The sequence below is a fragment of the Pseudomonas sp. Yb2C2 genome, from assembly GCF_052112325.1.
GTDB lineage: Bacteria > Pseudomonadota > Gammaproteobacteria > Pseudomonadales > Pseudomonadaceae > Aquipseudomonas > Aquipseudomonas marginalis.
Window position 1 is genome coordinate 1 of record NZ_JAVAJK010000032.1, and the last position, 52,387, is coordinate 52,387.

Below are 52,387 nucleotides of genomic sequence, written 5' to 3' on the forward strand. Positions count from 1 at the left end.
GCGGCAGCTATCTCCAGGCAGGCGGCGCGGGCGGCGTCGGGGTCGGCGCCATCTGGAACAAAGGCTCGATCCTGATTACCGCCGCCAACTTCGCGGCACTGGCCGGCAACATTGGCGGCAGTGGCGTGGGGGGGACGAGTGCGGGCTCCGTGGGTGTTTCGCCGTCTTCGGTGGCCAACGTCTACGGTGACGGCGGCACCATCAACACCAACTATGTGCCGGACGAGACGCCACCCACCGCGACCGTCGTGGTCGCCAATACCAACCTGAACTCCGGCGGCACATCGCTGGTGACCATCACCTTCTCCGAAGCCGTGACCGGCCTTACCGCGGCGGACCTGACCGTGCAGAACGGCAGCGTCGGGACCTTGACCAGTGGCGACGGCGGGATCACCTGGACGGGGACGTTGACCGCAGCCGGTAACATCGCTGACACCACCAATATCATCACCCTGAACAACACCGGCGTGGCCGACTTGGCTGGCAATGCCGGCGTGGGCACCACTGACTCGAACAACTACATCGTCAACGATACCGTGGCACCCACGGCGTCCATCGTGGTCACCGACACCGCCCTCAGGATCGGCGAAACGAGCGTAGTGACCATCACCTTCAGCGAAGCAGTCAGCGGTTTCACCACCGCCGACCTGACCGTTGCCAACGGCTCAATCAGCGGCCTGAGCAGCAGCGACGGCGGCATCACCTGGACGGCCACGCTGACGCCGGACGCGGCTATCACCGATGCCACCAATCTCATTGTCCTGGATAAAGCCGGCGTGGCGGACCTCAGTGGCAATGTCGGTGTGGGTTCTATCAATTCCAATAACTATGCCGTCGACACGCAACGCCCGACCGCCACCATCGTGGTGGCTGACACTGCGCTGAGCGTCGGCGAAACCTCGCTGGTGACCATCACCTTCGGCGAAGCGGTGACAGGCTTTACCAGCGCCGACCTGACGGTCGCCAACGGTACGGTCACCGGCCTGAGCAGCGGCGACGGCGGTATCACCTGGACCGGCACGCTCACGCCGAGCGCCAGTACCAGCGATACCAGCAACCTCATCACCCTGGATAACACCGGCGTGAGTGACGCGGCGGGCAACGCTGGCAGCGGCACCACCGACTCCAACAATTACGCCGTCGATACCCAGCGCCCGACTGCCACCATCGTGGTGGCCGATACCGCGCTGACAATCGGCGAAACGTCCTTGGTCACGATCACCTTCAGCGAGGCCGTGACCAGTTTCACCCTGGCGGACCTGACCGTTGCCAATGGCTCCCTGAGCGGGTTGAGCAGCAGCGACGGCGGTATCACCTGGACCGCGACGCTCACGCCGAGTGCCAGCATCAGCGATGCCACCAACCTGATCGTCCTGGCCAATACCGGTGTGGCCGACGCGGCCGGTAATGCTGGCAGTGGTACCACCAACTCCAACAACTACGCTGTCGATACCCAACGCCCGACTGCCACCATCGTGGTGGCCGACAACGCGCTGAGCGTCGGCGAAACCTCGCTGGTGACCATCACCTTCAGCGAAGCGGTGACAGGCTTTACCAGCGCCGACCTGACGGTCACCAACGGTACGGTCACCGGCCTGAGCAGCGGCGACGGTGGCGTCACCTGGACCGGCACGCTCACACCGAGCGCCAGTACCAGCGATACCAGCAACCTCATCACCCTGGATAACACCGGCGTGAGTGACGCGGCGGGCAACGCCGGCAGCGGCACCACCGACTCCAACAATTACGCCATCGATACCCAGCGCCCGACTGCCACCATCGTGGTGGCCGACACCGCGCTGAAGGTCGGCGAAACGTCCGTGGTCACTATTACCTTCAGTGAGGCGGTGACCGGTTTCACCCTGGCCGACCTGACCGTCGCCAACGGCTTGATTTCGGGCCTGAGCACCAGCGACAACATCACCTACACCGCGACCTTCACCCCAAGCGCCGGCACCAGCGATGCCACCAACCTGATCACCCTCAATAACACCGGCGTCGTGGATGGGGCGGGCAACGTCGGCAGTGGCACCACCGACTCCAACAATTACGCCGTCGATACCCAGCGTCCGACCGCCACCATCGTGGTGGCTGACACTGCGCTGAGCGTCGGCGAAACCTCGCTGGTGACCATTACGTTCTCCGAGGCGGTCAGCGGTTTTGACAATTCGGACCTGAGCGTCGCCAATGGCACGTTGAGCGCGGTCAGCAGCAGCGATGGCGGCATCACCTGGACGGCCACGTTCACACCTAGCCTTGGGGTCACCGACGCGTCCAACCTGATTGTCCTGAACAACACCGGGGTCAACGATGGGGCGGGTAACACCGGCACGGGCACGACCAGTTCCAACAACTACGCCATCGACACCAACGTGCCGACGGCGACCATCGTGATTGCCGATTCGTCCCTGAGCATCGGCGAAACCACCTTGGTGACCATCACCTTCAACGACGCGGTGAGCGGTTTCGACAACAGTGACCTGACCGTCAGCAACGGCACGTTGAGCAACGTGGCGTCCACCGACGGCGGCGTCACCTGGACGGCCACGTTCACACCGAGCGTCAGTACTTCCGACACCACCAACGTGATCACCCTGGACAATACCGGCCTGATCAACGGCGCTGGCAACGCAGGCGTGGGCACCACCGATTCCAACAACTTCACGATTGACACCCAGCGCCCAACCGCAACTATCTCCGTGGCTGACAACAACCTGGGCATCGGGCAGACCACCACGGTGACCATCGGCTTCAGTGAAGCGGTCAGCGGTTTCGATCTGTCAGACCTGAGCGTGGCCAACGCTGTCTTGTCCAACCTGGCCAGCAGCGATGGCGGTAAAACCTGGACCGCCACCTTGACGCCGACGGCGGCCATCAGCGATGCCACCAACCTGATCGTACTGGATACCAGCCTGGTGAATGATGCAGCGGGTAACGTCGGCAGCGGCATCGTAATTTCCAACAACTTTGCGATTGATGGAGAGCGGCCGACCGCGACCATCAGCATAGCCAACCCCAGTCTGACAGTCGGGCAGACCACCACGGTGACCTTCACCTTCAGCGAGAAGGTCAGCGGCTTCGAGCTTGATGATCTCAGTGTAGCCAACGGCACCTTGTCCAACCTGGCCACCAACGACGGCGGCAAGACCTGGACTGCGACCCTGACACCCACGGCGAATATCAACGATCCGAGCAACTTCATCACGTTGGATTCCAGCCTGGTGGTAGACCTGGCAGGCAACGCTGGCAGCGGTTTTGCCAACTCCAACAATTTTGCGATCAACACCATTGCGCTGACGGGCGACCCCCTCTTCCGTGTCACCGTTCCGGTTGCGCCCCAGGATGCGCCGAACCAGCCGTTGCAGCCGATCATCTTCGGCCGTCCGGGTGGCGATCTGGGTTCGCCCCTCGGTTTCCCGCCACTGTTCGAGCAACGTGAGATGGGTGGCGGCTTGCCGCCCATCGGCAGCATTTTCATCAACAACGGCGCGTCGTCGCCCAGCTTTATCGCCCAGGTGTTCAGCACCGATGGCAGCGGGGACGGCGGGGTGTTTGGCTCAAGCACGTTGTCGGGCCTGTTCAACCGCGACACCGGTGGCAGCGACTCAGGCTTCAAAGCGTTCGACAGCCAGTCGATCAAGGGCGGCGGCGATGCGGCCCAAGGCCTGCGCGGCGTCTTTGGCGCACCGACCCTTGGCCAACAACTGCAACAGATCAACGAGAGGGAGCATCGCCAGGTGATCGATCTGGCACACGCACTGCAACAAGTCGGCATCAGCGAAATGCAGGCTTGAACCTACTTAATTTCGGCGCAGGAACAGGGGCAGTACAAGGATGAATACACGTCATAAGTTGTTCGGCGCCAGCATGCTGGTGCTGGCGATCAGCGGTTGCGCGGTCACCAGTGAGCCGATTGAACGCAGTGTCAGCGAGCAACGTGCCCGCAATGATCTGCACGGTATGTACACGGGGCAGGAACCCCTCAGCGGCCCGCTTACCTTGCACCAGGCCATGGCCCGCGCGGTGAAATACAACCTCGAAGGCCGTTTGAAAGTAATGGAAGAAGCCTTGGCCAAGCGACAGTCGGACCTGTCCAGCTTTGACATGTTGCCGCGCATGGCGCTGTCCGCCGGCTACGCCGGGCGCAACAACACCAACGCCTCCAGCAGCCAGAGCGTGCTCACCGGCACCCAGTCCCTGGAACCGTCGACCTCCCAGGACCGCGACCGCCGTGTGGCGGACTTGACCATGGTGTGGAACGTCCTCGACTTCGGCGTCAGCTATATCAGTGCCAAACAGCAAGGCGACCAGCGCCTGATCATCCAGGAGCGTCGACGCAAGGTCATCAACACCATCGTCCAGGACGTGCGCTCGGCCTATTGGCGAGCGGTGGCGGCCGAGCGTCTGCTGACACAGATCGACAGCCTGATGGTACGGGTCGACCAGGCCCAGACCGACAGCCAGAACATGAGCGAACAGCGCATCGGCGACCCGGTCCAGGCCCTTGGGTACCAGCGTTCGCTGATCGAAGCCACGCGCCAGTTGCAGGAACAGCGCCGCGCCCTGTCCCTGGCCAAGACCGAACTGGCGACCTTGATCAACCTGCCCATGGGCACCGACCTGAAACTGGCCACGCCGGACGATTACGTGGTGCCCCAACTCAAGGTCAACCTGGCGAGTCTGGAACAGGAAGCCCTGGCCAATCGTCCCGAACTGCGTGAGCAGGACTACCAGACCCGTATCAGCGCCGCCGAAACCCGCAAAGCCATGCTGCGCCTGCTGCCGGGCCTGGAGTTCTCCGCCGGCGGCCACTACGACAGCAACTCGTTCCTGGTGGACAACCGCTGGGCTGACTACGGCGCCAAGATCACCTGGAACCTGTTCAACGTGATCTCCGCCCCGGCCGCCATCGACGTCGCCAAGGCCGGTGAAGAAGTCGCCACCGCCCGGCGCCAGGCCATGTCCATCGCGGTATTGGCGCAGGTGTATGTGGCCAATGCCAACTTCCAGGATGCCGTGCGCCAGTTCAAGACCAACGAACAACTGGCCAATATCGACGGGCAAATCCTCACCCAACTGCGCAATCGTCACGAGGCGGCGGGCCTGGGCGAACTCGACCTGATCCAGGGCGAGCTCAACACCCTGCAAGCCGACCTGCGCCGCGACCTGGCCTACGCTGACCTGCGCAACGCCTACGGCCAGATCTTCGCCAGCGCCGGGCTCGACCCGCTGCCGGAGCAACTGGACTCCGACCGCGTGCAAAGCATCGCCACTGCCCTGGCCAGCCGTGAATCGGCCTGGGCTGCCGGCAACATCACCGCACCGGTGCCGCGTGCCGTCGCCCAATAACCTGGTGGCGCCGACGGCGAGCATCACCCGCCGTCAACGCGAGGCGCGCAACGGCCATCGCGGTGTGGCGATCCTGCTCACCGGCTTGCCCGCCTCGGGCAAGTCGACCCTGGCCCAGGGCCTCCAGGCCGCGTTCTTCGAACACGGCCGCCAGAGCATCGTGCTCGACGGCGATGCCTTGCGCGTCGGGCTCAACAAAGACCTGGGCTTTGCCGACAGCGACCGCCTGGAAAACATCCGCCGCGCCAGCGAACTGGCGGCGCTGCTGGTGGACCACGGGCAGATCGTGATCCTGGCGATGATTGCGCCCCTGGTGCAGTTGCGCGAGGTCTTCGCCGAGCGCCTGGGGGCCGACTATCGGGAAGTGTGGTGCAGTGCCTCGCTGGCGGTTTGTGAGCGGCGCGACCCCAAAGGTCATTACGCCCGCGCACGCAGGGGCGAGCTACCGGGGTTTACCGGCATTGGTTCGCCCTACGAGCCACCGCCCCACGCTGCGCTGGTACTGGATACCGGCGTGCTGTCGGCACCGCAGAGCGTCGAGCGGTTGTTGGCCTGGCTGGCGCCTGAACTAGACTCTGGGGAATCATCTTCTTAGGAGTCCGCCATGGAGTCGCCTGTGCACAGCTTGCCGTCACTGTTCAAACAGCTTGGGCTGCCGGATGACCCGGTCAGTATTGATCAGTTTGTGACCACCCATTCGCCACTCAAGCCGGATCTCAAATTGGCAGATGCGTTTTTCTGGACCGACAGCCAGAAAGCGTTTTTGCGCGAGGAAATCTTGGACGATGCCGATTGGGCGGAAGTGGTGGATGAGTTGAATCTAATGTTGCGGGGTGGGCGAGGGGTGTAAAAAAATCTTTTGGAAATTGTGTTTTTGTAAAAAAAAAGGTGAGCAGTAAAAAAATCTAGGCGCCGCGTTCATTCAGGAAGCACGCGTTATCGTTGACGTTTTTCGCGAGCAAGCTCGCTCCTACAGGAGGCGATGTAGGCTTAACTGACTGGCATCAGGGCAAGCCCCCTCCCACATTCGTCCTGCGGTGTGGCCACTGAATCGTTCCACCCATCCGCTAAATTGTTTCAAAACTTGACGCAATCCGATCCTTCCACCATATTGATAGTTAGCAAACTAACTGTATGCGAACTATCCAGTGCCTCAATCCCTCGAACACCTCCAGATGAACCTCAGCAGCAGCATGGTGGTGGGCGCCCGTAACTGGCGCAAAATCTGCCAGAGCACGCTGGTGAGCTATGGCATCTCCGAAGCCTGCGCTGTGCCGTTGTTGATGATCGGTCGCCTGGGCGACGGAGTGCATCAGGTCAAAGTAGCCCAGGCCTCCGGGATGGAAAGTCCTTCGCTGGTGCGCCTGCTCGACCGGCTGTGCCATGACGGCTATGTGTGCCGTAGCGAAGACATCCACGACCGCCGCGCCAAGGCCCTGAGCCTCACCGAGCGCGGTCGCGAGTTGGTGCAGGCGGTGGAGGTGCAACTGGTGCGCCTGCGCCGCGAAGTGCTGGCGGACATTGCGACCGCCGACATGGAAGCGGCACTGCGTGTACTGCGGGCCTTTGAGGCGGCGACGCTTTGAACGGATTTTTTACCGGTTTTCCGCCCGCCCGTGACTGGTTCTATGGGGTTCGTACCTTCGCCGCGTCGATGATCGCGTTGTACATCGCCATGCTGATGCAAATGCCGCGTCCGTATTGGGCGATGGCCACGGTGTATATCGTCTCCAGTCCGTTTGTCGGCCCTACCAGTTCCAAGGCCCTGTACCGCGCCATCGGCACCTTGATGGGGGCGGCGGCGGCGGTGTTTTTTGTGCCGATGTTCGTGCAGTCGCCGTACATCCTGGTGGTGGTGATCGCACTGTGGACGGGCACCTTGCTGTTCCTCTCCATGCACCTGCGCACTGCCAACAACTATGCCTTGATGCTGGCCGGCTACACCTTGCCGCTGATCGCCCTGCCGGTGGTGGATAACCCGCTGGCGGTGTGGGATGTGGCCGAGGCGCGGACCGAGGAAATCTTCCTCGGCATTGCGGTCGCGGCGGTGGTGGGCGCGATGTTTTGGCCGCGGCGGCTGATGCCGGTGTTCGATGGCGCGGTGGCCAAGTGGTTCAGCGACGCCCAGGTCTACAGCCAGCGCTTTCTTTCCCGCAATGTGCAGCCGGAAGAAGTCAGCGCCCTGCGCGGCGGCATGGTCGCCACCTTCAATACTCTTGAATTGATGATCGGCCAGTTGCCCCACGAAGGCGCGCGGCCGCAGACGGTGCGCAATACCAAGGAATTGCGCGGGCGCATGATCCACCTGCTGCCGTTGGTGGAGGAACTCGACGATGCGCTGTATGCCGTCGAACAGCGTGCGCCGCAGTTTCTCGAGCAGTTGACGCCGCTGCTGGAAGCCACCCGGCAGTGGCTGGAAAACACCACCGAAAGCGCACCGCTGGAACGCTGGCGCGCCCTGCGTGAACAGGTCGACGCCCTGCAACCCCAAGGCGAAGCGCTGGACGAGCGCCACACACTGCTGTTCTCCAACGCCCTCTACCGCCTGGGCGAGTGGATCGACCTGTGGCAGGACTGCCGAAGCCTGCAAGCCGCCATCCAGTGCGAAAGCCAGGACACCTGGCGCGCCGTGTACCGTCACTGGCGCCTGGGCCGGCTCACGCCGTTCCTCGACCATGGCCTGATGCTTTATTCGGCGTTTTCCACCGTCACCGCGATCATCGTCGCGTCGGTGCTGTGGATCCTGCTGGGCTGGACCGATGGCGGCAGCGCGGTGATCCTGGCAGCCGTGGCCTGCAGTTTTTTCGCTTCTATGGACGACCCGGCGCCGCAGATCTATCGGTTCTTTTTCTGGACCGCCATGTCGGTGCTGTTCGCCAGCCTCTACTTGTTCCTGGTACTGCCCAACCTGCACGATTTCCCGATGCTGGTACTGGCGTTCGCGGTGCCGTTCATCTGCATCGGCACGCTGACCGTGCAGCCGCGTTTTTACCTGGGCATGCTGCTGACGCTGGTGAACACCTCGTCGTTCATCAGCATCCAGGGCGCCTACGACGCGGACTTCCTCAACTTCGCCAACGTCAACCTGGCCGGGCCCGTGGGCCTGTTGTTCGCCTTTGTGTGGACGTTGATCGCACGGCCCTTCGGCGCCGAACTGGCGGCCAAGCGCCTGACCCGTTTCAGCTGGCGCGACATCGTCGGCCTGACCGAGCCCGCCACCCTGAACGAACACCGCTACCTGGCCGTGCAAATGCTTGACCGCCTGATGCAGCACCTGCCACGCCTGGCGATGATCGGCCAGGACACCGGCATCGCCCTGCGCGACCTGCGCGTGGCGCTCAACCTGCTCGACCTGCTGGCCTATTCGCCGCGCATCCTCGGCGTGCCGCGGGTGCTGCTCAACCAGGTGGTGGAAGGCGTGGGCGGTTACTTCAAGGCCTGCCTCAAGGCGGGTGAACGCTTGCCCGCGCCCAGCGGTCTGCTGATGACCCTCGACCGCACGCGTCGCGCCCTCAACGGCCAGGGCCTGCAAGACGAAGACGATACCCGCCTGCACCTGCTGCACGCGCTGGCCGGCCTGCGCCTGGCGTTGTTGCCGGGAGTGGAATTCATTGGCGGCACGGAGATGGAAGCGCCGCTACCCGATGGAGCGCCTTTATGATCGGTGATCTGGATATCAGCGGGGTGTTCCTGCCCACGCTGCTGGTGCTGATGGGCATTACGTACGTGTTGTTCCTGGTGGTGCACGGGCTGTTGACCCGCGTCCACTTCTATCGCCTGGTCTGGCACCGGGCATTGTTCAATGTGGGGCTCTACGCGCTGTTGCTGGGCGCGGTGGACTCACTCAGTCGATACCTGATGACATGAAAAAACCTTTTTTGACCATCGGCCGTGTAGTCCTGACGTTGTTGATCGTGAGCTTCGCGGTCGTCGTTGTGTGGCGCATGGTCATGTACTACATGTTTGCGCCCTGGACCCGTGACGGTCACATCCGTGCCGACATCGTGCAGATCGCGCCGGACGTGTCCGGGCTGATCCAGCGCGTCGATGTGCACGACAACCAGTTGGTGACCAAGGGCCAGGTACTGTTTGCCGTCGACCAGGACCGCTTCAAGCTGGCCCTGCGCCAAGCCCAGGCCGCCGTGGCCGACCGCCAGGAAACCCTGGCCCAGGCAAGCCGCGAGTACAAGCGTAACCGTGGCCTCGGCAACCTGGTGCCCAGCGAGCAACTGGAAGAAAGCCAGTCCCGCGTTGCCCGCGCCCAATCGGCCCTGGCCGAAGCGCAAGTGACGGTGGACTCGGCCCAACTCAACCTCGACCGCTCGGTGATCCGCAGCCCGGTGGACGGCTACGTCAACGACCGTGCACCGCGTACCCAGGAGTTCGTCACCGCCGGGCGGCCGGTGCTGTCGGTGGTGGACAGCAATTCGTTCCACATCGACGGCTACTTCGAAGAGACCAAGCTCGACGGTATCCACGTCGGCATGGGCGTCGACATCCGTGTGATCGGCGACAACGCCCGCCTGCACGGGCATGTGCAGAGCATCGTCGCCGGTATCGAAGACCGTGACCGCAGCAGCGGCTCTAACCTGCTGCCCAACGTCAACCCGGCGTTCAGCTGGGTGCGCCTGGCCCAGCGGATTCCGGTGCGTATTGCCTTTGACGATGTCCCGGCGGACTTCCGCATGATCGCCGGGCGTACGGCCACGGTGTCGATCATTGGCGACAAACCCAATGACGGAGCCAAGCCATGAAGCCGCTGTGGGCAACCGCTGCGCTGGGGTTGTTGCTGTCGGCCTGCCAAGTGGTGGGGCCGGATTACAAGCTGCCGCAAACGTCTGCCGTCAACCGCGCTGACCTGCAAGGGCAACTGACGGGCAAGGGCAGCGACGTGGTGTCGGCGCCGGTGCCGGCCGACTGGTGGAAGCTGTACAAAGACCCGCGCCTGGACGAGCTGGTACGCCAGGCCATGGCCTCCAACACCGACCTGCGGGTGGCCGCAGCCAACCTGCAGCGCGCCCGTTATCAGACCCAACAGGCTGAATCCGCCGGCGGCTGGAGTGCCGGCGCCAAGGCCGAGGTGCAACGGCTGCAGGAATCCGGCGAAGCGTTTTTGCAGGCGGACAAAGTGCCGGTGGATAACATCGGCAGCGTCGGCATTACCACCTCGTATCAATTCGACCTGTTCGGCACCTTGCAACGTGGCATCGAAAGCGCCCAGGCCAGCGCCGATGCGGCCCAGGCTGCCGCTGATACCGCACGCATCACCCTGGTGGCCGATGTGGTGCGCTCCTACACCCAGGTCTGCGCGGCCAACGAAGAACTGGCGATTGCCAACGAGTCCCTCGACCTGCAAGCCCAGAGCACCAAACTGACCCAACGCCTGCGTGACGCGGGCCGTGGCGATGAAACCCAGGTCACCCGCTCGCAAACCCAATACAAATCCTTGCGCGCCGACATGCCGCGCTACGAAGCGGCGCGCCAGGCCGGGCTGTTCCGCCTGTCGATGCTGCTGGCCAAGCCAGTGGACCAACTGCCGGCGGGCACCGGCAGCTGCGCCGAACTGCCGCATATCGCTCAATTGTTGCCGGTGGGCGATGGTGCGGCACTGCTCAAGCGTCGCCCCGACGTGCGCCAGGCCGAGCGCCAACTGGCCGCCGCCACTGCGCGTATCGGCGTGGCCACCGGCGCCTTGTACCCGGACATCGCCATCGGCGCCACGGTGGGCACCGTGGGCCTGCTCGACAACCTCGGCCAGCCGGCGACCAACCGCTGGGGCTTCGGCCCGATGATCAGTTGGACGGTGCCGACCAACGGCGCCCGTGCGCGCATCCACGAAGCCGAAGCCGCGACCCAGGGCGCCCTGGCGCATTTCGACGGTGTGGTACTCAATGCCATCCGCGAAACCCAGACCGGCCTGGCGCAATACACCGCCGTGCTGCAACGGCGCGAGGCGCTGGCGGACGCCGAGCGCTCGGCCCAAGAGGCGGCAGACCAGACCCACCGTTTCTTCCAGGCCGGCCGCGAATCGTTCCTTGCCGACCTGCAAGCCACCCGCACCTACACCGCGATGCGCGCGCAACTGGCGGCGGCGAATACCCAGGTTGCCATGAGCCAGATCGATCTGTTCCTGGCCCTGGGCGGCGGCTGGGAAAGCGGACGAACGCAAGCGTCACAGCCCGGCAAACCCTGAGCGAATAGCTATGCTTGGACAGGCGGGTCGCCGTGACGACTCGCCTGACACTGCTCGCGTTTGCTCATGGGGATTCCAATAATGAAAAACCCTTATGCTCCCGCTTTCTGGTGCGTGCTCTTCGCACTGGTGTTGTTATCGGCCGCGTATTTCTACGGCGTCATGCTCGCCCATCAACTCGACAAGGCCATGGTGTTTCTCGACAGCGCCTGCCTGGTGATCGGCTCCCTGTCCATCGGCGTGGTGGCCTGGGCGTCCTACCAGAACCAACGCGTGAAGAAAAAACTCCTCGAGCAAGGCAAGACCCGCGTAGCGATCTGGGACACCAAGGTCGCCCTGCGTCGAGTCGAAACCGTGTTCGACCGCTATTTCTGGGGCAGCTATTGGCAGCCGGGGCGCACCTTCCAGGAAGTCATGGGCGACCTTACCGGCACGCCCCTGGAAAAAAGCCTCGAAGTCCTGAAAAAACAGTGTGTGGCCCTCGATCGGCAGGTCGCCGATGGCCGGCATTGGCTGAATAATGCGCGGGAATTGTCCGACGTTGCCACGCAGATGGCCCGTGAGCGCTACCAACTGGACTTCTGCGACCCCAAGTCCGACACGCCCGGCAATGCGGTGATACACCGCGAGTTTGAGGTGCTGGTGTACACCTGGACCGCACGCCTGAAGAGTTTTGACCACCAGCTCGACGAGATCGAATTGGAGTATTCCTGACGTAGCAGTGGTCGAGTAGAACGAGGCCGCGTTCGAGGACGAAGTCCTCGTAAAACCAGCACGCACGGTTTTTGATAAGCCAAGGTGCGTGGTTTTACGACTGCTTCGCAGTCGAACGCGGCCTCGCTGCGCTCGACCGCTGCTACGGAGCCTATGCTAACCTCTCCCGGATTTTTCGGCGGGCTTGAGCCAACCCCAACAGGGTTCAAGGAAGACAGCCCACTTCTCACAGGATTTGATCAGGTCACTTCATGAATAAGCCAGCAGTCGTTCTTTTGGGTTTAGTTGTCGCCGTAGGCGTCGTCAGTGCAGGCGGCGCCTGGTACACCGGTAAACAACTGGAACCGGTGCTGCAAACCGCGATCCAGAACGCCAACAAGGAACTGCAGACCTCCATGGCCGGCGTCGATGGCACCGTGGCCCTGGAGCTGGTGTCCCTGGAGCGTGGCGTGTTCAGCAGCACCGCGCACTACCGCCTGAAGGGCCAAGGCTCGGTGTTCGGCGAAGAAAACCCCAATCCCGAATTGCTCTTCGTCGACCATATCGAACACGGCCCGCTGCCGTTCTCGCGCCTGGTGACGCTCAAATGGCTGCCGGTCATGGCCACCAGTCACTATGAGCTGGAAAAGAACCCCACCACCGAGAAGTGGTTCGCCGCCGCCAAAGACGTGTCGCCGCTCAAGGGCGTGGCCAATATCGGCTACAGCCGCTCGGTCAACGGCAACATCGAATTGCTGCCCCTGACGTTCAAGGACGACACGTCTTCGGTGAACTTCTCCGGCGCCAACCTGAATTTCGACAGCACCGCCGAAGGCCAGAAGGTCAAGGCCGACGGCTTCATGAACAGCCTCAAGATCGCAGCGGTAGATGCCAAGGGCGACGCCTTCGAGGCCGAACTGGCTGGCCTGACCATCGCCAGCAACCTGGAAAAATCCACCTTTGGCTTCTACACCGGGCAAAACACCGTTGAGCTGACCGACAGCACGTTCACCTTCGGCCCGCAGAAAGCCGTGCTGACGGTCAAAGGCTTCGAGCAGAAAGACTCCAGCGAAACCAAGGACAACAACCTGGCCGGCCGTGTCGACTACAAGATCGACGAGATCGGTTACCAGGGCAAACCCGTGGGTTCGGCGGCCATGGCCCTGAGCATGAAGAACGTCGACATCCCGGCCATGCTGGTGTTGACCAAGCTGTACCAGGACAAAATGCAGCCGGTGCAAGCCGCTGCCGCAGCGGGCCAGCCCGCGCCTGAGCTGCAATTGACCGAAGCCGAGCAGGCCCTGGCCGAAGCGAACGTCAACCAGGTACTGGCCGCCAAGCCGCAGATCGCCGTGGAAAACCTGTCCCTGAAAACCACCCATGGCGAAAGCAAGTTCAACCTGCTGGTGGACCTGGCCAAGCCAGCGTCCATGGAGCTGCCGCCGGTTGAGCTGGGCAAGCAGATGATTGCATTGCTGGATGCCAACCTGACCTTGTCCAAGCCGATGATCGGTGACGTTGCCGCCCTGCAAGCGCAACTCAGTGGCGTGAGCGACGCGAAAGCCATCGAGCAGCAGTCCCAAATGGCCGCTGAGATGGTCAGCGGCATGGCGGTCGGTACTCAGTTGGCGACCCTGGTCGGCAGCGACGTGGTGTCCAAGTTGCACTACGCCAACAATGAAGTGACCTTCAACGGCCAGAAGATGACCGTCGAGCAATTCATTGGTTTTGTGATGGCCAAGGTCGGCGCGGTCAGCGGCGCACAGTAAAGATTTCGCCATCACCCGGAAATAAATAATGTGGGAGCGGGAGTGCCCGCGATAAGGGTCAAACAGTCGGCGCACGTGCCGGCTGGTACCCCGTTATCACAGGCAAGTCCGCTCCCACATTCACATTTCAGATAGGCTGCGCAATTCTGAACAATTGTTTTGGATTGGTCTTTTTCCTACTTTCCTAAGAGATAGTTCACACAGGAAAGCTAGGCCGGGTCATTGGACGCCGGCACCCTGCGGCAATTCGCTCAGGACCACCTATCGTTACAGCTTTCCGTGTGTAAGGAAGCTCACGATATGTTGCGAAACCTACCACTCAGTGCATCAGGCCGGTTGCGACTGCTCGTCGGGGCAGCCTTATGCAGCCAATTACTGATGCCCGCCTTCGCCATGGCCGATCCGGCCTATGACGCACTGATTATTCAGGCGCGCAACGGCAACTTCACCCCCGCCCTGACCCAATTGCGCCAGCTGTCTGCCGAACGCCAGACGCCAGGCCAGGTCAGCGATCATGTGGTGATCGCCGGTTGGGCCGGCCAGGACGCCGAAGTGCTGAAGGTGTACGAGGCCCAGGGTAAACATCGCAACCTCAGCACCCAGGCGCTCGCCACCGTCGCGCGTACGTATCGTAACCAGCGGCAATGGGCCCAGGCTGAGGCTGTCTATCGCCAGGCGTTGCTGCGTGAGCCGAATAATGTCGATCTGCAACTGGGCTTGGCCCTGACCCAGGCCGACGGCGGCAAGGCCAACGAAGCCGTGCAACGCACCCGCGCGCTGGTGGCCGCCAAGCCCGATGATCCTAACCGCCGCATGGCCCTGGGCTACGCACTGACCCGCGCCGGCCTCAACTACGATGCGCTGTTTGAGTTCGACCAGGCGTTTATCCGCGCGGGCGACAAGCCTGACGTCGCCCGCGAATACATCGTCGCCCTGCAAAAGGCCCGCCTGCCGGAAGCCGCGTTGCGCCTGTCGGCCCAGCGTCCTGGCCTGCTGGACCCGGTGACCCAGCGCCGCCTGGAAGGCGACCTCGCTGCCGAGCGTGTGCGCATGGCCGAGTTCGCCACCCGCAGCGAAAAAGAACGCTACGTGATTGCCGACCGAGCCCTGGCCGATTACGACAAACTGCTCGCCCGCTGGACCCCGGACGCCAGCGCCCATGACGATGCGGTGCGCTGGCGTATCGACCGCCTGGGCGCACTCAAGGCCCGTGCGCGTACCGCTGAAGTGATCCGCGAGTACGAAGTGCTTAAGGCCGAAGGTGTGCAACTGCCGACCTACGCCGTGCGCTGGGTGGCCGCGTCCTACCTCGACCAACGCCAGCCGGAAAAAGCCGAGCCGCTGTATCGCCAGGCCCTGAGCGCCACCGACGCCGAGCCCGATGATCGGGTCGAAGACACCACTGCGCTGTTCTACGCCTTGCAGGAAAGCGATAAAGCCGAGGACGCCAACGAGGTCGCCAAGGGCCTCGCCAACAGCCAGAACCCGCGGGTCGAGCTCAAGGGCTTGCCCATCGGTAACCCCAACGACGCGTGGATGGACGCCCAGCAACTGTCGGCCCAGGCCGGCGTCTACGGCGGCGACCTGCCGGGAAGCGAAGCCGGCCTCGAAGCGCTGGTGGCGAAAGCCCCTGGCAACGTCGGCCTGCGCCTGGCCCAGGCTGACATGTACCGCGCCCGCGACCTGCCACGGCGTGCCGAAGGCATCCTGAAGGAAACCGAAGCCCAGGCCCCACGGGATATGGGCCTGGAAGTGAGCCAGGCCTACACCGCCATGGACCTGCAGGAGTGGCGCCAGCTCGACGTGCTCACCGACGATGTGCTCGCCCGCAACCCGGACAATCGCCAGGTGCAGCGCCTGAGCCGCCTGCGCGACGTGCATGACATGGCCGAGCTGCGGGTCGAGGCCTATACCGGTAAAAGTTTTGGCGGGGGCAATGACAGTGACGCGGGCGCCGTCGCGGGTAGCCGCGACTGGGGCATTGAGAGTCGGATCTACACGCCGCCCATCGACGAAGACTGGCGTGTATTCGCCGGCGCCGGGTATGCCAAGGCCGACTTCAGCGAAGGCACGGGCCAGCATCGCTGGCAGGTCGTGGGCGTGGAGCGGCGTACCCGCGACATGACCATTGAAGCCGAGGTCTCCAACCATTCCTACGGCGATGGTTCCAAACAAGGCGCCGCGGTGTCGATTGCCCGCGACATCAACGACAATTGGCAATACGGCGGCAGCCTCGGCTACCTGCTGAGCACCACGCCGCTGCGGGCGTTGAATGACGGGGTCACGGCCAACGGTGGCAGCGGCTTTATCCGCTGGCGCGCCAACGAAAGCCGCGAATGGAAACTCACCCTCAGCCCCTCCCATTTCAGCGATGGCAACGACCGCTTCGAAGCCTTGCTCAGCGGCCGCGAAGGCCTCTACAGCTCGCCGAAAGTGCAAGTGGACCTGGGCCTGGAAGTCGGCGCCAGCCGCAACAGCAAGGAAGACACGGTGTACTTCAATCCGAAGTCGGACTTTACCGTGTTGCCCGTCCTCAACATCAACCATGTGCTCTATCACCGCTACGAGACCCAGTGGAGTCAGCAGTTCCAGGTCGGTGCGGGTACGTATAGCCAGCGGGATTACTCCACCGGTGGCATCGGTCTGGTGGGCTATGGCCAACGCTTTCGCTGGAATGACGTGCTGGACGCCGGCGCCAACCTGAGCCTGATCAGCCGACCTTATGACGGGGATCGCGAACGCGATCTGCGTCTGCTCGTCGACCTCACTTACCGTTTCTAAAAGAGCCTGACCATGACCTTCCTCAGCCGTTGCTTGTTGGTTCTGGGCGTATTGCTGGCCAGTGCCTGCGCCCAGCAACCCGCACCTTTCACTCCCCCCGCCGAGCGGCCGACACCGCCCAACGAAGCGGCGTGGCCGAAAAACCACTTCCTGGGCATTGCCTACCATGACGTGTCGGACCGCGATCCTGACCAGGCCGTGGTGGCGGTGCGCACCGAGCGATTGATCGAACAGTTGGCCTGGCTGCGGGAGAACGGCTATCAGGCGGTCAGCGTTGACCAGATCCTGGCCGCCCGCCGTGGCGGCCCCGCGTTGCCGCCCAAAGCCATCATGCTCAGCTTCGATGACGGCTATTCGAGCTTCTATACCCGCGTGATGCCGATCCTGCGCGCCTATCGCTGGCCGGCCTTGCTGGCGCCGGTGGGCTACTGGATCGACACGCCGATGAACAAACCGGTGGACTTCGCCGGCTCGCCACGGCCGCGCGGCGAGTTCCTTACCTGGCAGCAGATCCGCGAAGTGTCGCAATCGGGCCTGGTGGAAATCGCCGCGCACACCGACGCCAGCCACACCGGGATCCTGGCCAACCCCCAGGGCAACCTCGAGCCGGCGGCGACCTCGCTGCGCTATGACCCGGCCACGGGTCGCTATGAAACCCAGGCGCAGTTCGATGCGCGGCTGCGTGCGGATGTCGCGGCGATCTCCAACAAGATCCAAACCGTGACCGGCAAGAAACCACGGGTATGGGTGTGGCCGTACGGCGCCGCCAAGGGCACCTCGCTGGCGATCGTCGGCGAGCAGGGCTACCAGATGGCCCTGACCCTGGAAGACGGCCTCGACAGCTCCAGTGACCTGATGAACAGCCCGCGCTTCCTGGTGGCCTCCGACCCGGACGGCGAGCATTTCGCCAACAGCATCGTCGCCGTGCAAACCCCGGCCCCGCTGCGGGTGCTGCATGTGGACCTGGACAACGTCTACGACCCGGACCCGGCCCAGCAGGCGCGCAACCTCGACCAACTGGTGCAGCGCGTGGTGGACATGGGCGCCGGTACGGTGTTCCTGCAAGCCTTTGCCGACCCCAAGGGGGATGGCCTGGTGCACGAACTGTACTTCCCCAACCGTTACTTGCCGGTGCGCGCCGACCTGTTCAACCGCGTCTCCTGGCAGTTGCACACCCGTGCCCATGCCGCCGTGTACGCGTGGATGCCGGTGTTGAGTTTTGCCCTCGATCCCAAGCTGCCCCGCGTGACGCGCTGGGACCCGGAAACCGGTCAGGTCGGCACCGACCCGGACCAATATAAACGCCTGTCGCCGTTCGACCCGCAGGTGCGCAAGATCATTGGCGAGATCTATGAAGACCTGGCGCGTAACAATGCCATCGACGGCGTGCTGTACCACGACGACGCAGTGCTCTCTGACTTCGAAGACGCCAGCCCCGCCGCGCTCAAGGCCTATGCCGCCAACGGCCTGCCGGGCAGCATCCAGGCCCTGCGCGCCGACCCGGCCGTGATGCAGCGCTGGACGCGCTTCAAGAGCCGCTACCTGATCGACTTCACCAAAGAGCTGACCGCCAAGGTCCACGCCATCGGTGGGCCGCAGGTGCAGACCGCGCGCAATATCTTCGCCGAGCCGATGCTCAACCCGGCGAGCGAGGCCTGGTTCGCCCAGAACCTCGATGATTTCCTCCAGACCTATGACTGGACCGCGCCGATGGCCATGCCGCTGATGGAAGGCCAGGAGTACAAGACCTCCAATGCCTGGCTGGAGAAGCTGGTGGCGACGGTCAAGGTGCGTCCTGGCGCGATGGAGCGCACGGTATTCGAACTGCAGGCCAAAGACTGGCGCACCAAGGCCGCGCCGGATATCGACGCTGTGCAGATGGCTGAATGGATGGGTGTGCTCAAGCGCCAGGGTGTCACGAGTTTTGGCTACTACCCGGACAACTTCCTGGAAAATTCCCCGGACCTGAAGACTGTGCGTCCGGCCCTTTCCAACCAATGGAATCCTTGACCATGTTCGACAGAATCCTGGCGTTATTCGTGCTGGCACTGGTATTAGGCGTGCCCCTGGGCCTGATCTTCCTGGTCACCGGGCAGTTCCTGATGGACTTCGTGTTTTTCTACCCGCTGTTCATGTCGGCGCTGTGGATCGCCGGTGGCTTGTACTTCTGGCTGCATTGGGAGCGCCACTGGCCCTGGGAGGAAGACACTCCGGCACCGACCCTGGCCGGCAACCCGCTGATCTCGATCATCATCCCTTGCTACAACGAGGGCGATAACGCCGCCGACACCATTCATGCGGCGCTGGGCCAGCTGTACCCGAACATCGAAGTGATCGCGGTCAACGACGGCTCCAAGGACAACACTGCCGCCGTCCTCGACGCCCTGGCGCTGGAACATCCGCGCCTGCGCGTGCTGCACCTGGCGCAGAACCAGGGCAAGGCCGTGGCCTTGCGCATGGGTGCGGTGGCCTCGCGCAGCGAATACCTGGTGTGCATCGACGGCGATGCGCTGCTGGATAAAAACGCGGCGGCCTACATGGTTGCGCCGATGCTCGACAACCCGCGCCTGGGCGCCGTCACCGGCAACCCACGCATCCGCACACGCTCGACCTTGATCGGCCGCGTGCAGGTGGGCGAGTTCTCCTCGATCATTGGCTTGATCAAGCGCACCCAGCGCGTGTTCGGGCGGATCTTCACGGTGTCGGGTGTGGTGGTGGCGTTCCGTAAAAAGGCGCTGGACCGCATCGACTACTGGAGCACCGACATGATCACCGAGGACATCGATGTCAGTTGGAAGCTGCAGCTCGATCACTGGAGCATCTTCTACGAGCCGCGCGCGCTGTGCTGGATCCTGATGCCCGAAACCGTCGGTGGCCTGTGGAAACAGCGCCTGCGCTGGGCCCAGGGCGGTGCCGAAGTGCTGTTCAAGAATATCCGTGGCATCTGGCAATGGCGCCATCGCTACCTGTGGCCGCTGCTGTTCGAATACTGCCTGTCCACCGGTTGGGCCTTCACCTTCCTGCTTTCGGTGATTTTCTGGGGCCTGGGCAAATTCATCGTGCTGCCGCCGGCAATCACGGTGGACTCCCTGGTCCCGCCGGCCTTTACCGGCCTGGTGCTGGCGATGGTGTGTTTGGTGCAGTTTGCGGTGAGCATCCTGATCGACCGCCGCTACGAGAAAGACCTGTGGAAAACCCTGTTCTGGACCGTGTGGTACCCGATGGTGTTCTGGCTGGTCAGCCTGTTCACCACCCTGGTCAGTTTCCCCAAGGTGCTGTTCAACCAGCACCAGAAGCGCGCGCGCTGGGTCAGCCCGGATCGCGGTATCAAACCTGTTGAAGAGGAGGCGTGAGCATGAAACTGGTCAGAACTCGCCAAAGTACCGTGATGTGGATCATCGACGTGATCCTGACCTTGATGGCCTGGGCCGGACTGGTCTGGCTGCTGGCGCGCGGGGTCACTTCGATGCTTGAAACCCACGGCGGCCCGCGTATCGAGGCGCCGATTTTCGCGGCGCTCAATACCTTGCAGGTCTACCTGTGGATCGCACTGTTCAACGCGGTGATCCTGGTCACCTGGGCACGCTACCAGCAACGCAAGGGGCGCAAGTTTGCCCAGCGCCGCGCCGAAGCCAAGGCTCTCACCGACAAGAACCTGAGCGAGAGCTTCAGCCTCGCCGAGGGTGACCTGGAGCAACTGCGCCGACCGGGCGTACTGGTGATCCACAACGACGAAGACGGCGGCGTGTCGGAAGTCAAAGCCCACGTCTCCCGCGACGTGGAAAAACCAGGCTTGACCCTCGTGCCTGGCGCGCCTCAGAACAAAGACGCCAGCTAGTGGTGTAAACCACAATCCAATGTGGGAGGGGGCTTGCCCCCGATTGCGGTGGATCAGCTAATGAATACTTGGCTGACACCCCCTATCGGGAGCAAGTCGAATCGTCGCACCGCCCCCCACATGGGGCTCTTACCTTGCCGATCCCGATTATTGCGATCCAATTCACAAAACTCCCGCGAACTTATCTGCTTTTTTCGGTACTAACTTATCTCGGCAAGAACTTGATGGCCAAGTAATGGCAACTTATAAGTTCTCCGACGAATCGCTATCAGAACAGCTGCCGCCTGTCGGAATAATATTTCCAGTTTCAGGTCGTGTATCTTTTTGATAATTTTTTATTGTTATTAATCAATGTGTTGCGTGAATAACTAGCGCGGACATGCAACTGACTCTGTTTCTTGGGTTACTGCTAGTTCGATGTTAGTTTCGCGGCCCCTGATTTTCGACGGACCGAACATGTCTTTTTTATTGCCACGGACTCGGTATTTGCTATGCACTTTGCTGCTTGCTTATTTGAGCGGCAACAGTGCCTTGGCCGCCCCTACGCCGGGGGATCAGGACCTTATCCGCGACCGCCAGAACCGGCTTCTCGAAGAGCAGCGTCGGCGCCTGGAAGAGCTCCAGGACCTGCCCGGCAAGAGCAATCAGCCACAGGCCCCGGCACAGCCTGCTGACACCCGCTGCTTCCCCATCCAGGACATCGAACTCAAGGGCGCCGACAGCCTCTCCGCAGCCGACCGTAACCGCCTGCTCAAACCCTATATCGGCCAATGCCTGGGCGTTACGCAGCTCAATGAACTGCTCAAGGTCATCACCGATTACTACATTGCCAAGGGCCGCGTCACCAGCCGGGCCTACCTGCCGCAACAGGACCTTTCCAGCGGCCACCTGCAAGTGCTGGTGGTCGAAGGCAAACTCGAAGGCCTGAAGGGCGCCCAGGGCAGCACGGTCACCGACCGCGAGCTGGCCATGGCGTTTCCCGGCAAGGTTGGCGAGGCCCTCAACCTGCGCGAAGTCGAGCAACTGGTGGATCAACTGAGCCGCTTGCCGTCCAAACAGGCGCAAATGGAACTGACCCCCGGCACCCAGATCGGCGGCAGCGAAGTGCTGGTCAAAAACCAGCCGCAAAAACCCTGGCGCGCCAGCCTGTCGCGCAACAACGACGGCCAGAAAAGTACCGGCGAACAGCAGTGGGGCGCTGGCCTGGAATGGGACAGCCCGCTGGGCCTGGCCGACCAACTGATCCTGCGCGGCGGCCACGATGCCATCAGCGACCACCAGAAAACCTCGAAAAACAGCATGCTCTACTACAACGTGCCGTGGGGCTGGTGGAACTTCAGTTACACCTACAGTGAGAGCGATTACCGCACGCCGGGCAGCGTCGATGACTTCAAATACAAGCAATGGGGCGACAGCCAGAATCACCAGCTGCGCGCCGAGCGTGTGGTGCATCGCGATGACGTGAGCAAGACGTCGGTCAATGTCGGCCTCACTCATTTGCGCACCAACAACTACATCAACGACACACGCCTGGGCGTCAGCAGCAACCGCCTCAGCGAATTCCAGGTGGGTATCAGCCACGGGCGCCGTATCGGCAGCGCGTTCGTCAACCTTGATGTGGGCATGCAAAACGGTATCGGTGCCTTCGATGCGCAAAAGGATGAGCAGACCCGTATCCGCGGCAACCTCACGCCCACGCCGCGCTACCGCAAATACACCGCCACCCTGAGCTACCTGCAGCCGTTCACGCTGTGGGGCGAGTCATTGAGTTTTTCCAGCCTGGCCACCGGGCAGCGCAGTGAAGACGTGCTGTACGCGCCGCAACGCATGAGTCTTGGCGGCTCGTACTCGGTGCGGGGTTTCAAGGACCAGCAGTTGAACGGCGACAGCGGCGGCTACTGGCGCAACGAAGTGCGTTGGGCGCGCCCGGTGACCCTCGACTGGATGCGCCCGGCCTTCGCCGAGTACGGCGCCAGCGTCGGCTACGACCAAGGCGTGATTCGCAACGATCGCTACAACGATGACCAGCACGGCCGGGTATCGAGTAACTCCCTGGAGCTGTTTGCCCGTGGCAAGCACGTCAGCACCAGCGTGACGTTTGCCCATTCGCTGGAAAGGCCTGGCGTCGTGACCGAGCGCGAAGCGCCGATTTATTTCCGCCTGGATTTCTTCCTGTAATTCAACACCGCTGCCTTGAGATTTTGAATATGGACGTTCGCCCTGTTACTGCCCTGAAAAGCCTGAGCCAACGCGGCCTGGCCCTGATCCTGGCCAACGCGTTGTTCTGGCAGCCGCTGCTGGCCCAGGCCGAGGGTATTGTGGTCAGCGGCCCCGGCACTACCCTCGGGCAGGCGGGCAACGGCGTTCCGGTGGTGAACATCGCCACGCCCAATGGCAGCGGGCTGTCCCATAACCAGTTCAAGGACTACAACGTCGGTCCCAACGGCGTGATCCTCAACAACGCCACGGGCATGGTGCAGAGCACGCAGCTGGGCGGGATCATCGTCGGCAACCCGAACCTCAAGGGCGGCGCTGCGAATGTCATCCTCAACGAAGTCAACGGCGGCAGCCCCAGCCAGTTGCGCGGCTACACCGAAGTGGCGGGGCAGTCCGCCAAGGTCATCGTGGCCAACCCGTATGGCGTGAGCTGTAACGGTTGCGGCTTTATCAATACCCCCAACGTCACCCTGACCACCGGCAAGCCGATTCTTGACCAGACCGGGCGCCTGGACCGCTACCAGGTGGATGGCGGTGCGGTGACCATCGACGGCCAGGGCTTGAACGCCAGCAACGTCGACCGCTTCGAGATCATTACCCGTTCGGCCAAGATCAACGCCAAGATCAATGCGCGCCAGCTCACCGTGATTGCCGGACGCAATGACGTCGACGCCCAAAGCCTGAAAACCACCGCGCGCGCCGACGACGGCAGCACCAAGCCGGAACTGGCCATCGACTCGTCGGCCCTGGGCGGCATGTATGCCGGTGCGATCAAACTGGTGGGCACCGAAGCCGGCGTGGGTGTGAAGCTCGACGGCACACTGGCAGCCAGTGGTGGCGATATTCAGCTCGACGCCAACGGCCACCTGAGCATGGCCCAGGCCGCCGCCAGCGGTGCGGTGGACATTAAGGCCGCGAGCCTGGAGACCAAGGGCGCCGTGTACGCGGGCACCACCCTCAAGGCACAGACCAAGGGCACCCTGAAAAACAGCAAGACCCTCGCCGCCCGCGACAGCATCACACTGACCAGCAACGGCCAACTGACCAACAGCGGCATCGTCGAGGCCGGGGTCAACGCCGATAACACGCGCAACACCGTCGGCGACGTCAAGCTCGAGGCCCAGCACATCAGCAATACCGGCACGGTGATCGCCAATCGCGAGCTCGGCGCCACCGCCAATACCCTGGACAACCAGGGCGGTACCATGAACGCCAAGCAGGTGTTGAACGTCACCGCCGCCAGCGTCGACAACCGCAACAACGGTCGCCTGCTCAGCGACGGCACGCAGACCCTCACCGTCAGCGGCCTGCTGGACAACAGCCAGGGCGGCATCATCGACAGCACCGGTGCCTTCACCCTGCACGGCGATACCCTGGACAACAGCGCCGGCAGCCTCACCGGTGGCGACGCAATCACCCTGGACCTGATCGGCGACCTGATCAATCGCAATGGCAAGCTGGCGAGTGCCGGCCCGTTGCTGATCCAGCGCGCCGCCCACGTTGACAACCAGGGAGGCAAGCTCGCCAGCCAAGGTTTGCTGACCCTGTTCGCCAACAGCATCGACAACCGCAACAACGGTACCCTGGCCGCCAACGATGGCCTGACCCTGACCACCAGCGGCCTGCTGCAAAACGGCGGCAACGGCCTGATCCACAGTGAAAAGTCCGGCGTGACCCTCACCGCCGGCACCCTCGACAACGACGGTGGCCGCATCGCCGCCAAAGCCGGTGATGCGCAGATCGACGCCACTGACTTCAACAACGGCAGCGGCGCGCTGTTTGCTCGGGATCGCGTGCACCTGACCGGTATGAATGTGGATAGCGGCGGCGAGATCGCCGGCAACCGGATCGACGTCAGCCTGACGGGGGCCCTGGTTAACCGTGGCCTGATCGAGAGCGCCACCGCCCTCGACGTCGACACTGCCAGCCTCACCAACAGCGGCCAGATGCGCGCCCTCGGCACCACCGGCAAGACCCGCTACGCCATCGGCGGCCTGCTCAACAACAGCGGTAGCCTCGAGACCGCCAACGACCAATTGAGCCTCGCCGCCACCCGCTTCCAGAACACCGGCGGCAAGGTATTGCACGTGGGCACTGGGGCACTCGACCTCAGCGGCATCAGCCTCGACGGTGTCGGCGGCAGCCTGGTGACCAATGGCGACCTGATCCTCGATAAAGCCAACTGGACCAACAGCACCGCGATCCAGGCCGGGCGCCTGACCGTCAACGTCGATAACCTGCAACAGACCGCCACCGGCAAACTGCTCGGCATCCGCGCCCTGGTCGGCAGCGGCAAGGACTGGACCGTGGGCGGCAGCGTCGCCAGCCAGGGCAGCCTGGATCTTTCGGTGGACAACCTGCTCAACGACCACGGCCTGATCTTCAGTGGCGGCGACATGAACCTCAAGGTCGACCGCCTGAAAAACCTCGGCGCCGCGATCTACGCCATGGGCAACCTGCGTGTCGATCGCGACGGCCAGGGCGGCCTGGCCACCAGCATCATCAACAGCTCGGGGACGATCGAGAGCGAGCGCAACCTGATCCTGGCGGCCAGCACGATCCAGAACATCCGTACTGTGCTCACCACCGAGTCCGGCATCTACAGCGCCTCCATCACGCCCATCGCCTGTATCGACGGGGTGACCGGTGGCGACTGCGAAGGCGGCAAGCAGAACCGGCCGTTCCAGATTACCCAGCGTGATCACTTCATCGTCAGCGATGCCACGGCAGCGTCCAGCATTACCTCGGGCGGCAACATGCTGCTCACCGGCGGCGAGCTGCTCAACAGCAGCAGTAGCATCGCCGCCGGCGGCAACCTCACGGCCATCGTCAACCAACTCACCAACGTCGGCGTCGTGACCCACGATACCCAGTATGACCGCGTCTTTACCTCAGCCCGCGAGCGCAAGCCCGGAGGCTGGTACCGTGAAGCCGCGGCCTTCACTCAACGCTATTCGGCAGGCCAGGACATGACCGGCGTCGAAGCCGGCCTGGCGTCGTTCATTGGCAAGATGGAGGGCGAGAAGGACAAGCTGCGCAAGACCACCCAGCTGATGGTGCCCGACCAGAGCTACGCCGCCGTCATCCAGGCCGGTGGCGCGGTGGATGTGAAGGCCCAGGCCGGCATCGACAACAGCGTCGTGCAAGGTGGCTATACCTACGTCGGCAGCGGCGCCAACACCAAGGCGCCGGGCTACTCGACCCTGGTCAGCCTCAACGCGCAACTGCCACCGGACGTTGCCCAGCAACAGGTCAACCCGCTGGGCCTGCCCGGCTTCGACCTGCCCACCGGCCAGAACGGCCTGTTCCACCTCAACGACAGCGATGGCGCCAAAGGCCTGCCCACCAGCCAGTTCGCGGCCAACCCGCACAAGTACCTGATCGAAACCAACCCGCTGCTCACCGACATGCGCCAGTTCATGAGCTCGGACTACATGCTGACCAAGCTGGGCTACGACCCCGACACCGCGCAACGTCGCCTGGGCGATGGCTTCTATGAACAACGCCTGATCCAGCAAGCCGTGCTCGCCCGCACCGGCCAGCGCTTCATCGATGGCCAGACCAGCGACGCCGACCTGTTCAAGCACCTGATGGACAACGCCATCAGCAGCAAAAGCGCCCTGAATTTGTCCGTAGGCGTGAGCCTCACCGCCGAACAAGTCGCTGCCCTGACCCACGACATCGTGTGGCTGGAAAACGCCACCGTCGCCGGGCAACAAGTGCTGGTGCCGGTGCTGTACCTGGCCCAGGCGAATAACCGCCTGGCACCCAACGGTGCATTGATTTCCGGCACCGACGTCAACCTGATCACCGGCAGCCACCTCAACAACGCCGGCACCTTGCGCGCCACCGGCAACCTGCTGGCGAACGTCGGCAGCAACCTCACCAACAGTGGGTTGATGGAAGCCGGTGGTCGCCTCGACCTGCTCAGCGGCAACAACCTGACCAACCGCGCAGGCGGTGTGATCAGCGCGGGCAACGTCAACCTCGCCGCCGGCGCCGACCTGCTCAACGAACGCAGCGTCACCACCCACGAAAGCGCCAGCAGCTACCGCAGCGAACGCAGCGACTTCGTCGACAGCGCTGCGCGCATCGAATCGGCCAACGATCTGGCCATGCAGGCTGGCGGCAACATCAACAACGTCGGCGGCGTGCTCAAGAGCGGTGCCGATGCCACAGTCAAGGCGGCGGGCGACGTCAACATCACCGCCTCGAAAAGCCTCGACAGCGGCGCCATCGGCAACCGCTCCAGCTTCACCACCATCGCCCAGCAAGGCTCGGTGGTCGAGGCCGGCCGCGACCTGCATGTGATTGGCGGGCGCGACATCAGCGCCGTGGCCAGCCAGGTCAATGCCAAACGCGACGTCAACCTGATTGCCACCCGCGACCTCAACGCCATCGCGGCGGCCAACGAGCAGCACTCCACGACCAACACGAAAAAGGTCAAGAGCATCGAAGACCACGTGCAGCAAGTGTCCAGCGTGATCAAGGCCGGCGGCGACGCCACCCTGAGCGCCGGGCAGAACCTGCAACTGGTCGCCAGCCAGGTCAACGCCGGCAACGAGGCGTACCTGGTATCCGGCAAAAACCTCGAGCTCAAAGCCGCCGAAAACCAGGACTACAGCTTCTACAGCAAGACCAAGAAAACCTCCCAGGGCAAGAAATTCCGCCTGGATGAAACCGATGTGGTGAACAACGTCGGCAGCCTGGTCAGCGCGGGGACGAACAGCACCGTCGTCGCCGGTGCAGACCTGCTGCTGGCCGGCAGTGCCGTCACTGCCGAAAAAGGCGCCACGCAACTGGTGGCCGGCCAGGACGTGAACATCCTCGCCGTCAGCAACGCCGACAGCGCCCGCCACGAACGCAAGGAAAGCAAAAGCAGCTGGGGCGGCCTGAAGTCGAGCAAAGTCCAGGACAAAGTCGACGAAAAACGCACCACCGCCCTGGGCAGCATGGTCTCCGGCGAAACCGTCACCGTCGCCGCCAAACGCGACGCCACGGTCACCGGTTCCAACCTGGTCAGCACCGGCGACCTCGCCGTCCAGGCCGGCCGCGACCTGACCATCGACGCGGCGCAAAACACCTTCGCCCGCACCGACATGCACAAGGAAAAAAATCGCGACCTCACCGGCGTGCTGACCGGCAACAAGCTCGGTCTGGACGACATGACCGGCAACCAGAAGCTGTACATCAACAGCTCGAAGCACAACGGCACGGCCAATGAAATGACCTTGACCGGCAGCACGATTGGTTCGAGCGCGGGCAATGTGTCGTTGACGGCGGGGCGTGAGTTGAAGGTGGTGGCCAGTGATCTGGTGAGCACCAAGAACATGGAGTTGAGTGGGGCTGATGTCACCGTTACTTCGGGGATGGAGACGGCCAGTCAGACCAGTAAGGACAGTTCCAAGAGCTTGGCGGTTGGGCGGGTGATCGCGGGCTCGGTAGTGGACACCGCCACCAGCATGCGCGACGCCGTCAAAGCGGCCCGTAGCGCTGATGACCCACGACTCAAGGCAGTCAAAATCGCCCAGGCAGCCCTCGCCGCCTACAACCTGAATGGCCAGGCTTCGGACGCCAATGCGCAAAGCTCCGGCTTCAAAAACAAAACCGGCGGCACGCCCGGCAACGGTTCGCTGATCAAGATCGGTACTGAACTGGCCAATAACCGCAGCAAGAACAGCAGCGAATTCAACAGTGTCACCGCCAAGCAGAGCACGCTCAACGCAGGGCAAGACTTGTCGATCGTTGCCACGGGCGCAGCGGCGGGTACTCAGGGTGATATCCAGATCACCGGCAGCAGCTTGAAAGCCGCCAACACCTTGTTGTTAGCCAAAAACGATGTGTTGATGCAAAGCGCACAGAACACCACCGACCGCAAAAACGAAGGGTCGAAAAATAAAACCGCCATTGGCGCCAGCTTCAATATTGGCGAGCAAAACGGCTTCACCCTCGACCTCGGAGCGCAGGGTGCCAAGAACAATGGCAACGGTAACTCCGTCACTCAGGTCAATAGCACCCTCGATACAGGCAGCCTGTTGTTACAAAGCGGTGGCGATACCACCCTCAAAGGCGCCCAGGTTCGTGCGGACCGTATCAAGGCAGATATTGGCGGAAACCTCAATATCATCTCCCTCCAGGACACCGAGTCGTCGCGCAGCAAACAGAGCAGCGCAGGCTTCGGCGCCAGTATCTGCGTCCCTCCGTTCTGCTACGGCTCTACCGTAGCGGGCTCGGCGAACATTGCCGCCGCGAATATGAACAGCGACTACAAGGGCGTGACCGACCAGAGCGGTTTGTATGCGGGCACGGGCGGCTACGACATCAATGTCGGCAAGACCACCACCCTGCAAGGCGCGGTGATTGCCAGTGAGGCGTCAGCTGATAAGAACCGGCTCAGCACGGATCGGCTGATCGTCAGCGATATCAAGAATGTCAGCGAGATCAAAAGTCAGTCTGCTGGTATTTCGGTGTCTTCCAGCAGTACCAGCGGTGCGTCGATGGGCGGCAGCATCCCGATAGCGCTCAAGGAGAAAGACCATAGCTACACCCGTAGCGCGGTCAGCGAAGGCACGATTGTGGTTCGCAATGCCGAAGGTGCCAATGACCTGGTGGGGTTGAATCGCGACACCGCCAACGCCAATCAGAAACTTGACCGGCCTGATGAAAAGGCCATGCAAGAGCGTATTGACCTGATCCAAAGCTCGGCGCAGTTGGCCAGTGGGGTGATCAGTGCGGTAGGCAGGGCGAAGGCCGATGAGGCCAAGAAGCTTGGGCAGGCGGCGAAGGAACAAGCAGACGCAGGCGCGCCTGGTGCTGCTGATACCGCCCGTGCCGCCGATCTGGCTTATTCGGAAGCCAAGCGTTGGCAGTTCGGCGGCGACAAGAAAATGATGGCCGATATCGCGACGGGACTGATCGCCGCGGGCCTTGGTGGCGCGCCCGTCGGTACGACAGTCGGTATCGTCGCCAATACTGCGTCTAGCGAGATCTTCAAGCGAGTGGGTGATTACGCTGAGGCGCAATCCCTGAACCCGAAATCGGACGCGGCCACCCGAGCCGCATGGGCAGAAGGTGGAGCAGCACGCGTCATGTTGCACGCGTTGGCAGGTGCCGCCATGGGGTTGTCCAGCGGCAGCGTGGAAAGTGGCGCGTTGGGGGCCGGTGCTTCCGCCGCCTTGATGCCCTCGATTGCAAAGGCGCTGGAAAACAGCAAATTATCTAAGGTCAGCCAGGAAAACATCACTGCGTTGGTTGCGACCGGGATCGGCGCTGGAGCAGGCGCCGGGAATGGCACCGGCGGCGCTGTTGTCGGGGCCGGGACCGGTTACGGCGTCGAAGTATTCAATCGACAACTTCACCTGACCCAAGAGGTGCCATTACTCAAGAAGAAAGCAGAAGAGTTAGAGAAAATTTGGCGCAAGCCGAAATCGGATGCCTCGTGGGAAGACTTGCTGCGTATGGCAGCAGGATCAAAGGTCGATGTCGTCGAAAGCGCCCGTTTAGATGCGCTTGAAAAGAACTGGGGCAATGACCCGACGCGAGATTGGCTGGATCGTGATTTGGCGATTGCCAGAGGTGCGATTCAAGAATTGGCTGAACAGAAGATTCCATTAACGTGGAAAGACGGCACCGCAATTATTGCCAATGGTTCTGCAGTTTATGCGTTCAACTCCACCAAAGAGCAGTTTGTAGACACGAGCCTTTTTAATGGCTTGGGCGACGGCCTTTATGGCGAATTGAGCTCATTTGACAAATGGGTTCAATACGGTCGGGAGCAGGCAGATGCTCATGCGACAGAAATCATTAACGTCTCGACCAACGAAATGGCTTCAAAAGACGCGATGTCGAGGCTGTTGTTATTAGCTAGGAAATCGGCTGAACCGGTCACGGCGGTGGATGAGGCGGCCCTTTCGCTCACAGGTGTAGGCCTGGGAGCGAGGATTTCGGCGGCGATTGCCGCTGCCTTTGCGAAAAGGAAATTGGCGACGGAGGCGTCAGGTGAGCTTTTCGTCCTAGGGGCAAACGGCACAAAAACGACTGGGACGATTGCAGAGGGGGAACGCCTAGTCTACCTATCTAACTCCACCGCGCCGAGAATCAGGGATAGGCTTTCGGCGGCGGTTAGTGATGTTCGGACAGGGTTACCTCGAGAAGGAAACGTCGCATTTGCTGAAGTGGATGTTGGTGCGCTGTCATCAGAGACTATGGTGATGAAAGCTTATAGTCAGTTTGATAATAGGGTCGAGGAGTTTTTGCCGAAGCCTGGTGGTGATCTGAATTCGTGGATATTAAAACCTCAAGTTTCTACGTCTAAATATGTTGGAACGACTGAGGGGTATCTGCGAGACATGGATACAGAATTTAAAATTTTGGAAACTTTAGCTCAGCGTCTAGGTCCGAACTCACAAACTTCTGGGCGTATAAATTTGATTTCAGAGAAAATGGTTTGCCCAAGTTGTACTAATATTGTCAATCAGTTTCGCGAGCGGTATCCTAACATCCAGTTAAATATATTTACTGTGGAGAAGTAGTTATGGCGATCGATTTGGCTGTGGAAGAAATTTATCCGATAGTATCTAGGCTTTATGAAAAGGCTATATCACAGATTCGTCTTCGGCCAGAACAAGCCTTTGCTTATGTTCAAGATGAAGCGGGCTCTCTTTGCACGTCTGCTGATGTAGGTTTATTTGCAGTGTTGCAAACTGCAATATTTAGCGAGGGTATGAAGTATGGGTTAGAGTTGTCTAGAGAAAGTCCTTATGCGGAGGATATGTTAGAGGGTTTGGCTAGGGCTTATGAAAAATGCTGCGCCGATGATTTAGCAGACGTGGGGCTAAAAGGGGAGAAACTGGCAGAAATGATCGATTGTATGGCACAGGTTAGGGAGAAATATCTTCTTCCTAGATAAGTTGGTGCAAAAGAACCTGCGAGCGGCTTGCCGTCTGGTGAAGCAAAGTTAGTCGGTAACGGTACACCAGCGGCTAATGATGCGAATTTACAGCAACATCCACATCAGAGGAAATCGGGGGCAGATCACATTTTTATAAAGTCCCCAAATAAGCGGGGCAAATTTCTCTTGGTGGTGTGGCGCACGTAATGGTTTCGGTTGGCAATGAAAAGAAATGAGTCTTGGTGGATCGCCATCTATCTTCCTTGTGCCTGTGCGTTCGGCCTGTTGTTTATGTGTGTGTTCTTTCAGGTTGCCGGGTATTGATTGAGTGGTGGTGAAGACGTTGCCGGGCTTATAAAAGAGTATATGGCGCTCTATCTAGAAATAGCTGGGGCTGGATTTGTTCTAGGTCTCGTTCTTTGGTTTTTTAGTGTTCGTTGATCCGCTAAAAATTGGTGTCATACCGCGATTAGTGCACCAATGTATATTGGTGGTCTGACCCCTATTTCTCGAATTCCCGACTCTGATCCTGCTTTACGCGATGCTTTGCAAGCGGCGTTGGATTCAGGAAAAGCCAAGGTTCAAGGTGTAACAGTCAAAGTCGGTGTTCCCGCCCCCAGTAAAACTGGTGTAGCAGAATTTAAGGTGGAAATATGGACCAAGAAGTAATTCAGTGCGAGCGCTCGGGCGTAAACCCGAAATGGCCCTCCTACAAAAGTGTGCTGGGTCGCATAGCCAAGGGGCCACACGTCTCAGATGAATACGAGTTGAATGGCATCCGTGAATATGTTGAGCGCGGCGATGCATTTGCGAAGCCATCAATGCCTGTACCGAATAGTGACAACGTTACGCGTAGTAGCTCCGAATGGATAGCCGTCACACGAGCCCACAAGGTATTGGCGACCGCACCAGATAATCCGCGATGGCTTCTGGAGTTGGCCCATTGGCTGCGCTATTACCAAGTAGGAATTTGGCAGTTGTTCTTCTGGGCGGGTCAGTTCGACATTATTGCCAAAGCGGCAGGCAATGATCGACGCCGCCAAAACTACAGCATCCAAACCGCCACCAATATGATGGCCGCCATGGCGATCCTAGGCTGGAAGGATGCCGTCATCCATCAGGGCTATCTCACCCATGCGGCTCTCAATCGTGGGCATCAATTAGTGATTGAGTACGAAGAGCAACACCGCCGCGCCCAAGCCTTTATGCTGCGTGTGTTTGCCGATTGGGTGGGCGATGTCTCGCATCAATGGCCTGCTTATGCTTACGACGAACCCATCTACGAAGCCTTGTTGGCCAAGTGGCGCACTCCCAGCCCCGACGACCTGATGCCCTGCCTGTTGGCCGCGTGTGACCGCCACACTTGGCAAACCGGCAAAGAGAGCCAGAAGAGTTCCTACGACTTCAATCAGGACTGGCACTTGGAGCGCGTGCCGGTGGAAATTCTCTATATCCTGCGCCTACGCCAGTGGGAAGGTTTAGCCAATCCGCAGAAGATTGATCATCCGCTGCTGGCCGCGCCCTTTGACCAATTGCCGCCCGAGCAACCAGTGCCTGAGTTGGACGAGTTGATGCAAGGTGTGCTCAAGCGCGCAAGGGAAGACTGGCCACAGTACGATGAAGTGCTGTCTTTGCCAGCATTGAAGGGTTGAACAGGTGCAAAAGGACCTCCGAGCGATTTGCCCTCTGGGACAACGAAAGCCGTGGGTGACGGTGCTCCAGCGGCGAATGGCGCGAGCTTCCAGGATGAAAAGCCGGCAGCGGAAGCACCTAAGCCGACGAGACTTACCACGGTTACGGACGAGATGAAGGCCAATCCTTACCATCCGGATTGGCGGCGGTATGCAGGTAGTGAGCCCCGAGCGGTTGGGGCGGATGTTGTTAGCGGCGTTCCACAGGTGGTAGATCCGAAGTCCTTAATTGGAAGGCAGGGCCGAGATGAAATATCCGAGTCACAGGTGAGGCGAATGACAAAGGACATGAATTGTTTCTGCTGGGCTTGATTGCATTGTTGATCCTGAATTCAATCGGGCTTGCTACTAAGCAGTTGCTTGGTGCGGCTAAGACACCCAGGGAAATAGGGGGCAGACCACGATTAGTGCACCAATGTATATTGGTGGTCTGACCCCTATTTCTCTTGAGGTAAAAAGCGGGTCGGCTAGTAAGACCAGCTATCAAGAATTTACCGATTACTTTGTTAATGAGTTTGGGGCGCAAGGGAAAGGACGGCTAAATGGACAAGTCATCGAAAGCGCTACAACAGTCTATGTGCCATAAAGGTGGGAAATATGAAGCTCGAAGCCGAAAATAGTCCTGTAGTAGTAGGTGTAAATCAAGCGCAGATTATAAAAACGCTAAAAAAATTAAAAAGCTACGGCCCTAGCTCATTCGCATGTATAACTGATGATGAGGGTAACTATGTGCAAGTGGCTGGAGGCAGATTCACTTGTTTTATTGAAAGATATGACGCTAAAAGTAAAAAACTGTTCAGAGGTTATCATTCAAATTCTAGTACAAACTTTGAAGATGGAAGCTTACTGTCGTTTGGTGCGGGCCGTGTACCATTAAAAAAGGATGAGTGGTTTAATATTGATGATGTAATCGAGGTTTTTTCCTTGTTTAATCAGAATCAGTCTCTACCAGCGACTGTCTACTGGCGTGAGATAAATATTTTGAGTCAAAGCGACGGCTGAATAAGTGAAAAAAAGGGGGCAGACCCTGAGGAGTCCCCACAAATCTACTCTAGCCTCTGAGCTTGCCGGTGTACTTCATCGCGCACCAATAGCTCCATATCCGCCAATCTCGAGCGGGACAATCCGGTGGGGATTCCTCAGGGTCAGGCCCCTCTTTCCTCTGAGTGTCGGAGGATACTAAGCGGTATGACAAATCGTCGCATGTATGTTCCCATCGAGATAATTGGAAATCGCAACAGGAGTGTTTGGTGATGACTGAATGGGCACTGTTACGCGAGCTTAAAAAGGGTGATGCGCTTGCTGTGCCCGAAGCAGGACTTTTACTCATCGATGAGGGAGTGTACAAGATGTCGGTCACTCAGTACTGCTTGGCAGATGCGATTAAAGAGGATGGGCAGGATAAGCTGAAAGTATTGTCATTTTACTGGACGGCCAGTGACGCAGCATTTCAGCGAGCCTATTACAGAGACGTCGAAAGTGATGATGGGGCTGTTTGCCCTCCGCCCTTTGAGTTGATGCCAGAGGAGGCTGGGGCGACCTATATTGAAATAAAGCGAGCGTTGGAGACTGCCGGTAATATTCGAGAGTATGCCTCTTATCGTGTGATGTCTGATGGCGCTTTTGTTCATAAGAGTTTGGAAGGTCCGTCAGCGGTCTATTATTTTCGCTCATTGGGGTTATTGAATGATGAGGTGCCTTACGCAATTTTGTGGAAGTGTCAGGGAGTTTGATAGAAGTGAGCTTAATTGTTTTCTGTGTTTGAGCTAAAAAGGATCGGGTTCTATGAGTTACTCGGAAAGTCTGTCTGTTTTAGAGGGGCAAGTGTGGGTTAAAAGAGCGGCTATTTTTCTTTTGATTCTCGATCAAACTTTAGATAATCTATCGTCAGCTCCCGCTACCTATACTAAATGTAGTGAGGCTATTGAGTTGTGCTGGTCATGGTTAACCGATAGAAGTTTAAGCCCTGAGCAGTTGGCCTACTATTTAGACTCAGATGAAATGCAAAATGGTCCTTTGGGAGAGCATCATTTCATTACGGAAAGCTTAGAGCAAGACAGCTTGATTCTGATACTTCTGGTCATTGGCTTTTTTGCACATCAGGCTTATAAGGTTTCAGGTCGGGAAGAAAGAATGTCCGCCTCAGTCAACGAGGCAGGTGAGCAGGCTGTTGAATACATAGTCGAATATATCTATAAGGTCGGAGCGGGTGGCGTGTTAGACGTTTATCTATCTAAAAATGGTTAATGTTCAGATGCAAGGAGTGGCGATGAAAGGCGCGTCGGAAGTTGGTGTTCTTATAAGAGAAATAGTGTCCAGTGCGTTGTATGAAGGTGATTATGGAAGCTGCTTAAGTAACCATGAATTAGTCTTGAGAGGTGTTGAGGTTCTCGACCGCGTAGGTGTGCCGCTCGACTATCTTGAATTCCTTGAACAGTTTGGATTTGGTGAGCTGGATAGCGCACTTTACATCGAGGATGGTCCAACGAAGTATTCAGTTGTCACCGGATGTGATGTAGTTGCTTATCGTAATATGTATGTGTTTGCCAGTACCGGGAGCGGTGTCTTTTATGCATTCGATGCTGCGAATGATTGGTCAATTGTCGAAATTGATCCTGAATTGAGTGATGCGGAAGTCTTATATGAGGATTTTTCCAGCTTCATCCTTAGCCAGTTAACAGCAATTAAAGGTTATGTGGATTGGCGAGCCCAGCAGTAATATGCGCGGCGCCAGCATTTGCATTATTAAGGATGATCAATGAAACCTGCAAAATTCTCCCTCCAGGCCTTCCTGATGGCCTGCCTCATACCCGGCTGGGGCCTGGTGTATGTAGGCCGTACACAGTGGGGTATCCGGGTCGCAGCGTTGTTGCTCGGCGGGGTCGCGCTGATGGGTGCCTTGGGGTTGGTCACTACACCCCTTGGGTTGTATGCATTCTTCGCTTTCGTCATCACGGTCAAACTGACCTCTGCCATCGTGTCCGCCGTGTTGGCCCGTCGCTACAGCGGTCCGCCCAATGTGCCGCGTAAACGCTTCCATGCTCTTTACGTCGGCGTGGTGGTGGTCCTGGTGCTGACGCTGGACGTCTTTCGGGTGCCGTTGTTGGGCTTCAAAAACTATTACATTCCGTCGGGGTCGATGGTCCCGACGTTGTCGATTGGCGACTACATCATGTCGGACCTGCGGGCTGGCGTGCCCAACGTGGGGGATATCGTGGTGTATCGCTGGAATGGCACCGAGGCGGTCAAACGGGTAGCGGGAATCGGTGGTGACACTCTGGCCATCGTCCATGGCGAGGTGATCCGCAACGGTGAGAACCTGGGTTTGTTTCACGCACCGGCTGAGCGCGTCAAAAAGGACTACTCCCTTGAGTTGGCGCCGCTCCAGGTAGCGCCGGGGCATGTGTACCTGTTGGGCGACAACCGGGATGTCAGCAACGACAGCCGCTTCATGGGCCAGGTCGCGCTTGAGGATGTGGTGGGCAAGGTCACCGGCATCTGGTTCTCGAATGAACGAGCGCGTATCGGGACGACGTTTCCATGAGCCTTTCGAGCATCGCTGGCGCAGGTACTCCCGGCCGGCGGGCAGCACAGCAATACCATTGAAAGGCTGGGAGCCGATTTGCGCCCAGTCAAAACACACCAACGCCATGAATCTGGAGCAATACCGCATGGACGCAAACCACACCGCCAAACGCCCGACGATCCTGGCCAGCATCGGCCGGCGCCTGGCCGCGCGCCTTATCGACTGCGCCATCGCAGTCCTGATCTTTTTCATCGTCAAATTCTGCGCCGGTGCATTGTCTGCCTACGTGCCGGCCGTGACGCCCAAGGCTGGTTTTCTCTCGGCGTTTTTTGCAGCCTTCGCCTACTTCCTGCTGGCCGACGCGTTGCCCAACGGCCAGAGCCTGGGCAAGCGTTTGTTGAGCATCGCCGTCGTCGACCGTAAAACTCGCAAAAGCTGCACGGTTTCCCAGGCGTTAACCCGCAATTCCGGAGCGCTGGTGGTGATCGATTGGGTGTGGATATTCATGGAGTCCAGAACGCGCCTGGGCGATATGTTCGCCAAGACCATCGTGGTTCAGACCGGCAACCTGACGAGCGTTCGCAGCCTTGCGGATATTTATGACAACGGTAGGGGATAAATACGTCATGAACGATTCGGTATCGGCCACGCAAACCTGGGACATCGCCAGCCCGTTCAGACGGTTGCTCGGCTATCTGATCGATATGGCCGTGGTGTTTTTCCTGCTGTTTTTGAACCGAAACCTGGACTATGCCTATTTCTATCTGAGCTCTGCAGGAGGCCCGGCATTGTTTGATGGCCTCCACTATGTGCTGCTGTTTTCAGCCTTCGGGTACTACCTGTTTTGCGATGCCTTGCCCAATGGCCAGAGCCTGGGCAAGCGGGTGTGCCGCACGGCCGTGGTGGGTTACCCGTACCCCACGAACTGCACGCTGTTCCAGTCGTTCCTGCGCAATGTTCCGAAGATGGTGTTCAGTGTGCTGGACGGTCTTTTTGTACTGTTCGGCCTGCGTCGTCGCTTGGGCGATATGTTGGCCAAGACGATTGTTATCAATTCCTGAGCAGGGCGGCCTGGACGGGCCGCCCTGTGTAACTCAGGACGGGTTGGCGTTCAGCCTGCGACTGATCGCATCCAACAAATCACAGCCGTCGCGCAGCGGAATCGCCAGCAGATGGGCGAAGTCCTGCAGCACCACGGCATCGCTGCTGAGCTGATCGCGGAAGGCCAGGTTTTCCAGGAGTTGGGTGACGGCTTGGATGCGGTGCACGGCGGCGTCATGGAGGACGTCGAGGGGGGCTTGGGTGTCGATGAGCAGGGCGGGGACGGTGCAGTCGTGGCCGGTTAGGGGCATGTATCGATTCATAGGTAAAACCTCGGTCAGTAGAGTGAGGCTGTCACCTATCGTCGCCAAACGAGTGGGTGACAGCTGTACGCAGGTTGGCGAACCGGGACCGAGTTCCGGCAGACCCGAAGGTCTCCCGCGCACAGCTGCCATAAAGCAGCGATGCGGGTACGAAAGCACCTGCAAGCAAGCAGAAAGCTTTCGCATACGGTCAACGGATCGCCAAATCCGATCGCCCTGTTGGACGACGGCCGGACTATAAGCCCCTCACCCAAAACCGCGCAAGGCATCAGAGTAGTGGCACAATGCCTCATGCAATGCCACCCACTGCCGACACACTGGCGATGCCCAGACGCATCAAAGATCTGAACCGGCCTTCGCCGGCGAAAGGGGCGCGTAGTGCGGTAAGTACACGGGCACGATTGAGAAAGGGTGGGAGCAAATCTGCGCCCGTTCAAACACCGTGAGTTGATGCCAACGGCATGATGCTCAAAGCCCTGTATGCGTGTTAACCGTTTTATCCCGTTACTGCAGAAGCAAACTCGCTCCCCCCCACCCATTATTTAGACCCAAGGAAGCTGTCAATGAAACTGCATCGTCTGTTTATATCACTCACTGCACTGGCGACCTGCACCAGCAGCTTCGCCGCGGCGCCTGCCCTGCAAAGTTTTCTCGCCTGCGACCAGAATTCCCTGGCGGTGGTAAGCCAGGCAGGGCTCAAGGAGCGTGTTGCCCATAAGCTGGAGAACGGCAAGATCACGCTCAGCGGCGGCACAAAGTCCGATATGGGCCAGCGCTGGATGTTCGACACGCCACTGACGCTTGACGGTATGACCTTGACCGGCTTTTTCGCCGAAGACCAGGACCTGATGGGCTCGCGCATCATCAACTGGGGTTTCTACACCGAACAGGCACCCGACGCGCTTTACGCTCAGCTGAGTAAAGTACCGGGTACGGCGTTGGAGAAAGCCAACGGTATCTACGCGCGTGCGCAGATCTGGTCGCACAAGCAATCAGCCTGGGTGCCGGAAGGCGGCGATGACAACGCGGGCAAGCTGGTCACCGATACGGCCGAACGCATCTTGATGGTCGAGCCCGCACCCGGTGACCTGGCCAAGACCAGCAATGGCATGATCACCTGCTCGGTTCAGGGCGCGGTGAGCGCAGCGATGCTCAAGACCACTCGACCTGACCTGATCAAGTGAGCTGAGGCTGGCAGCGATACCGCAGGCATGCTGAATGCCTGCGGTGTTCTCCGGTTTTTCGCGAGCAAGCTCGCTCCTGCAGAGGGCGGGGTTACAGCAACTTGCGCTGCACCGCTTCATCCAGCGTACTGCGCGTCAACGCCTCGACCACTTCCCGCGTGTCTGCCTGGAACGGGATGCCCACGATCAGTACCAAGTGCATCCAGGTGCGCACTGATTCGCTCTTTTTGACGCGGCCCAGCTCCTTGCCATCCTTGTCCTTGAACACTGTCTCCAGGGTGAAGGTGTTTTTCGCTGTGCTCGGGATGATGAAGAACGTCGCGCCGGTGATGATCGCCGAGGCCATGCTGAACTGTTCGTTGTTGTGCAGCGTGGCATCGACGTAGATATCCGAGTCGACCTTGTCAGTGCTCACCCGCGAGAAACGGTTGGACTGGCGAAACGAATCGGCCACGGCCTTTTCCCACAGCACCACCGGTGCGCCGACTGCCGCGTTGCCAGGGCCGCCGTTGACGTGGTTCTGCGCGGTGGTGTGCACGTACGCCGTGGGCTTTTGCGCCGGGGCGTTGGCGGTCGGTGGCCAGGGCTGTACAGCGGGCAATTCGTGCTGCGAGTAAGACACGCAGCCGGTCAGCAGGACGGCGGCGAGTACCAGGCTGTGTTTGATCAATCCTTTCATGCATCACTCCTTGGAATTACGGTTTGGCCAGGTTGGCGGTGGCGGTGTCGAGCAGTTGCCCGACCAGTTTGGTCAGCTGTTGGCCGCCCATCGACGGTGCCCAGTATTGGCCGCTGTAAAGCCCGACGTTGTGTTCGAATTTGATCGAATCCTTGGCCTTGGCCAGTTCCTTGCCGTTGCGGTCGACGATCACCAGGTCGCCGGCCACCTCGAAGCTGTCCACGTAGATCGGGCCGTTGACCCAGATCCAGATGGTCAGCGTCAGCAGCGCACCGGGTACGTACGCCGGGTGTGGCGCGCGATGGCCCTTGAGGGCGGTCATGTTGAATGTGAGCGTCACGTCCTGCTCGCCCAGGCGCACCGGATACTCGGTGACCTGCTTGAAGTAACCCCCAGTGCGCACGTACTGAGTGATCTGGGCCGTCAGGGAGCTGCTGATGGCGGCCTTGTTGGCCTCGTTGACGTCGGCGGCGCTCACCGTCACATCGGCGATTTGCGCACTGCGCGGGCTGCTGACAGCGACCGGGTGGAGCGGGGCGGCGATGGGGCCGGTGACGGTGTAGGAAACGCAGCCGGTCATCGACAGCGCAGCGATCAGGGCCGTAGCCCGAAGCAGAGTGTTAAGCACGCAATGTCCCTATAAGTGAGCAAGCCAAGTTACTGTTTCGACCCGTATCCCCATAACTTGAGGGAATGTGCGCCACCGCACGGCAACCGACGAAACACCTTGAGAACCGCTCTCAACCCCGTAAAATGCCGCGATTGTTTAAAGCACGATACTTTTCAGGGACGAATCCAGACATGCGCATGTTTGCCGTATTCCTCGTCGCCTGCCTGATGGCGGGCTGCGCCTCCAAGCCGGAGTACTACATCTCGCCGGCACCGGTCACGATTTCGAAGACTGCTACTTACTGGCTCGACACCTTCAACGTTGAGGTGAAGGGCAAGAGTAAGCACTTCATGTCGGATGACAAAGTTCGCCAGGAACTCGGCGTCGATCTGGTAAACCGCTTGCTCAAAGCCAAGCGTTACGCAACCAGTAAAGACAGCGCCGATTATTTGCTGGATGTCGACGTCGTCTATGTGCGCCATATCATCGACTCCAATGGTGGGTTTTCGAACCTGTTGATTGACGACGGTACCATCCTGCAAAGCATCGATTTTGGCTACAAGGTCAAGGTCAAGAAAGCCGGTGCCGAGGTGCTGCACTTCGCCCAGAACCGCCCCAGCCTGGAGCCCAGCAACTGGCGAGGCCAGCCGCAACAATGGAGGACCCTTGCCGGCGTTGTAACCAACAGCGGTAACTCCAGTGTCGAGCGGTATTTCACTAGTGGGCTAAGCGACTACATCGTCGACGACCTGCGCGATATTCCGTCTCGCTAGCGTCAGCTGCCATACCCGATTCCCCCCATTTAGGAGCACCCCGTGAACACACTGTCCAAAATCCTGCTGTCCGGCCTCACCGCCGCAGCGCTGTTGACCGTGGCCGGTTGCGCCACGGAGAGCAACCGCGCCATGCCGGTGGAACAGGTCGCCAGCGCCAACGTCGCCTATTCCGGCGTGCGTGTGCCCATCGCCGTGGGCAAGTTCGACAACCGCTCCAGCTACATGCGCGGCATTTTCTCCGATGGCGTCGACCGCCTCGGTGGCCAGGCCAAGACCATCCTGATTACCCACCTGCAGCAGACCAACCGCTTCAGCGTGCTGGACCGCGACAACATGGGCGAAATCTCCCAGGAAGCCGCGATCAAGGGCACCGCGCAGAAGCTCAAGGGCGCTGACTACGTCGTGACCGGCGACGTGACCGAGTTCGGCCGCAAAGAGACCGGCGACCGCCAGCTGTTCGGCATCCTCGGCCGTGGCAAGACCCAAGTGGCCTACGCCAAGGTCGCACTGAACATCGTCAACATCAGCACCTCCGAAGTGGTGTACTCCACCCAGGGCGCCGGTGAGTACGCGCTGTCCAACCGTGAAGTGGTCGGCTTCGGCGGCACCGCCAGCTACGACTCCACCCTCAATGGCAAGGTCCTCGACCTGGCCATGCGCGAAGCCATCAACCGCCTGGTCGACGGCATCAACGCCGGCGCCTGGAACCCGCGCAACTGATCAGCAACCCCTCAAGGAGCAGTACACGGATGAGCAAGGCAGTGAAGTTGGCGCTGATGCTGACAGCAATCGCGGCGGTCGCCGGGTGCCACACGGCGCCCCAGCCCCTGTATCAATGGGAAAGCTACCAGCCGCAGGTTTACGAGTACTTCAAGGGCGAGCCCAAGGAAGCGCAGGTCGAGGCGTTGGAGCGTGATCTGCAAAAGATCAACGCCAGCGGCCGCAAGGCGCCGCCGGGTTACCACGCGCACCTGGGCATGCTGTACCTGAGCATGGGCAAGGATGACCAGATGGTGCAGGAGTTCCGCACCGAGAAGGCGCTGTTCCCCGAGTCTGCCTCGTACATGGACTTCCTGTTGAAAAACGCCAAGACCGGAGTGGCCACTAAATGAGCCTGTTAAAACTCACCGGTGCCTTGCTGGCCCTGGCCTTGCTCGGCGGTTGCGCAGCCCCCAAGACCATTGACTACACCGCGTACAAACAGGCGCGGCCCAAGTCGATCCTGGTACTGCCGCCGATCAACGAGTCGCCGGAAGTGCAGGCCTCGTACAGCCTGGTCTCGCAAGTGACTTACCCGCTGGCCGAAGCCGGCTACTACGTGCTGCCGATTGCCCTGGTGGACGAAACCTTCCGCCAGAACGGCCTGACCACCGCCAACGATATCCAGGGCGTGCCACCGGCCAAGCTGCATGACATCTTCGGCGCGGACGCGGCGCTGTACATCACCGTCAGCGAGTACGGCACCAAGTACATGCTGATCTCCAGCGACACCGCCGTGACGGCCTCGGCCAAACTGGTGGACCTGCGCACCGGCACCACCCTGTGGACCGGTTCGGCGCGGGCGTCCAGTGAAGAAGGCAACAACAACGGCGGCGGACTGGTGGGCATGCTGATCACCGCGGCGGTCAAGCAAGTGATCAACAGCTCCACCGATGCGGCGCACCCGATTGCCGGCATCACCAGTGCACGCCTGCTGTCGCCGGGCCAACGCGCGGGGATCCTGTACGGCCCGCGCAACCCGAAGTACGGCACGGACTGATATCCGGATTCTGAGAACACCACAGACCAACTGTGGTGTTATTCGAACCAGGGTTAACCCGAACATCCCGCACCTTGCGTCTGACCTTGTGAACGGATCATTCATTCACGAGGTTCAGCCCATGTCCCGTCCTCTGCTCTTCCTGCGTCCTGCTGCCCAAGGCTTTGCCGTCACCCTGGTGGTGGCGCTGGCCGGGTGTGGGCTGTCTTCATCCCCTGAGTTGGCCAAACCGGCCGAGCCCGTAGCCGAGCTGCAACGCGCGTCGCCCCAGGGCGCCTTGGTCAAGCGCATGGCAATGCCCGCTCCAATGCGCATGCAGGAATCAGCGGCGATGGACTACCGCAGCGAACCCCGCGAGCAATACGCCAACCTGCCGGACAACCCGGTGCATCGCGTGGCCGAAACGCCGGTGTCCACCTTCAGCGTGGATGTCGACACAGGCAGCTACGCCAACGTCAGACGCTTCCTCAACCAAGGCAGCCTGCCGCCCGAAGGCGCTGTGCGACTGGAGGAAATGGTCAACTACTTCCCCTACCACTACGCCTTGCCCACCGACGGCTCACCGTTTGGCGTGACCACCGAAGTCGCCGCCACACCCTGGAACCCGCGCACGAAACTGCTGCGCATCGGCATCAAGGCGTCCGACCGCGCCGTGGCGGACCTGGCGCCGGCCAACCTGGTGTTCCTGGTGGATGTGTCCGGCTCCATGGACCGCCGCGAAGGCTTGCCGCTGGTGCAAAGCACCCTGAAATTGCTGGTGGATCAGTTGCGTGATCAGGACCGGGTTTCATTGGTGGTCTACGCCGGTGAGTCCCGCGTAGTGCTCAAGCCCACATCGGGGCGCGACAAGGCCAGGATCCGCAATGCCATCGATCAACTCACCGCCGGCGGTTCCACGGCAGGCGCATCCGGCATCGAACTGGCCTACCAGATGGCCCGCGAAGGCTTTATCGACAAGGGCATCAACCGCATCCTGCTGGCCACCGACGGTGACTTCAATGTGGGCGTCAGCGACTTCGACAGCCTCAAGCAAATGGCCGCCCGCCAGCGTAAAAGCGGCGTGTCCCTCACCACCCTCGGCTTCGGTGTGGATAACTACAACGAACACCTGATGGAACAACTGGCCGATGCCGGCGATGGCAATTACGCCTATATCGACAACCTGCGCGAAGCCCGCAAGGTGCTGGTGGACCAGCTCAGTTCAACCCTGGCGGTGGTCGCGCGGGATGTGAAAGTGCAGGTGGAATTCAACCCGGCACAGGTCAGCGAGTATCGACTGCTGGGCTATGAAAATCGCGCGCTCAAGCGTGAGGATTTCAACAACGACAAAGTCGATGCCGGTGAGATCGGCGCAGGGCATACCGTGACCGCGCTGTATGAAATTGTGCCGAAGGGCCAGAGGGGCTGGTTGGAGCCCTTGCGCTACGCCACTGCGCCTGCGGCCGAAGGTAAATCCGATGAACTGGCGATGCTGCGCGTGCGCTACAAGCCCGCCACGGGCGGTGACAGCCGCTTGATCGAACGGCCCATCCGCCACGAAACCACCCAGGCCAGCGACGACCTGCGCTTCTCGGCGGCGGTGGCCGCCTTCGCCCAACAGCTCAAGGGCGATGGCCGCTACACTGGCAGCATGAGTTTGAAGGACACCGCCGCCTTGGCCCGCTCGGCGCGAGGCGATGATCCGTTCGGCTTGCGCAATGAGTTTGTGCAACTGGTGGAAGTGGCCCAAAGCCTGAAGGCTCCGGCCAAACACTGATAAAGGGAGTTAGCCATCGATATGCCCGCTCCAGATGAGCCACCCAGCGACGAATCCCTGCTGGCCCGCTACCGCAACGGCGACGCTGCCGCGTTCGAAGCCTTGTACGCCAGGCACCGCCAAGGCCTCTACCGCTTCCTCGTGGCCCTGAGCAACAAGGCCGAACTGGCCGAGGAAATCTACCAGGAGACCTGGCTCAGCCTGATCCGCAGCAGCACCCAGCCACAAGGCCGGGCGAGCTTTCGTACGTGGTTATTCCAGATCGCCCGCAACCGTCTGATCGATTATTGGCGCAAGCACGGCATCCATAACCCACTACACGACAGCTACGACGAGCAACTGCACGCCCAGGCCGACGACAGCGCCGGCCCTGAGCAACAGCTGAGCCTGAGCCGCGACCAGGCGCGCCTGGACGCCGCCCTGCAAGCCTTGCCCGAAGACCAGCGCGAAGTCTTCCTGCTACGCCTGCACGGCGACCTCGAAGTGCCGCAAATCGCCGCCCTCACCGGCGCCCCGCTGGAAACCGTAAAAAGCCGCCTGCGTTACGCCCAGCAGAAACTGCGCCGCCTGCTGGCCGAGGAGATACTCGCATGACCGACTCCCGACACACTCCCGACACCGACGACGTGCTGACCCAGCATTACCGTCAACACAGCACCGGCGAGCCGCCCGCGTCCCTTGACGCCCTCATCCTCAAAGCCGCCCGCCGCGAGGCCCCGGCGCCGCAACCGAGCCTGTGGCAACGCTGGCTGCACGCCTGCCAACGCCCGCGCTGGCAAATGGCATTCGCCACCGTGGCCGGCTTGGCGCTGATGATCGGCGTGGTCACGCGCTCGCCAGTGCCACAACCCGAAATCTCCACGGCGACCTTCTCCGCCCTGCACGAGGAAGCCGCCCGCCCGGCGCCGCAAGCGTTGTCCGCACCGGCGCCGATGGCGCGCATCGCCGCCGCGCCCAAGGCTGAACGTGCGCCGGTTCAGGCTGAGATTGCAGGTGCGATGGCAGATGAATCGAGCGCCAGGCTCAGCAAGCGCGCACCGTCAGCGTTGCCGTCGCTGGAGCAAGAGTTACAGGCGATCGTGCGCTTGCGGGAAGCGGGTGAAAGCAAAGCCGCGGATGAAAAATTGCTGGCGTTGCACGCGCGCTTCCCCGAGGAAGACCTGCCCGCACGGCTGGAGGCGCTGCGCACGCATTGACTACAAAAAAAGAACAGGCCACCGGTAACCTGTGGCTTGCGGGGCAAGCCCGCTCGCCACAGTGCCCTCAAGCCCCGTCTTCAACGCCGCGCATCAAAAACCATGCGCACCGCCAGGCCAGCCAGCACCGTCCCCATCAGCCAGCGCTGCACCCGTTGCCAAACCGGCTTGGCCGCCAGGAAGGTCGCGATGGAACCGGCCATGATGGCGATCACCGCATTCACGCTCACACTGATCATGATCTGGGTAAACCCCAGCACGATGGATTGTGTCAGCACGCTGCCGTGGCCAGTGGGGGAGATGAACTGGGGCAGCAATGACAGATACATCACCGCGACTTTCGGATTCAACAGGTTGGTCACAAAGCCCATCATGAACAGCTTGCGTGGGCCGTCCCTGGGCAAGTCGCGCACATGAAACGCCGAGCGCCCGCCGGGCTTGACCGCTTGCCAGGCCAGGTACAACAGGTAAAGCGCACCGCCGAGCCGGAGTGCGTCATACGCATACGGCACTGCCATCAGCAGCGCGGTAATCCCCAGCGCCGCGCACAGCATATACACGACGAAACCCAGCGCCACGCCGCCGAGTGAAATCAACCCGGCCAGCGGCCCCTGGCAGATCGAGCGCGAAATCAGGTAGATCATGTTCGGGCCGGGCGTCAGCACCATGCCAAGGGAAATCAGACCATACGCCAGCAGGCTCGACAGTTCGGGCATGGGTTCACTCCTGTAGGTAGAGCGCGTCGTTGCGCAGGTTGGATGCGCCTGATGGTAGGGCGGGAGCAGGGCGCGCGTTAGATACAGATCGGCTGACAAAACGTCATACAGGGGGGTTGGGCCGCTTGAGCACCCTTGGTTGGCGCCGGTCCGTCAGTTAAGGGCGAACACCCTACTTGTGGTGAGCGGGCTTGCTGTGGTGAGCGGGCTTGCCCCGCGTTGGGGTGCGAAGCGCCCCTATTGAAGACGACTGAGGTGGATCAGGCACGCCCCTGGCATCAACGCTTGCAGTGAGACGCAACGTCTCGCGGTCTCGTCGCTACCGTGCGCGATCTGGCATGGCGCGTCTCGTTTGACCTCAATGCCGGCCACCCTTGGGTGTTCATTCGGCGGCTCTAGGAGAGGGGCGTCCAGGCGTTTTTGCACAGCTGGCACCGGCCTTGCTCTGGCCACTGGCAACCCCCCCCCGGCGCGCCAGTGCCAACCGTTTCAAGGAGACTTCGCTATGAGCCTTTCGAGCAACTCGCAACGCAGCATGCGTGCCGCTGTCTGGCACGGTCGTAACGACATCCGCGTCGAAGACGTGCCGCTGCCCGTTTCGCCGCCTGCCGGTTGGGTGCAGATCCGCGTGCAATGGTGCGGCATTTGCGGCTCCGATCTGCATGAGTACGTGGCCGGCCCGGTGTTCATTCCGGTCGACGCCCCGCACCCGCTGACCGGGATCAAGGGCCAGTGCATTCTCGGTCATGAGTTTTGTGGCGAGATCGTCGAACTCGGTGCCGGCGTACAGGGCTTCAGCGTCGGCGAGCCGGTGGCGGCCGATGCCTGTCAGCATTGCGGCACCTGCTACTACTGCACCCACGGGCTGTACAACATTTGCGAGAACCTGGCCTTTACCGGCTTGATGAACAACGGTGCGTTCGCCGAACTGGTCAACGTGCCCGCCAACCTGCTGTACAAGCTACCGGCGAACTTCCCCGCTGAAGCCGGGGCGCTGATCGAGCCTCTGGCCGTCGGCATGCACGCGGTGAAAAAAGCCGGAAGCCTGCTCGGGCAAAACGTCGTGGTGGTCGGCGCCGGCACCATCGGTCTGTGCACCATCATGTGCGCCAAGGCGGCGGGCGCGGCCCAGGTGATCGCGCTGGAAATGTCCGGCGCGCGCAAGGCCAAGGCCCGGGAAGTGGGGGCGACCCATGTGCTCGATCCGAATGAATGCGACGCCCTGGCCGAGGTCCGCCGCCTGACCGGCGGGCTCGGCGCGGACGTCAGTTTCGAATGCATCGGCAACAAACACACGGCCAAACTCGCCATCGACCTGATCCGCAAGGCCGGCAAGTGCGTACTGGTGGGCATCTTCGAAGAACCCAGTGAATTCAACTTTTTCGAGTTGGTGGCCACTGAGAAACAGGTACTCGGCGCGCTGGCCTATAACGGTGAGTTCGCCGACGTGATCGCGTTTATCGCGGATGGGCGGCTGGACATCTCGCCACTGGTGACGGGGCGCATTCAGTTGGAGCAGATCGTGGGCCAGGGCTTCGAGGAACTGGTTAAAAACAAGGAACACAATGTGAAGATCATTGTGTCGCCTGCTCGGGTCTGAAGCGTGGGCTGTGCCCCCACTCCCTACTCCCCAAGCCAGACTGAGGAGGGAAGTGGGGGCAGGATTGTCGGTATGACGCTAAAAATCCTCGCAGCCAGCGTCCTTCACTCACGCATCCACAGGCCAGGTACCGCGACGCACCATCTCCCGGACACGATCAGCCCCGTTGGCCCGAACCAGCAACTCCATGCGTGCTTTCTCGATGTCCTCGGCACTCCATTGGTCGGTCGCCATCGTGGCTTTTTCATGGGACCAACCGTTGTCGTAGTGACGTACCACATACTGCTGCTGGTATTCCCACATCGACGTCCCGGGAATCGGCGTGACGATAAACGGGTTGGCGTACGCCATGCCGGCACCCATGAGGTTGACCGCGTAATCGATGGTGCGGTCGATCAGCTCCAGGCTCTCTACAAAAGGCTTTTGCCCAGGTCCGCCGGGGGGGTTGACGAACCCCAGCATGAACCCGCCGGTAACCTGAATGCCGTGCTCGGTAAAAATTTCGATGAGCTCGAACGTCGAGTGCTGAATTGCGTTAAGTCGGGATTTGTTGGAATTGACCAGGCTGTCTTCGTTCGCGCTCTCCACCGCGAGGTAGATGTTGTAGCAGCCATTTTCGGCAATCGACCGAATGAACTTCCTTGCCGTGAGCCCGCCTTTTACCGCCTCGATCACATTGCGATATTGCGGGTTCTTGCGCTCCTTCTCATCCATCTGGTCGATGAAGCGTTCGCCCAAATGCAGCAGGATCAGGTTGAAAAGGCTCAACCCGCCTTCTTCGACCCAGGGCAAGTCATGTTTTTTCAGGAGCTTGCCAACCTCCATCGCATACAACGGGTCATGCATCAGGTGATCGTCCTCGATCAGCACTTCAGTGACTCCCTGTTTCACCAGATCGGCCAGGTGCAGGTCAAACCAGTCCAGGCCAAGTGCGCGCCAAGGGCCGTTGATTTTCGGGATGTAGCAGAAGTTACAGTTCACGTTGCAGCCAATCGTGGAGAATATCTGCGCCCAGGCGCCATGCTTGCGTACACGTGCTCCTGAGGAGTGATAAGGCTGCAGGTAATGCTTCATGTCCAGAAAGCTGAAGTCCGGCAAAGGCATGACGCCGAGCCGCTCCTCGAGGTCCTGCCGCTTGGGGATGATGCTCAGGTAGCTGGACTTCTGGGTGGGCCGGATCAGTTGCGCCCGGCTGTCGCGGTACGCCACCCCAGGTACGGCATTGATGTCTGTGCCTTCGTGAGTCAAGGCATCGAGCAGCAGGGTAAAGGCGCGGTCAGCTTCATTGATCAGCGCGAAGTCGAAGGCCGAATCCAGCAGTGCGTTCTTCCAGTCACCACTGGAGTGAGCGCCGCCAGTGACCAGCACCAGGTTGGGATCGAGGGTTTTCACCAGCTCGGCCAACGCCCGTGCATTGCCCCATTGCACGGTGTAGTTGCACTGGATCCCGACAATATCGGGCTGCGCGGTTTCGATGATCTCGCGTATCTGCGTATCGGTCAGGCCGTAGCGGATCAGATGCCCTTGGTCGACCTTGACCAGGCTGTGCTCCTGGGACCAGCCGGCAAAGGGCGAATCGACAATCTGCACGTCATAACCGGCCCGCCGGGCCACCGTGGCGATGCGCAACAGGCCGATAGGCGTACCGGCACGCTTCATCACTTCGAACGTATCAATGCCGATGCGGGCAAATGCGCTGTCGTGTGCCGTGGGCTCGATCAGACGTGTGTAGGGCGGCACAAACAGCAGCACACGAGGCGCCTCGCCATGGGCGCGACGACGGATGCCGGTTCGGCTGTTCAGCAACGATGGCTTTCCCAGATGACTGAGTAAGGGCCGCGTGGGCGCGACTGAAAAACTCGGCCCGTCGCTCTCGATCCTCAGGGTTCCCTGCGAAGCTATCAAGTTCATTTCCCTGTCTCCTTACCCGTCGAGATCAACGCGAGGTCGTGCGTGAGCGTGAAGTGGCGATGACCGCCCCCGTAATGATCAACACCGCGGGAATCATCAAGATCGGCTTGGCATCGCTTTGCCCCACGACAATCAGCAGCAGTGTGGAGAACAGCGGCGCCAGGTAAGACAGGGCGCCCAGCATCGATAGGTTTCCGTGCTTGGTCGCGTGGTCCCAGGCGAAAAAAGCCAGTCCTACCGGGCCCAAACCCAGGGCAATGATCGCCGCCCACTGGCCCGGCTCAGGCCGCACCGTGGTTTCGAACGCCAGGTGGCAGAGCCCCCCGGCCACAGCCACCAGCCCGCAAATACCCCCGACTATGCTGCTCGGAACATGGCTGAACCGCCGGTTGAACACCGAATAAATCGCCCAGACCCAGGCACACGCAAAGGCGGCGGCGTAACCGATAACCGGCATCGACGCACTGTCACTCCGGGCCCGCAGCTGCATGATGAAGGCCGTCCCCGCCAGGCCGAGCAAGGCGCCCAACAGCTGGCGCTTGCGCAGCGACTCGCCGGTGGCAAAGCTCGACAGCAGCACGATCAGCAGCGGCCACAGGTAGGCAATCAGGCTGGCTTCAGCCGCAGGCGCGGCCTTCAGGGCAAAGAAATACAACGCGTGATAGACGAAGATCCCGGTAAACCCCGTCGCCCACACAGACCAGGGCTGGCGCCAACTGCTGAACCCTGTTGCGCCACGCAGCCCCAGCACGCACAGGCTGGCCACGAACGCGACCGCGAAGCTCGAAGCCAGCAACTGAAAGGCCGGGATCCCGGCGGTCAAGGTGGTCAGAAGCGCCAGGCACGCCCACAAAAACACGGCAATCACCCCGATCAGCGTCGCACTGGCGGTGCCCTTGGCAAGGGTGATGGATGGGTTGGAAGTGCTCATGCAAGCCCCGTCTGCGGATAATCCTCAAGCGGGAACAATAGAAAGGTCGAGAGAGCGAGTATTGATCAGGCCCGCCGAAGAATTGTTCGGGACTGCTGTTTTTTCAGTGATCTCGCCCTTGTTTACGCACCACAGCCGGCGTCAGATGGCGGGCTTTCTTCAGGGCATGGGTTAACGCACTCTGGTCGGCGTACCCGGCGCGATGCGCAATATCAATGATCGACAAAGACGTTTGGCGCAGCAGGTCAATGGCCAGATTCAGACGCAAGTTCGCGATATGCGAGAACGGCGTTGTATTCAGGTGCTGCCCAAACAGCACATACAAACGCCGCTCACTGGTGCCCGCATAACGCGCAATATCATGCGCCGTCAGGGCCGTGCCCAAGTGCTGCTCGATGTAGGCCAGCGCGCGAGCAAGAATGAACTGACCGGGATCGCTCCGCGCAACCTCGGGCTGCAATAACGAACACAACAGCAACCGACTCCAGGACTCGGCCATCGCGAGCGAGCCGACCAACTGTGGCCCGTTGCAACTGGCGTAATCGAGCAAATGCCGTATATCGGGCCTGACCGCAAAAAAGCGCTTGTCGTTGAGTGGGTCAAATGACGCAACCGTACCCTTCTGCGCCTCGCCACGCTCGGTCGAGACGTCCAGCACCAGGAAACGGTTATGGGTGTTGGCCAGGAAGGTATGCCGGGCCCCAGCAGAAATCACCACCCCCTGGCTTGCATCGACCTTGCCGCCTCGTCCGTCGACCTCAATCTCCATCGACCCGGATTGAGGGAGCACGATTTGATGGAAGTCATGCTGGTGAAGCTCGACCTGACCTGAGTAAGAGCGCAATGAGAGGGAGAGCGATTGGGGGCTGGTGGTGCTCATCCGTGAGTCTCCGGGGGTGAGGGGGTTAGCGTACGTTACTGTTGTGTTTGGATGCCAGATTGTATTTAGGGGGGAGTT

General features: G+C 60.7%; 42 protein-coding genes. 35 read left to right on the forward strand and 7 right to left on the reverse strand.

The features are described 5' to 3' along the window. The 26 genes from Q8X51_RS29470 to Q8X51_RS29595 all read left to right on the forward strand — a co-directional run. Window positions 1-3,794 (forward strand): beta strand repeat-containing protein (locus Q8X51_RS29470; protein WP_407694992.1); only part of this gene is annotated, 3,794 nt, incomplete at its 5' end. 40 nt (window positions 3,795-3,834) lie between these two features. Beyond that, window positions 3,835-5,349, forward strand: coding sequence for a TolC family protein (locus Q8X51_RS29475; protein ID WP_137212693.1), 1,515 nt, complete (start codon window positions 3,835-3,837; stop codon window positions 5,347-5,349). Next, window positions 5,333-5,944 (forward strand): adenylyl-sulfate kinase, encoded by a 612-nt coding sequence (gene cysC / locus Q8X51_RS29480; protein WP_137212694.1) that lies wholly within the window; start codon window positions 5,333-5,335, stop codon window positions 5,942-5,944. The genes Q8X51_RS29475 and cysC overlap by 17 nt, the downstream gene beginning before the upstream one ends. A 9-nt stretch (window positions 5,945-5,953) precedes the next feature. Next, window positions 5,954-6,199 carry a DUF2789 domain-containing protein gene (locus tag Q8X51_RS29485; protein ID WP_065924680.1) on the forward strand — a complete coding sequence of 82 codons (246 nt, stop codon included), beginning with the start codon at window positions 5,954-5,956 and terminating at the stop codon, window positions 6,197-6,199. Window positions 6,200-6,524: 325 nt separating this feature from the next. Next, entirely contained in the window at window positions 6,525-6,935 is a 411-nt protein-coding gene (locus Q8X51_RS29490; RefSeq protein WP_065924681.1) for a MarR family winged helix-turn-helix transcriptional regulator, read from the forward strand. Beyond that, window positions 6,932-9,010 (forward strand): FUSC family protein, encoded by a 2,079-nt coding sequence (locus Q8X51_RS29495; RefSeq protein ID WP_323147279.1) that lies wholly within the window; start codon window positions 6,932-6,934, stop codon window positions 9,008-9,010. Before Q8X51_RS29490 ends, Q8X51_RS29495 begins: the two co-directional genes overlap by 4 nt. Beyond that, window positions 9,007-9,216 carry a DUF1656 domain-containing protein gene (locus Q8X51_RS29500; protein WP_012721577.1) on the forward strand — a complete coding sequence of 70 codons (210 nt, stop codon included), beginning with the start codon at window positions 9,007-9,009 and terminating at the stop codon, window positions 9,214-9,216. The genes Q8X51_RS29495 and Q8X51_RS29500 overlap by 4 nt, the downstream gene beginning before the upstream one ends. Further along, on the forward strand, window positions 9,213-10,103 hold the full coding sequence (locus Q8X51_RS29505; protein WP_027608075.1) for an efflux RND transporter periplasmic adaptor subunit: 891 nt from the start codon (window positions 9,213-9,215) through the stop codon (window positions 10,101-10,103). Before Q8X51_RS29500 ends, Q8X51_RS29505 begins: the two co-directional genes overlap by 4 nt. After that, complete coding sequence (locus Q8X51_RS29510) at window positions 10,100-11,542, forward strand: efflux transporter outer membrane subunit (RefSeq protein WP_407694678.1); 1,443 nt, start codon at window positions 10,100-10,102, stop codon at window positions 11,540-11,542. Before Q8X51_RS29505 ends, Q8X51_RS29510 begins: the two co-directional genes overlap by 4 nt. Window positions 11,543-11,623: 81 nt before the next feature. Next, window positions 11,624-12,256: a hypothetical protein gene (locus tag Q8X51_RS29515; protein WP_027608077.1), complete on the forward strand. Its 633-nt coding sequence runs from the start codon at window positions 11,624-11,626 to the stop codon at window positions 12,254-12,256. 251 nt (window positions 12,257-12,507) lie between these two features. Further along, window positions 12,508-14,004, forward strand: a complete 1,497-nt coding sequence (locus Q8X51_RS29520) for a YdgA family protein (RefSeq protein ID WP_330215667.1) — start codon at window positions 12,508-12,510, stop codon at window positions 14,002-14,004. A 300-nt stretch (window positions 14,005-14,304) separates the two neighbouring features. After that, entirely contained in the window at window positions 14,305-16,785 is a 2,481-nt protein-coding gene (gene pgaA, locus Q8X51_RS29525; protein ID WP_407694677.1) for a poly-beta-1,6 N-acetyl-D-glucosamine export porin PgaA, read from the forward strand. Window positions 16,786-16,797: 12 nt separating this feature from the next. Next, window positions 16,798-18,795 (forward strand): poly-beta-1,6-N-acetyl-D-glucosamine N-deacetylase PgaB, encoded by a 1,998-nt coding sequence (pgaB, locus tag Q8X51_RS29530; RefSeq protein ID WP_407694676.1) that lies wholly within the window; start codon window positions 16,798-16,800, stop codon window positions 18,793-18,795. A 2-nt stretch (window positions 18,796-18,797) separates the two neighbouring features. Next, window positions 18,798-20,138, forward strand: coding sequence for a poly-beta-1,6-N-acetyl-D-glucosamine synthase (gene pgaC / locus Q8X51_RS29535; RefSeq protein WP_027608081.1), 1,341 nt, complete (start codon window positions 18,798-18,800; stop codon window positions 20,136-20,138). A 2-nt stretch (window positions 20,139-20,140) separates the two neighbouring features. Further along, the gene (gene pgaD / locus Q8X51_RS29540) at window positions 20,141-20,623 is read left to right on the forward strand and encodes a poly-beta-1,6-N-acetyl-D-glucosamine biosynthesis protein PgaD (RefSeq protein WP_065924687.1); all 483 of its coding nucleotides are present in this window, start codon (window positions 20,141-20,143) and stop codon (window positions 20,621-20,623) included. A gap of 456 nt (window positions 20,624-21,079) precedes the next feature. After that, window positions 21,080-22,801, forward strand: coding sequence for a ShlB/FhaC/HecB family hemolysin secretion/activation protein (locus Q8X51_RS29545; RefSeq protein WP_074848304.1), 1,722 nt, complete (start codon window positions 21,080-21,082; stop codon window positions 22,799-22,801). 29 nt (window positions 22,802-22,830) lie between these two features. Continuing rightward, window positions 22,831-31,371, forward strand: coding sequence for a hemagglutinin repeat-containing protein (locus Q8X51_RS29550; RefSeq protein WP_407694675.1), 8,541 nt, complete (start codon window positions 22,831-22,833; stop codon window positions 31,369-31,371). A gap of 2 nt (window positions 31,372-31,373) precedes the next feature. Beyond that, complete coding sequence (locus Q8X51_RS29555) at window positions 31,374-31,748, forward strand: hypothetical protein (protein ID WP_065926295.1); 375 nt, start codon at window positions 31,374-31,376, stop codon at window positions 31,746-31,748. Window positions 31,749-32,707: 959 nt separating this feature from the next. After that, a complete protein-coding gene (locus Q8X51_RS29560) occupies window positions 32,708-33,382 on the forward strand; it encodes a hypothetical protein (protein ID WP_065926296.1) in 675 nt (224 codons plus the stop codon). 636 nt (window positions 33,383-34,018) lie between these two features. Beyond that, a complete protein-coding gene (locus Q8X51_RS29565) occupies window positions 34,019-34,423 on the forward strand; it encodes a hypothetical protein (protein ID WP_074848310.1) in 405 nt (134 codons plus the stop codon). A 251-nt stretch (window positions 34,424-34,674) separates the two neighbouring features. Beyond that, the gene (locus Q8X51_RS29570) at window positions 34,675-35,154 is read left to right on the forward strand and encodes a hypothetical protein (RefSeq protein ID WP_407694674.1); all 480 of its coding nucleotides are present in this window, start codon (window positions 34,675-34,677) and stop codon (window positions 35,152-35,154) included. Window positions 35,155-35,206: 52 nt separating this feature from the next. After that, on the forward strand, window positions 35,207-35,668 hold the full coding sequence (locus tag Q8X51_RS29575; RefSeq protein WP_407694673.1) for an Imm6 family immunity protein: 462 nt from the start codon (window positions 35,207-35,209) through the stop codon (window positions 35,666-35,668). Window positions 35,669-35,690: 22 nt separating this feature from the next. Then, entirely contained in the window at window positions 35,691-36,140 is a 450-nt protein-coding gene (locus Q8X51_RS29580) for an SMI1/KNR4 family protein (RefSeq protein ID WP_407694672.1), read from the forward strand. A 39-nt stretch (window positions 36,141-36,179) separates the two neighbouring features. Then, window positions 36,180-36,965 carry a signal peptidase I gene (gene lepB / locus Q8X51_RS29585; protein ID WP_065926300.1) on the forward strand — a complete coding sequence of 262 codons (786 nt, stop codon included), beginning with the start codon at window positions 36,180-36,182 and terminating at the stop codon, window positions 36,963-36,965. 127 nt (window positions 36,966-37,092) lie between these two features. After that, window positions 37,093-37,566: an RDD family protein gene (locus tag Q8X51_RS29590; RefSeq protein ID WP_051429414.1), complete on the forward strand. Its 474-nt coding sequence runs from the start codon at window positions 37,093-37,095 to the stop codon at window positions 37,564-37,566. Between the two features lie 7 nt (window positions 37,567-37,573). Then, complete coding sequence (locus Q8X51_RS29595) at window positions 37,574-38,008, forward strand: RDD family protein (protein ID WP_065926302.1); 435 nt, start codon at window positions 37,574-37,576, stop codon at window positions 38,006-38,008. Window positions 38,009-38,041: 33 nt separating this feature from the next. Here the strand turns inward: Q8X51_RS29595 and Q8X51_RS29600 are convergent, their stop codons facing one another. Next, on the reverse strand, window positions 38,042-38,299 hold the full coding sequence (locus tag Q8X51_RS29600; RefSeq protein ID WP_065948568.1) for a hypothetical protein: 258 nt from the start codon (window positions 38,297-38,299) through the stop codon (window positions 38,042-38,044). Window positions 38,300-38,874: 575 nt separating this feature from the next. Here Q8X51_RS29600 and Q8X51_RS29605 point away from each other — a divergent pair. Beyond that, window positions 38,875-39,495: a hypothetical protein gene (locus Q8X51_RS29605; RefSeq protein WP_065926304.1), complete on the forward strand. Its 621-nt coding sequence runs from the start codon at window positions 38,875-38,877 to the stop codon at window positions 39,493-39,495. Window positions 39,496-39,586: 91 nt separating this feature from the next. Here the strand turns inward: Q8X51_RS29605 and Q8X51_RS29610 are convergent, their stop codons facing one another. Beyond that, complete coding sequence (locus tag Q8X51_RS29610) at window positions 39,587-40,174, reverse strand: hypothetical protein (RefSeq protein WP_065926305.1); 588 nt, start codon at window positions 40,172-40,174, stop codon at window positions 39,587-39,589. A gap of 16 nt (window positions 40,175-40,190) precedes the next feature. Next, on the reverse strand, window positions 40,191-40,802 hold the full coding sequence (locus tag Q8X51_RS29615) for a hypothetical protein (RefSeq protein WP_083221256.1): 612 nt from the start codon (window positions 40,800-40,802) through the stop codon (window positions 40,191-40,193). Between the two features lie 173 nt (window positions 40,803-40,975). On the opposite strand from Q8X51_RS29615, the gene Q8X51_RS29620 reads away from it, so the two are divergent. From Q8X51_RS29620 to Q8X51_RS29650, 7 genes are all read left to right on the forward strand, one after another. Then, entirely contained in the window at window positions 40,976-41,557 is a 582-nt protein-coding gene (locus Q8X51_RS29620) for a hypothetical protein (RefSeq protein WP_074848316.1), read from the forward strand. Between the two features lie 42 nt (window positions 41,558-41,599). Beyond that, on the forward strand, window positions 41,600-42,280 hold the full coding sequence (locus tag Q8X51_RS29625; RefSeq protein WP_027608087.1) for a CsgG/HfaB family protein: 681 nt from the start codon (window positions 41,600-41,602) through the stop codon (window positions 42,278-42,280). Between the two features lie 29 nt (window positions 42,281-42,309). After that, window positions 42,310-42,672: a DUF4810 domain-containing protein gene (locus tag Q8X51_RS29630; RefSeq protein ID WP_027608086.1), complete on the forward strand. Its 363-nt coding sequence runs from the start codon at window positions 42,310-42,312 to the stop codon at window positions 42,670-42,672. Beyond that, window positions 42,669-43,319, forward strand: coding sequence for a DUF799 domain-containing protein (locus tag Q8X51_RS29635; protein WP_065926308.1), 651 nt, complete (start codon window positions 42,669-42,671; stop codon window positions 43,317-43,319). Before Q8X51_RS29630 ends, Q8X51_RS29635 begins: the two co-directional genes overlap by 4 nt. Before the next feature lie 121 nt (window positions 43,320-43,440). After that, window positions 43,441-45,075 carry a vWA domain-containing protein gene (locus Q8X51_RS29640; protein WP_407694670.1) on the forward strand — a complete coding sequence of 545 codons (1,635 nt, stop codon included), beginning with the start codon at window positions 43,441-43,443 and terminating at the stop codon, window positions 45,073-45,075. Between the two features lie 21 nt (window positions 45,076-45,096). After that, a complete protein-coding gene (locus tag Q8X51_RS29645; RefSeq protein ID WP_407694669.1) occupies window positions 45,097-45,669 on the forward strand; it encodes an RNA polymerase sigma factor in 573 nt (190 codons plus the stop codon). Then, window positions 45,666-46,271: a hypothetical protein gene (locus Q8X51_RS29650; protein WP_407694668.1), complete on the forward strand. Its 606-nt coding sequence runs from the start codon at window positions 45,666-45,668 to the stop codon at window positions 46,269-46,271. The genes Q8X51_RS29645 and Q8X51_RS29650 overlap by 4 nt, the downstream gene beginning before the upstream one ends. Window positions 46,272-46,351: 80 nt before the next feature. Here Q8X51_RS29650 and Q8X51_RS29655 read toward each other — a convergent pair whose 3' ends face one another. Next, a complete protein-coding gene (locus Q8X51_RS29655; protein WP_065926312.1) occupies window positions 46,352-46,987 on the reverse strand; it encodes a LysE family translocator in 636 nt (211 codons plus the stop codon). Window positions 46,988-47,522: 535 nt separating this feature from the next. Between Q8X51_RS29655 and Q8X51_RS29660 the strand changes: the two genes are divergently transcribed. Further along, window positions 47,523-48,587, forward strand: a complete 1,065-nt coding sequence (locus Q8X51_RS29660) for a 2,3-butanediol dehydrogenase (RefSeq protein ID WP_227432305.1) — start codon at window positions 47,523-47,525, stop codon at window positions 48,585-48,587. A gap of 108 nt (window positions 48,588-48,695) precedes the next feature. On the opposite strand, the gene Q8X51_RS29665 is transcribed toward Q8X51_RS29660, so the two are convergent. From Q8X51_RS29665 to Q8X51_RS29675, 3 genes are all read right to left on the reverse strand, one after another. Further along, window positions 48,696-50,393, reverse strand: coding sequence for a B12-binding domain-containing radical SAM protein (locus Q8X51_RS29665; RefSeq protein WP_407694667.1), 1,698 nt, complete (start codon window positions 50,391-50,393; stop codon window positions 48,696-48,698). Window positions 50,394-50,523: 130 nt separating this feature from the next. Beyond that, window positions 50,524-51,429 (reverse strand): aromatic amino acid exporter YddG, encoded by a 906-nt coding sequence (gene yddG / locus Q8X51_RS29670; protein ID WP_407694666.1) that lies wholly within the window; start codon window positions 51,427-51,429, stop codon window positions 50,524-50,526. A 103-nt stretch (window positions 51,430-51,532) separates the two neighbouring features. Further along, window positions 51,533-52,309 carry a helix-turn-helix domain-containing protein gene (locus Q8X51_RS29675; protein WP_407694665.1) on the reverse strand — a complete coding sequence of 259 codons (777 nt, stop codon included), beginning with the start codon at window positions 52,307-52,309 and terminating at the stop codon, window positions 51,533-51,535. Between the last annotated feature and the right edge of the window lie 78 nt (window positions 52,310-52,387).

What these genes read in the sequence shown, in the direction of transcription:
- Q8X51_RS29570 (WP_407694674.1), top strand. Translation starts at nt 34,675, where the DNA reads ATGACTGAATGGGCACTGTTACGCGAGCTTAAAAAGGGTGATGCGCTT.
- pgaD (WP_065924687.1), top strand. Translation starts at nt 20,141, where the DNA reads ATGAAACTGGTCAGAACTCGCCAAAGTACCGTGATGTGGATCATCGAC.
- Q8X51_RS29580 (WP_407694672.1), top strand. Translation starts at nt 35,691, where the DNA reads ATGAAAGGCGCGTCGGAAGTTGGTGTTCTTATAAGAGAAATAGTGTCC.
- Q8X51_RS29645 (WP_407694669.1), top strand. Translation starts at nt 45,097, where the DNA reads ATGCCCGCTCCAGATGAGCCACCCAGCGACGAATCCCTGCTGGCCCGC.
- Q8X51_RS29550 (WP_407694675.1), top strand. Translation starts at nt 22,831, where the DNA reads ATGGACGTTCGCCCTGTTACTGCCCTGAAAAGCCTGAGCCAACGCGGC.
- Q8X51_RS29660 (WP_227432305.1), top strand. Translation starts at nt 47,523, where the DNA reads ATGCGTGCCGCTGTCTGGCACGGTCGTAACGACATCCGCGTCGAAGAC.
- Q8X51_RS29640 (WP_407694670.1), top strand. Translation starts at nt 43,441, where the DNA reads ATGTCCCGTCCTCTGCTCTTCCTGCGTCCTGCTGCCCAAGGCTTTGCC.
- Q8X51_RS29595 (WP_065926302.1), top strand. Translation starts at nt 37,574, where the DNA reads ATGAACGATTCGGTATCGGCCACGCAAACCTGGGACATCGCCAGCCCG.
- Q8X51_RS29515 (WP_027608077.1), top strand. Translation starts at nt 11,624, where the DNA reads ATGAAAAACCCTTATGCTCCCGCTTTCTGGTGCGTGCTCTTCGCACTG.
- Q8X51_RS29590 (WP_051429414.1), top strand. Translation starts at nt 37,093, where the DNA reads ATGGACGCAAACCACACCGCCAAACGCCCGACGATCCTGGCCAGCATC.
- Q8X51_RS29545 (WP_074848304.1), top strand. Translation starts at nt 21,080, where the DNA reads ATGTCTTTTTTATTGCCACGGACTCGGTATTTGCTATGCACTTTGCTG.
- Q8X51_RS29490 (WP_065924681.1), top strand. Translation starts at nt 6,525, where the DNA reads ATGAACCTCAGCAGCAGCATGGTGGTGGGCGCCCGTAACTGGCGCAAA.
- lepB (WP_065926300.1), top strand. Translation starts at nt 36,180, where the DNA reads ATGAAACCTGCAAAATTCTCCCTCCAGGCCTTCCTGATGGCCTGCCTC.
- Q8X51_RS29650 (WP_407694668.1), top strand. Translation starts at nt 45,666, where the DNA reads ATGACCGACTCCCGACACACTCCCGACACCGACGACGTGCTGACCCAG.
- Q8X51_RS29500 (WP_012721577.1), top strand. Translation starts at nt 9,007, where the DNA reads ATGATCGGTGATCTGGATATCAGCGGGGTGTTCCTGCCCACGCTGCTG.
- Q8X51_RS29505 (WP_027608075.1), top strand. Translation starts at nt 9,213, where the DNA reads ATGAAAAAACCTTTTTTGACCATCGGCCGTGTAGTCCTGACGTTGTTG.
- Q8X51_RS29675 (WP_407694665.1), bottom strand. Translation starts at nt 52,309, where the DNA reads ATGAGCACCACCAGCCCCCAATCGCTCTCCCTCTCATTGCGCTCTTAC.
- Q8X51_RS29575 (WP_407694673.1), top strand. Translation starts at nt 35,207, where the DNA reads ATGAGTTACTCGGAAAGTCTGTCTGTTTTAGAGGGGCAAGTGTGGGTT.
- Q8X51_RS29605 (WP_065926304.1), top strand. Translation starts at nt 38,875, where the DNA reads ATGAAACTGCATCGTCTGTTTATATCACTCACTGCACTGGCGACCTGC.
- yddG (WP_407694666.1), bottom strand. Translation starts at nt 51,429, where the DNA reads ATGAGCACTTCCAACCCATCCATCACCCTTGCCAAGGGCACCGCCAGT.
- Q8X51_RS29555 (WP_065926295.1), top strand. Translation starts at nt 31,374, where the DNA reads ATGGCGATCGATTTGGCTGTGGAAGAAATTTATCCGATAGTATCTAGG.
- Q8X51_RS29620 (WP_074848316.1), top strand. Translation starts at nt 40,976, where the DNA reads ATGCGCATGTTTGCCGTATTCCTCGTCGCCTGCCTGATGGCGGGCTGC.
- Q8X51_RS29485 (WP_065924680.1), top strand. Translation starts at nt 5,954, where the DNA reads ATGGAGTCGCCTGTGCACAGCTTGCCGTCACTGTTCAAACAGCTTGGG.
- Q8X51_RS29565 (WP_074848310.1), top strand. Translation starts at nt 34,019, where the DNA reads ATGAAGCTCGAAGCCGAAAATAGTCCTGTAGTAGTAGGTGTAAATCAA.
- pgaB (WP_407694676.1), top strand. Translation starts at nt 16,798, where the DNA reads ATGACCTTCCTCAGCCGTTGCTTGTTGGTTCTGGGCGTATTGCTGGCC.
- pgaC (WP_027608081.1), top strand. Translation starts at nt 18,798, where the DNA reads ATGTTCGACAGAATCCTGGCGTTATTCGTGCTGGCACTGGTATTAGGC.
- Q8X51_RS29600 (WP_065948568.1), bottom strand. Translation starts at nt 38,299, where the DNA reads ATGCCCCTAACCGGCCACGACTGCACCGTCCCCGCCCTGCTCATCGAC.
- Q8X51_RS29610 (WP_065926305.1), bottom strand. Translation starts at nt 40,174, where the DNA reads ATGAAAGGATTGATCAAACACAGCCTGGTACTCGCCGCCGTCCTGCTG.
- Q8X51_RS29630 (WP_027608086.1), top strand. Translation starts at nt 42,310, where the DNA reads ATGAGCAAGGCAGTGAAGTTGGCGCTGATGCTGACAGCAATCGCGGCG.
- Q8X51_RS29475 (WP_137212693.1), top strand. Translation starts at nt 3,835, where the DNA reads ATGAATACACGTCATAAGTTGTTCGGCGCCAGCATGCTGGTGCTGGCG.
- Q8X51_RS29635 (WP_065926308.1), top strand. Translation starts at nt 42,669, where the DNA reads ATGAGCCTGTTAAAACTCACCGGTGCCTTGCTGGCCCTGGCCTTGCTC.
- Q8X51_RS29510 (WP_407694678.1), top strand. Translation starts at nt 10,100, where the DNA reads ATGAAGCCGCTGTGGGCAACCGCTGCGCTGGGGTTGTTGCTGTCGGCC.
- pgaA (WP_407694677.1), top strand. Translation starts at nt 14,305, where the DNA reads ATGTTGCGAAACCTACCACTCAGTGCATCAGGCCGGTTGCGACTGCTC.
- Q8X51_RS29655 (WP_065926312.1), bottom strand. Translation starts at nt 46,987, where the DNA reads ATGCCCGAACTGTCGAGCCTGCTGGCGTATGGTCTGATTTCCCTTGGC.
- Q8X51_RS29520 (WP_330215667.1), top strand. Translation starts at nt 12,508, where the DNA reads ATGAATAAGCCAGCAGTCGTTCTTTTGGGTTTAGTTGTCGCCGTAGGC.